Annotated in this window: 50 protein-coding genes; 32 read left to right on the top strand and 18 right to left on the bottom strand. The window is 59.9% G+C overall.

Going from position 1 to position 57,671, the window contains the following annotated elements; all coding sequences use genetic code 11:
- Positions 1–99: 99 nt before the first annotated feature.
- From cysG to PMI35_RS11040, 6 genes are all read right to left on the bottom strand, one after another.
- Positions 100–1,494: a siroheme synthase CysG gene (gene cysG, locus PMI35_RS11015; protein WP_008062041.1), complete on the bottom strand. Its 1,395-nt coding sequence runs from the start codon at positions 1,492–1,494 to the stop codon at positions 100–102.
- Positions 1,495–2,775, bottom strand: a complete 1,281-nt coding sequence (gene serS / locus PMI35_RS11020) for a serine--tRNA ligase (protein WP_008062040.1) — start codon at positions 2,773–2,775, stop codon at positions 1,495–1,497.
- Positions 2,776–2,790: 15 nt separating this feature from the next.
- Positions 2,791–3,165 (bottom strand): fluoride efflux transporter CrcB, encoded by a 375-nt coding sequence (gene crcB, locus PMI35_RS11025; RefSeq protein ID WP_008062037.1) that lies wholly within the window; start codon positions 3,163–3,165, stop codon positions 2,791–2,793.
- Positions 3,165–4,487 (bottom strand): replication-associated recombination protein A, encoded by a 1,323-nt coding sequence (locus PMI35_RS11030; RefSeq protein ID WP_008062035.1) that lies wholly within the window; start codon positions 4,485–4,487, stop codon positions 3,165–3,167. The genes crcB and PMI35_RS11030 overlap by 1 nt, the downstream gene beginning before the upstream one ends.
- 144 nt (positions 4,488–4,631) lie before the next feature.
- Positions 4,632–5,255, bottom strand: a complete 624-nt coding sequence (lolA, locus tag PMI35_RS11035; protein WP_008062032.1) for an outer membrane lipoprotein chaperone LolA — start codon at positions 5,253–5,255, stop codon at positions 4,632–4,634.
- A gap of 68 nt (positions 5,256–5,323) precedes the next feature.
- Positions 5,324–7,765, bottom strand: a complete 2,442-nt coding sequence (locus tag PMI35_RS11040; protein ID WP_008062027.1) for a DNA translocase FtsK — start codon at positions 7,763–7,765, stop codon at positions 5,324–5,326.
- Between the two features lie 272 nt (positions 7,766–8,037).
- Between PMI35_RS11040 and trxB the strand changes: the two genes are divergently transcribed.
- The 4 genes from trxB (at position 8,038) to infA (ending at position 10,835) form a co-directional block, all read left to right on the top strand.
- Positions 8,038–8,997 (top strand): thioredoxin-disulfide reductase, encoded by a 960-nt coding sequence (trxB, locus tag PMI35_RS11045; RefSeq protein ID WP_008062025.1) that lies wholly within the window; start codon positions 8,038–8,040, stop codon positions 8,995–8,997.
- 63 nt (positions 8,998–9,060) lie between these two features.
- A complete protein-coding gene (gene aat / locus PMI35_RS11050; protein ID WP_008062023.1) occupies positions 9,061–9,741 on the top strand; it encodes a leucyl/phenylalanyl-tRNA--protein transferase in 681 nt (226 codons plus the stop codon).
- 56 nt (positions 9,742–9,797) lie between these two features.
- Positions 9,798–10,505, top strand: a complete 708-nt coding sequence (locus tag PMI35_RS11055) for an arginyltransferase (protein WP_008062021.1) — start codon at positions 9,798–9,800, stop codon at positions 10,503–10,505.
- 111 nt (positions 10,506–10,616) lie between these two features.
- On the top strand, positions 10,617–10,835 hold the full coding sequence (gene infA / locus PMI35_RS11060) for a translation initiation factor IF-1 (RefSeq protein WP_002553999.1): 219 nt from the start codon (positions 10,617–10,619) through the stop codon (positions 10,833–10,835).
- 227 nt (positions 10,836–11,062) lie between these two features.
- Here the strand turns inward: infA and clpA are convergent, their stop codons facing one another.
- Complete coding sequence (gene clpA / locus PMI35_RS11065; RefSeq protein ID WP_008062019.1) at positions 11,063–13,333, bottom strand: ATP-dependent Clp protease ATP-binding subunit ClpA; 2,271 nt, start codon at positions 13,331–13,333, stop codon at positions 11,063–11,065.
- A gap of 30 nt (positions 13,334–13,363) precedes the next feature.
- Positions 13,364–13,747 (bottom strand): ATP-dependent Clp protease adapter ClpS, encoded by a 384-nt coding sequence (gene clpS / locus PMI35_RS11070; protein ID WP_008062017.1) that lies wholly within the window; start codon positions 13,745–13,747, stop codon positions 13,364–13,366.
- Positions 13,748–13,972: 225 nt separating this feature from the next.
- Here clpS and cspD point away from each other — a divergent pair, with 225 nt between their 5' ends.
- On the top strand, positions 13,973–14,239 hold the full coding sequence (gene cspD / locus PMI35_RS11075; RefSeq protein WP_008062016.1) for a cold shock domain-containing protein CspD: 267 nt from the start codon (positions 13,973–13,975) through the stop codon (positions 14,237–14,239).
- 81 nt (positions 14,240–14,320) lie between these two features.
- On the opposite strand, the gene icd is transcribed toward cspD, so the two are convergent.
- Positions 14,321–15,577 (bottom strand): NADP-dependent isocitrate dehydrogenase, encoded by a 1,257-nt coding sequence (gene icd, locus PMI35_RS11080; protein ID WP_007951441.1) that lies wholly within the window; start codon positions 15,575–15,577, stop codon positions 14,321–14,323.
- A gap of 494 nt (positions 15,578–16,071) precedes the next feature.
- Here icd and PMI35_RS11085 point away from each other — a divergent pair, with 494 nt between their 5' ends.
- The 24 genes from PMI35_RS11085 (at position 16,072) to PMI35_RS11195 (ending at position 43,304) form a co-directional block, all read left to right on the top strand.
- Positions 16,072–18,297 carry an NADP-dependent isocitrate dehydrogenase gene (locus PMI35_RS11085; protein WP_008062015.1) on the top strand — a complete coding sequence of 742 codons (2,226 nt, stop codon included), beginning with the start codon at positions 16,072–16,074 and terminating at the stop codon, positions 18,295–18,297.
- A 205-nt stretch (positions 18,298–18,502) separates the two neighbouring features.
- The gene (locus PMI35_RS11090; RefSeq protein WP_008062014.1) at positions 18,503–18,949 is read left to right on the top strand and encodes an NUDIX hydrolase; all 447 of its coding nucleotides are present in this window, start codon (positions 18,503–18,505) and stop codon (positions 18,947–18,949) included.
- Between the two features lie 59 nt (positions 18,950–19,008).
- Positions 19,009–20,142 (top strand): tRNA 2-thiouridine(34) synthase MnmA, encoded by a 1,134-nt coding sequence (mnmA, locus tag PMI35_RS11095; protein ID WP_008062013.1) that lies wholly within the window; start codon positions 19,009–19,011, stop codon positions 20,140–20,142.
- Positions 20,139–20,762, top strand: a complete 624-nt coding sequence (gene hflD, locus PMI35_RS11100) for a high frequency lysogenization protein HflD (RefSeq protein ID WP_008062011.1) — start codon at positions 20,139–20,141, stop codon at positions 20,760–20,762. Before mnmA ends, hflD begins: the two co-directional genes overlap by 4 nt.
- 124 nt (positions 20,763–20,886) lie before the next feature.
- Positions 20,887–22,257: an adenylosuccinate lyase gene (gene purB / locus PMI35_RS11105; RefSeq protein ID WP_008062009.1), complete on the top strand. Its 1,371-nt coding sequence runs from the start codon at positions 20,887–20,889 to the stop codon at positions 22,255–22,257.
- Positions 22,258–22,343: 86 nt separating this feature from the next.
- Positions 22,344–23,513 carry a ribosomal protein uL16 3-hydroxylase gene (locus tag PMI35_RS11110; protein ID WP_008062001.1) on the top strand — a complete coding sequence of 390 codons (1,170 nt, stop codon included), beginning with the start codon at positions 22,344–22,346 and terminating at the stop codon, positions 23,511–23,513.
- Positions 23,506–23,931 carry a GNAT family N-acetyltransferase gene (locus tag PMI35_RS11115; protein ID WP_032831798.1) on the top strand — a complete coding sequence of 142 codons (426 nt, stop codon included), beginning with the start codon at positions 23,506–23,508 and terminating at the stop codon, positions 23,929–23,931. Before PMI35_RS11110 ends, PMI35_RS11115 begins: the two co-directional genes overlap by 8 nt.
- A gap of 216 nt (positions 23,932–24,147) precedes the next feature.
- Positions 24,148–24,909 (top strand): secretin N-terminal domain-containing protein, encoded by a 762-nt coding sequence (locus PMI35_RS11120; RefSeq protein WP_008061993.1) that lies wholly within the window; start codon positions 24,148–24,150, stop codon positions 24,907–24,909.
- A 473-nt stretch (positions 24,910–25,382) separates the two neighbouring features.
- Positions 25,383–26,708 (top strand): isocitrate lyase, encoded by a 1,326-nt coding sequence (gene aceA / locus PMI35_RS11125; RefSeq protein WP_007970439.1) that lies wholly within the window; start codon positions 25,383–25,385, stop codon positions 26,706–26,708.
- Between the two features lie 643 nt (positions 26,709–27,351).
- Positions 27,352–27,765, top strand: a complete 414-nt coding sequence (locus PMI35_RS11130; RefSeq protein WP_003223812.1) for an NADH-quinone oxidoreductase subunit A — start codon at positions 27,352–27,354, stop codon at positions 27,763–27,765.
- A gap of 10 nt (positions 27,766–27,775) precedes the next feature.
- Positions 27,776–28,450 carry a NuoB/complex I 20 kDa subunit family protein gene (locus PMI35_RS11135; RefSeq protein WP_008061991.1) on the top strand — a complete coding sequence of 225 codons (675 nt, stop codon included), beginning with the start codon at positions 27,776–27,778 and terminating at the stop codon, positions 28,448–28,450.
- Positions 28,451–28,523: 73 nt separating this feature from the next.
- Positions 28,524–30,308 (top strand): NADH-quinone oxidoreductase subunit C/D, encoded by a 1,785-nt coding sequence (gene nuoC / locus PMI35_RS11140; RefSeq protein WP_008061990.1) that lies wholly within the window; start codon positions 28,524–28,526, stop codon positions 30,306–30,308.
- A gap of 2 nt (positions 30,309–30,310) precedes the next feature.
- Positions 30,311–30,808 (top strand): NADH-quinone oxidoreductase subunit NuoE, encoded by a 498-nt coding sequence (gene nuoE, locus PMI35_RS11145; protein ID WP_008053447.1) that lies wholly within the window; start codon positions 30,311–30,313, stop codon positions 30,806–30,808.
- Positions 30,805–32,160 (top strand): NADH-quinone oxidoreductase subunit NuoF, encoded by a 1,356-nt coding sequence (nuoF, locus tag PMI35_RS11150; protein ID WP_008061988.1) that lies wholly within the window; start codon positions 30,805–30,807, stop codon positions 32,158–32,160. Before nuoE ends, nuoF begins: the two co-directional genes overlap by 4 nt.
- Before the next feature lie 137 nt (positions 32,161–32,297).
- Entirely contained in the window at positions 32,298–35,012 is a 2,715-nt protein-coding gene (nuoG, locus tag PMI35_RS11155) for an NADH-quinone oxidoreductase subunit NuoG (protein ID WP_008061986.1), read from the top strand.
- Entirely contained in the window at positions 35,009–36,016 is a 1,008-nt protein-coding gene (gene nuoH, locus PMI35_RS11160; protein WP_008061983.1) for an NADH-quinone oxidoreductase subunit NuoH, read from the top strand. The genes nuoG and nuoH overlap by 4 nt, the downstream gene beginning before the upstream one ends.
- Positions 36,017–36,028: 12 nt before the next feature.
- Positions 36,029–36,574 carry an NADH-quinone oxidoreductase subunit NuoI gene (nuoI, locus tag PMI35_RS11165; RefSeq protein ID WP_007970449.1) on the top strand — a complete coding sequence of 182 codons (546 nt, stop codon included), beginning with the start codon at positions 36,029–36,031 and terminating at the stop codon, positions 36,572–36,574.
- 9 nt (positions 36,575–36,583) lie between these two features.
- Positions 36,584–37,087: an NADH-quinone oxidoreductase subunit J gene (gene nuoJ / locus PMI35_RS11170; RefSeq protein WP_008061982.1), complete on the top strand. Its 504-nt coding sequence runs from the start codon at positions 36,584–36,586 to the stop codon at positions 37,085–37,087.
- Between the two features lie 2 nt (positions 37,088–37,089).
- Positions 37,090–37,398, top strand: a complete 309-nt coding sequence (nuoK, locus tag PMI35_RS11175) for an NADH-quinone oxidoreductase subunit NuoK (protein ID WP_007946416.1) — start codon at positions 37,090–37,092, stop codon at positions 37,396–37,398.
- Positions 37,395–39,248: an NADH-quinone oxidoreductase subunit L gene (gene nuoL / locus PMI35_RS11180; protein ID WP_008061981.1), complete on the top strand. Its 1,854-nt coding sequence runs from the start codon at positions 37,395–37,397 to the stop codon at positions 39,246–39,248. Before nuoK ends, nuoL begins: the two co-directional genes overlap by 4 nt.
- 39 nt (positions 39,249–39,287) lie before the next feature.
- Positions 39,288–40,820: an NADH-quinone oxidoreductase subunit M gene (gene nuoM / locus PMI35_RS11185; protein ID WP_008061980.1), complete on the top strand. Its 1,533-nt coding sequence runs from the start codon at positions 39,288–39,290 to the stop codon at positions 40,818–40,820.
- Positions 40,821–40,827: 7 nt separating this feature from the next.
- The gene (gene nuoN / locus PMI35_RS11190; RefSeq protein ID WP_008061979.1) at positions 40,828–42,291 is read left to right on the top strand and encodes an NADH-quinone oxidoreductase subunit NuoN; all 1,464 of its coding nucleotides are present in this window, start codon (positions 40,828–40,830) and stop codon (positions 42,289–42,291) included.
- A gap of 207 nt (positions 42,292–42,498) precedes the next feature.
- Entirely contained in the window at positions 42,499–42,930 is a 432-nt protein-coding gene (locus PMI35_RS35420; RefSeq protein WP_008061977.1) for a type II toxin-antitoxin system Phd/YefM family antitoxin, read from the top strand.
- Positions 42,927–43,304: a type II toxin-antitoxin system VapC family toxin gene (locus tag PMI35_RS11195; RefSeq protein WP_008061975.1), complete on the top strand. Its 378-nt coding sequence runs from the start codon at positions 42,927–42,929 to the stop codon at positions 43,302–43,304. Before PMI35_RS35420 ends, PMI35_RS11195 begins: the two co-directional genes overlap by 4 nt.
- 662 nt (positions 43,305–43,966) lie before the next feature.
- Here the strand turns inward: PMI35_RS11195 and PMI35_RS11200 are convergent.
- From PMI35_RS11200 to PMI35_RS11230, 7 genes are all read right to left on the bottom strand, one after another.
- Complete coding sequence (locus tag PMI35_RS11200) at positions 43,967–44,353, bottom strand: hypothetical protein (protein WP_008061972.1); 387 nt, start codon at positions 44,351–44,353, stop codon at positions 43,967–43,969.
- Between the two features lie 378 nt (positions 44,354–44,731).
- On the bottom strand, positions 44,732–46,474 hold the full coding sequence (locus PMI35_RS11205; RefSeq protein ID WP_008061970.1) for an ABC transporter substrate-binding protein: 1,743 nt from the start codon (positions 46,472–46,474) through the stop codon (positions 44,732–44,734).
- Between the two features lie 47 nt (positions 46,475–46,521).
- On the bottom strand, positions 46,522–46,794 hold the full coding sequence (locus PMI35_RS11210) for a DUF2160 domain-containing protein (protein WP_008061969.1): 273 nt from the start codon (positions 46,792–46,794) through the stop codon (positions 46,522–46,524).
- Positions 46,795–46,804: 10 nt separating this feature from the next.
- Complete coding sequence (locus tag PMI35_RS11215) at positions 46,805–47,605, bottom strand: carbohydrate ABC transporter permease (RefSeq protein ID WP_008061967.1); 801 nt, start codon at positions 47,603–47,605, stop codon at positions 46,805–46,807.
- A gap of 7 nt (positions 47,606–47,612) precedes the next feature.
- On the bottom strand, positions 47,613–48,479 hold the full coding sequence (locus PMI35_RS11220) for a carbohydrate ABC transporter permease (RefSeq protein WP_008061965.1): 867 nt from the start codon (positions 48,477–48,479) through the stop codon (positions 47,613–47,615).
- Positions 48,476–49,591 carry an ABC transporter ATP-binding protein gene (locus PMI35_RS11225; protein WP_008061963.1) on the bottom strand — a complete coding sequence of 372 codons (1,116 nt, stop codon included), beginning with the start codon at positions 49,589–49,591 and terminating at the stop codon, positions 48,476–48,478. The genes PMI35_RS11220 and PMI35_RS11225 overlap by 4 nt, the downstream gene beginning before the upstream one ends.
- Complete coding sequence (locus tag PMI35_RS11230) at positions 49,591–50,685, bottom strand: ABC transporter ATP-binding protein (protein ID WP_008061961.1); 1,095 nt, start codon at positions 50,683–50,685, stop codon at positions 49,591–49,593. The genes PMI35_RS11225 and PMI35_RS11230 overlap by 1 nt, the downstream gene beginning before the upstream one ends.
- Before the next feature lie 366 nt (positions 50,686–51,051).
- On the opposite strand from PMI35_RS11230, the gene PMI35_RS11235 reads away from it, so the two are divergent.
- Entirely contained in the window at positions 51,052–52,887 is a 1,836-nt protein-coding gene (locus tag PMI35_RS11235) for a sigma-54-dependent Fis family transcriptional regulator (RefSeq protein WP_008061959.1), read from the top strand.
- Between the two features lie 190 nt (positions 52,888–53,077).
- Here the strand turns inward: PMI35_RS11235 and cysS are convergent, their stop codons facing one another.
- Together cysS and PMI35_RS11245 are read right to left on the bottom strand one after the other, a co-directional pair.
- On the bottom strand, positions 53,078–54,460 hold the full coding sequence (cysS, locus tag PMI35_RS11240) for a cysteine--tRNA ligase (RefSeq protein ID WP_008061957.1): 1,383 nt from the start codon (positions 54,458–54,460) through the stop codon (positions 53,078–53,080).
- 14 nt (positions 54,461–54,474) lie between these two features.
- Positions 54,475–56,172, bottom strand: coding sequence for a glutamine--tRNA ligase/YqeY domain fusion protein (locus PMI35_RS11245; RefSeq protein ID WP_008061956.1), 1,698 nt, complete (start codon positions 56,170–56,172; stop codon positions 54,475–54,477).
- A gap of 251 nt (positions 56,173–56,423) precedes the next feature.
- Between PMI35_RS11245 and PMI35_RS11250 the strand changes: the two genes are divergently transcribed.
- Together PMI35_RS11250 and lpxH are read left to right on the top strand one after the other, a co-directional pair.
- Positions 56,424–56,927 (top strand): peptidylprolyl isomerase, encoded by a 504-nt coding sequence (locus PMI35_RS11250; RefSeq protein ID WP_008001184.1) that lies wholly within the window; start codon positions 56,424–56,426, stop codon positions 56,925–56,927.
- Entirely contained in the window at positions 56,924–57,652 is a 729-nt protein-coding gene (gene lpxH, locus PMI35_RS11255; RefSeq protein WP_008061953.1) for a UDP-2,3-diacylglucosamine diphosphatase, read from the top strand. The genes PMI35_RS11250 and lpxH overlap by 4 nt, the downstream gene beginning before the upstream one ends.
- The last annotated feature ends 19 nt before the right edge of the window (positions 57,653–57,671 follow it).

The raw sequence follows: 57,671 nt of genomic DNA, 5'->3' as shown, positions 1-57,671 counted from the left end.
CAAGCCAGCTCCCACAGGGATTTGTGTGATGCCAGAGATTGCAGCTTCACCAAAGAACCTGTGGGAGCTGGCTTGCCAGCGATGGGGCCAATGCGGTGTTCAGACTTGTGATTGAGCCCCTTCAAACCACGCCAGTTTCTCGCGCAGTTGCACCACTTCCCCAACGATCACCAACGTCGGCGCATGCACTTCATGCTCCGCCACCAGCCGTGGCAGGTCCGCCAACGTGCCGGTAAACACCCGCTGATTGACCGTGGTGCCCTGCTGGATCAACGCCGCCGGGGTATCCGCGCCGCGACCATGCTTGATCAACTGTTCGCAGATGCTCGGCAAGCCCACCAGCCCCATGTAGAACACCAGAGTCTGCGCCGGCGCGACCAGATCGGCCCACGGCAGATCGGTGGAACCGTCCTTCAGGTGGCCGGTAATGAACCGCACCGACTGTGCGTAATCACGGTGAGTCAGCGGAATTCCGGCATAGGCCGCACAACCGCTGGCAGCCGTGATGCCCGGTACGACCTGGAACGGGATGCCATGGGCCGCCAGTTCTTCGATCTCTTCACCGCCACGGCCGAAGATGAACGGATCGCCGCCCTTCAACCGCACCACACGCTTGCCTTGCTTCGCCAGATCGACCAATTGTTGGTTGATCTGGTCCTGCGGCACGGCGTGATCGGCGCGGCGCTTGCCGACGTAGACACGCTCGGCATCGCGCCGGCACAACTCGAGAATCGCCGGTGCGACCAAGCGGTCGTACAGCACCACGTCGGCTTGCTGCATCAGGCGCAGGGCACGGAAGGTCAGCAGGTCCGGATCACCGGGACCGGCACCCACCAGATACACCTCACCGGTGGCCACCGGCGCTTCTCCAGCGATTTTCGCCTGCAGCAAACGCTCGGCTTCGCCGCCCTGCCCGGCCAGTTGCCGGTCGGCAATCGGGCCCTGGAACACGTCTTCCCAGAACGCGCGACGTTGCTGCACGTCCGGGAACAGCTTTTTCACCTGGTGACGGAAACCCGCCGCCAGGTCAGCCAGCTGACCGTAGGTCGAAGGAATCCAGGTTTCGATCTTGGCGCGGATCAAACGCGCCAGCACCGGCGCATCGCCACCGCTGGACACGGCAATGATCAGCGGCGAACGGTCGACGATGGCCGGGAAGATCACGCTGCACAAGGCCGGCGCGTCCACCACATTGACCGGCACGCAACGCCGATGGGCATCGGCGGACACTTGAGCATTGAGCGCTTCGTCGTCGGTGGCGGCAATGATCAGCGCGCAACCGTCCAGATCCGTCTCGAGGTAACCGCGCGTCAGGCACTCGCCAGCGCTGGCGCTGACCAGTTCGCGCAGCTGCGTTTCGATTTCAGGTGCGACCACCCGCAGCAGCGCACCGGCATCGGCCAGCAGGCGGGATTTGCGCAAGGCAATTTCCCCCCCACCGACGACCAACACACGACTGCCGCGAAGGTTATGGAACAGCGGCAGATAGTTCATTTAGCCGATGACCTCAAGGCCACCCATGTACGGCTTGAGCACCTCAGGTATACGGATCGAACCGTCGGCCTGCTGGTAGTTCTCCAGCACCGCCACCAGGGTACGACCGACTGCCAGGCCGGAACCGTTCAGGGTGTGCACCAGTTCCGGTTTGCCGGTTTCCGGATTGCGGAAACGCGCCTGCATACGACGGGCCTGGAAATCGCCGCAGTTGGAGCACGAGGAGATTTCGCGGTATTTGTCCTGGCTTGGAATCCACACTTCCAGGTCATAGGTCTTGACCGCGCTGAAGCCCATGTCGCCGGTGCACAGCGCGATGGTGCGGTAAGGCAGTTCCAGCAGTTGCAGGACTTTCTCGGCGTTAGCGGTCAGGCCTTCCAGCGCTTCCATCGAAGTCGACGGCTCGACGATCTGCACCATCTCGACCTTGTCGAACTGGTGCTGGCGGATCATGCCGCGGGTGTCGCGACCCGATGCACCGGCTTCACTGCGGAAGCACGGCGTGTGGGCAACGAACTTGATCGGCAGCAGTTTCGAATCGACGATTTCGCCGGCGACGATGTTGGTCAGCGACACTTCGGCGGTCGGGATCAGGTACAGGTCGGCTTCGCCTTCGCGCGCGATCTTGAACAGGTCTTCTTCGAACTTCGGCAGTTGACCGGTGCCTTGCAGCGCCGGGGCCTGGACCAGATAAGGTGTGTAGGCCTCTTCGTAGCCGTGCTCGGTGACGTGCAGGTTGATCATGAACTGCGCCAGGGCGCGGTGCAGGCGGGCGATCGGGCCACGCAGCAACGCAAAGCGCGCGCCGGACAGCTTGGCGGCGGTCTCGAAGTCCAGCCAGCCAAATTTTTCACCCAGGGCAACGTGGTCCTGCACCGGGAAATCGAATGCGGTCGGCGTGCCCCAGCGGCGCACTTCGACGTTGCCGTCTTCGTCGTCGCCGATCGGCACCGATTCGTGCGGCAGGTTGGGAATACCCAGCACGATCGAGTCCAGCTCGGTCTGGATCGCGTCCAGTTCGGTTTTACCGGCACCCAACTCGCCCGCCATGCGCTCGACGTCGGCCATCAACGGCGCGATGTCTTCGCCGCGCTGCTTGGCCTGACCGATGGATTTGGAGCGCGCGTTACGTTCAGCCTGCAGGGCTTCGGTGCGGGTCTGGACGGTCTTGCGCTGTTCTTCCAGCGCTTCGATGCGCGCGACATCCAGGGTAAAACCACGGGATGCCAGGCGGTCGGCTACGTCCTGAAGGTTGCTACGTAACAGTTTGGAATCGAGCATGTCGGTCTCTCGTTATCAAAGTTTGGTCAAGGACAGGCCAGCCCAGGTGGCGAGCAGCCCGCCGAATACGCTGATGGCAGCATAGCCCAGGGCCAGCGGCACCTGCCCGCTTTCCAGCAGGCGCACCGTATCCAGTGAAAAGGATGAAAAAGTCGTCAGCCCTCCGAGGAAGCCGACGATCAACCCGGCGCGCACCTCGATCGGCACCTCCGGGCGTAGCAAAAACAGACCGTATAAAACGCCGATCAGCAAACAGCCGACGATATTAACGGCCAGCGTCGCGGTATAGAAGTGCCGCGGCCAATTAGCGTTGATCCAGTTACCCGTGGCAAAGCGTAGCAAGGTGCCGGCCACACCGCCGGCGGAAACCGCAAGGATCAGGGGAAGCACTATTTTCTCCGCTGCCGGGGGCTCAAACGGTCAAGTTTCGCCAGGTGATTGAGCTTTTCGCCAATCTTCAGCTCCAGGCCACGGGGCACCGGCTGATAGAACGGGATAGGGTCGAGTTCTTCCGGAAAGTAGTCTTCCCCGGCGGCGTAGGCATCGGGCTCGTCGTGGGCATAACGGTATTCGTCGCCGTAGCCGAGCTGTTTCATCAGCTTGGTCGGCGCATTGCGCAGGTGCAGCGGCACTTCCAGCGAACCGTGTTCGGCGGCGGCACGCAGTGCGGTCTTGAAGCCCATGTACACCGCGTTGCTTTTCGGCGCGCAAGCCAGATAGGTGATGGCCTGCGCCACCGCCAGCTCGCCTTCGGGGCTGCCGAGGCGCTCCTGCACTTCCCACGCCGCCAGGCACAGGCTCAGCGCACGCGGGTCGGCATTGCCGATGTCTTCGCTGGCCATGCGCACCACGCGTCGGGCCAGGTACAGCGGATCGCAACCGCCATCGATCATGCGCGCGAACCAGTACAACGCACCGTCGGGGTTGGAGCCACGCACGGATTTGTGCAGCGCGGAGATCTGGTCGTAGAACGCTTCGCCACCCTTGTCGAAACGCCGACGGGTATCACCGAGCAGGCTTTGCAGCAGCTCGGTGCCGATCTCGCTGTTGTCTTCAGCCAGGTCCGAGGCGTTTTCCAGTAGGTTGAGCAAGCGCCGGCCATCGCCATCGGCGGCCGACAAGAGCATCTGGAAGCCTTCGTCGCTGAGGGTCAGGTTGCGCTTGCCCAGGCCGCGCTCTTCGGTCAGCGCGCGATGCACCAGTTTGCGCAACGCGGTTTCGTCGAGGCTTTTGAGCACATAGACCCGCGCGCGGGACAGCAAGGCGTTGTTGAGTTCGAACGAGGGGTTTTCCGTGGTCGCGCCGATGAAAATCAGCGTGCCGTCTTCGACATACGGCAGGAACGCATCCTGCTGGGACTTGTTGAAGCGGTGCACTTCGTCGACGAACAGAATCGTTCGCCGGCCGTACTGGGCGGCCTGCTGCTTGGCGATTTCCACCGCCTGACGGATTTCCTTCACCCCGGCGAGCACCGCCGACACCGTTTCGAAATGCGCCTCCGAGACTTCCGCGAGCAGCCGCGCCAGGGTGGTCTTGCCCACCCCGGGCGGCCCCCAGAAAATCATCGAATGCAGGGCACCCTGCTCCAGCGCTTCGCGCAAGGGCTTGCCGCGAGCGAGCACGTGTTCCTGACCGACATACTCGTCCAGGTTGGTCGCGCGTAAGCGGGCGGCCAGGGGCTGGGCGATCGGGGCACTGCGAAACAGGTCCATCACAACTTATGAAACCTCACTGGGTCCTGATGCCTATCAGATCCCTGTGGGAGCGGGCTTGCCCGCGATAGCGTCGGCACATCCAGCATCAATGTGCCTGACAAACCGCCATCGCGGGCAAGCCCGCTCCCACAGGTTCGGTGATTACTCCTGGATCACGTCCGCACCCTTGGGAATGTCGAACTTGAACTTGGAGGCCGGGATCGGCTCGTTGGCCTTCACCCCGGTGAACAGGATATTGGTGCGCTGGCCGACACTGTCGATCAGCTGCATGTCATTGACCAGGCCATTGCGGAACGACAGGCGCAGGCTGTCGAACAGGGTGTCCTTGGTTTTCGGCTTCAAGGTGAAGTCGATCACGCCGCCGGCTTCCTTGGCGCTGATGTCGAAGCTCTGGCTGATCTTCGAAACGTCACCGGACAGCAGCAGTGCTGGCGTCTGGGTCAGGCGCTGATCGAGGTTCTTGATGGTGGCCTGCTCCAGGTCCGGGTCCCACAGGGTGACCTTTTTACCGTCGGAGACCATGGTCTGCTCGGCTGGCGCATTGGTGTGCCAATAGAACAGGCCCGGGCGCTGCAGCGACATCTCACCGGCGGTTTCCTGCAGCTGGGTACCGGTGCCGTCCAGGGTCAGCTGGGAGAAACGCGCGGTCAGGGTCTGGGATTTTTCCAGCAATTGGGTCAGGCGTGCCACGTCCTTGTCATCGGCGTGGGCCGAGAGCGTGCTCAAAGCCAGTACCGGCAGCAACAGCATGCGGATCAGACGCATGGGAGTCCTCATAACATTCGTGGGAGTGCGGGCAGCGCCTCGAGGCGCCGCCCCTTTTCAGTATCGGGTCAGTCGCGTACCGGGCCGGGGGCCAGGACTTCACGCGAACCGTTGGTGTTCATGGACGTCACAACCCCGGCCATTTCCATGGCTTCGATCATGCGTGCGGCGCGGTTGTAGCCGATCTTCAGCTTGCGCTGAACCGCTGAGATGGACGCGCGACGGCTTTCCAGGACGAACTGTACTGCTTCGTCATACAGCGCGTCGGCCTCGGGATCATCGCCATCGCCGCCACCGCTGCTGCCTTCAAAGCCGCTGCCGGCCTCTTCGACACCGTTGAGGATGTCGTCGTTGTACTCCGGCGCACCGCGCAGTTTCCAGGCCTCGACCACGCGGTGAACCTCGTCGTCGGACACGAACGCGCCGTGAACCCGGATCGGCAGGCTGGTGCCCGGCGGCATGTACAACATGTCACCGTGACCCAGCAGTTGCTCGGCGCCGCCCTGGTCGATAATGGTCCGCGAGTCGATCTTGCTCGACACCTGGAACGCCATACGGGTCGGGATGTTCGCCTTGATCAGGCCGGTGATCACGTCCACCGACGGACGCTGGGTCGCGAGGATCAGGTGGATGCCCGCCGCCCGCGCCTTCTGGGCGATACGGGCGATCAGTTCTTCAACCTTCTTGCCGACGATCATCATCATGTCGGCGAATTCGTCGACAACCACCACGATGGTCGGCAGCTTCTGCAGCAATGGCGCTTCGTCATGGATGCTTTCGCGCTTGTACAGCGGGTCGCTCAACGGCTCGCCGGCGTCCTGGGCTTCCTTGACCTTGGCGTTGAAGCCGGACAGGTTACGCACACCCATCTTCGCCATCAGCTTGTAACGCCGCTCCATCTCGGCGACGCTCCAGCGCAAGGCGTTGGCGGCGTCCTTCATGTCGGTGACCACCGGGCACAGCAGGTGCGGAATGCCTTCGTAGATCGACAGTTCGAGCATTTTCGGGTCGATCATGATCAGCTTGGCGTCATCCGGGCCGGACTTGAACAGGATCGACAGGATCATCGCGTTCACACCCACCGACTTACCGGAACCGGTGGTACCGGCTACCAGCAGGTGCGGCATCTTCGCCAGGTCAGTGATCACCGGCTTGCCGCCGATGTCATGGCCCAGGGCCAGGGTGACCGGGGACTTGAAGTTGTCGTACTCGGGGGTCGACAGCACTTCTGAAAAGCGCACGATCTGCCGGTCTTCGTTGGGAATCTCGATACCGACCGTGGTCTTGCCCGGAATCACTTCCACCACCCGCACGCTGGTCACGGCCAGGGAACGCGCCAGGTCTTTCGCCAGGTTGGAGATACGGCTGACCTTGACCCCGGCCGCCGGCTGGATCTCGTAACGGGTAATCACCGGCCCCGGGTGAATCGAATCCACGGTGACTTCGACGCCGAATTCCTTGAGCTTGATTTCCAGCAGGTGGCCGACGGCCGCCAGGGATTCGGGCGAGTAATTGAGTTGTTTCTTTTCCGCCGGGTCGAGAATCGAGATCGGCGGCAAAGTGCCTTCCACGGCGCTGTCGACGAACAACGGCGCCTGTTTTTCTTTTTCCACGCGCTTGCTCGGCGCTGGCGGCTTGGGTGGCGCCGGGGCGATCACCGGCGGCACCTGCTTCTCGCGCTCGGACATGTGCTTGCTCAGGGCTTGCTCGCGTTCGATCAGGCGCTCCTTGACCTTGGCCTGTTCACGCTTGTCGGTGACGGACGGCGCGACCACATCGTGCACGCGCTCATCGACTTCACGCAGCTGCGCCACCAGTTGCTTGCGCTCGTTACGGGCCGCCCACCAGCGATTGGCGGCGCCCTGGAACAATTCGAACAGGTCGAGGGTGATCTTGCCGGTGACGTCCATCACCTTGAACCATGACAGGTCGGTGAACACCGTGAGACCGAACAGGAACAGGGCGATGAACAGCAGCGTGCTGCCCTGGATGTTCAGCGCGTTCTTCGCCAGGTCGCCAAGGCTCTCGCCCAGCGCCCCGCCTGCGCCGGCCGGCAGACCGGTCGCGGCATGGAAATGGATGTGCGCCAGCGCGGCACCGGACAGCACCAGGAACACCAGGCCGATCAAGCGCCAGGAGAACAGCCAGCCGCTCCACTCCCACGGCTCGTGGCGCTGGCGGAAGATCTGATAGGCCTTGATCGCCAGCAACAGCGGGAAGATGTAGGCAAAGTAACCAAGCACCATGAACAGGATATCGGCGCTGTAGGAGCCCGCCGGGCCGCCGAAGTTCTGTACGTCGTCGATCTTGCTGTTATGGCTCCAGCCCGGATCGTCCTTGCCATAGGTCAGCAAGGCCATCATCAGGAACAGGCACAGCGCACCGATGGCGATCAATGCACCTTCCTTGAGGCGGTAGTGCAAGTGCTGGCGCCAGAGTGGAACAACTGTCTTGGGTGCTGCGGTGGATTTCTTCAAAACCTGTTTTTCCTGCGCCAATGGCGCGTCCATCTGTTGAATGACTATAAAACTGCCCAATCCAGGCAGGTAAAAAAGTTAACAGGCGTAACCGGGACTACTTTTAACACTGCGCATCGGTATTCATAAATACGAGACACGATGCCGATTTTGTTACAAACACTGTTACAGCCAGGCATTGTACGGGTTTGTACGTGCGATGCCATGCTGGCAACTCTTGGGTGTAGCATAGTCAACAGCACATTACGTGCGACTCAATTTGAGCACGCATTCTCTTTTGTGACAAAGGCTTATGAGGTGTTTTTATGAGTGTAGCGAAGCATTCCCGCCTGATCATCCTCGGTTCCGGCCCCGCGGGTTACAGCGCAGCCGTGTATGCCGCTCGCGCCAACCTCAAGCCCGTTGTCATTACCGGCATACAGGCAGGTGGCCAGCTCACCACCACCGTGGAAGTCGATAACTGGCCAGGCGATGTCGAAGGCCTGACCGGCCCGGTCCTGATGGAGCGCATGCAAAAACACGCCGAGCGCTTTGCCACCGAGATTGTTTACGACCATATCCATACCGCCAAGTTGCAACAGCGCCCCTTCGAACTCATCGGTGACAGCGGCACTTACACTTGCGACGCACTGATTATCGCCACTGGCGCTTCGGCACAGTACCTGGGCCTACCCTCGGAAGAGACCTTTGCCGGCAAAGGGGTTTCAGCCTGCGCGACCTGCGACGGCTTCTTCTACCGCAACCAGGTGGTCGCGGTGGTGGGCGGTGGCAATACCGCCGTTGAAGAGGCGCTGTATCTGTCGAACATTGCCAGCGAAGTCCATCTGATCCACCGTCGCGACAAGTTGCGTTCGGAAAAGATTCTTCAGGACAAACTCTTTGAAAAAGCCGCCAAGGGCAATATTCGCCTGCACTGGAACCAGAATCTGGACGAGGTGCTGGGCGACGCCAGCGGCGTGACCGGCGCGCGCCTGCGCGACAGTCATACCGGCGCAATCAGCGAACTGCCGCTGACCGGCGTGTTCATCGCCATCGGCCACAAGCCCAATACCGACCTGTTCGCCGGTCAACTGGAGATGCTTGACGGCTATCTGCTGGTAAACGGTGGCAGCGAAGGCAATGCGACGGCCACCGCCATAGAAGGCGTATTTGCCGCAGGTGACGTCGCCGATCACGTCTATCGCCAAGCGGTCACCTCCGCCGGCGCCGGCTGCATGGCCGCCCTGGACGCGGAAAAATACCTCGACGACATTCCCGCTGTTTGACGGCACACTTCACGGCGGGCCCGACGCCCGCCATCGCCCTCCCCTTCTGTAAGCCCTGACGCCATGCTGACCTGGTTACAACGCAACACCCTGACGTTCCCGGCCCTGGAAAAGGCCATGCGCGATCCCAATGGATTGCTGGCGGCCGGTGGAGACCTGTCCGCCGACCGACTGATCCAGGCCTACCGCCACGGCTGTTTCCCCTGGTTTTCCGAGGGCCAGCCGATTCTCTGGTGGTCGCCGGACCCTCGCACCGTGTTGTTTCCCGATGAACTGCACGTATCCCGCAGCCTGAACAAACTGCTGCGCCAACAACGCTACCAGGTGACCTTCGACCAGGATTTTGCCGCGGTCATCCGCGCCTGCGCCGCTCCCCGGGAATACGCGGACGGTACCTGGATCACCGAAGCCATGCAGGACGCCTACATCGAACTGCACAAACGCGGCCATGCGCATTCGGTGGAGGTCTGGGACCAGGATGAACTGGTGGGCGGGCTGTATGGCCTGGCGATGGGCCAGCTGTTTTTCGGCGAATCCATGTTCAGCCTGGCTGACAATGCCTCGAAATTTGGCTTTGCCACACTGGTGCGACATCTGAAAGACTCGGGTTTCGTGCTCATCGATTGCCAGATGCCCACCGACCATTTGCACAGCCTGGGTGCGCGAGCGATTCCGCGCCGGGTATTTGCCGATTACCTGGCACGGCATCTGGACCAGCCCAATCGCGCAACCTGGGTTTGCTGAGCGACTTTTGCCCGTGTGGCTTACACTTATTCAAAAGCTTATCCCGAGGGTTGATCATGACCGAGTTGGCGCGCTTGAAGTTTTATGCCACTCAACCCCACTCCTGCAGCTATCTGCCCGAGGAGCAGGCCACAACCCTGTTTCTCGACCCTAGCCAGCCCATGGATGTGCATGTGTACGCAGATCTGTCTGAAATGGGTTTTCGGCGCAGCGGCGACCACCTGTACCGTCCGCATTGCCAGAATTGCAATGCGTGCGTACCGGCGCGCATTCCTGTAGGGCAATTCACCCCCAATCGTCAGCAGAAACGCATTTTCAAACGCAACGCCGACTTGCAGGTGCGCCCCGCCAAGCCAGGTTTCAGCGAAGAGTATTTCGATCTTTACCAGCGCTACATCGAAGAACGCCATGCCGATGGCGACATGTACCCGCCCAGCCGCGATCAGTTTTCCACCTTCCTGGTCCGCGACCTGCCTTTTTCACGGTTCTACGAATTTCGCCTCGAGGGTCGACTACTGGCCATTGCCGTCACCGATCTTCTGCCGAACGGTCTGTCAGCGGTCTACACCTTCTACGAGCCCGCCGAAGAGCGCCGCAGCCTGGGGCGCTACGCCATCCTCTGGCAAATCGCCGAAGCCCGGCGCCTGGGACTGGACGCGGTTTACCTGGGCTACTGGATCAAGAACTGCAAAAAAATGAGCTACAAGACCCAGTATCGCCCCATCGAACTGCTGATAAACCAGCGCTGGGTCGTCCTGAACTAGAGCAAGCCCTAAACCCCTTGGCTTAAACACCACTTTTCGGGCACAATGCACGCCGCTTTTGCCTGGCGCAGTTGCACCGGGCCATTCATTGGACACCGAGGGCTTTACTGCATGTCGAAAGAAGACAGCTTCGAAATGGAAGGCACTGTCGTCGACACCCTGCCCAACACCATGTTTCGTGTGGAGTTGGAAAATGGGCACGTCGTAACCGCGCATATTTCCGGCAAGATGCGCAAGAACTACATTCGTATTCTTACCGGTGACAAAGTGCGCGTCGAGCTGACGCCCTATGACTTGAGCAAAGGGCGCATCACTTACCGCGCTCGCTAATCAAGTCAATACAAGACGCCCGGCTTATGCCGGGCGTTTTTGTTTGCCTAGGATTTCATTGCCCCCCTGTAGGAGTGAGCCTGCTCGCGATAGCGTCATTTCAGCCAACATTGACGTCACTGACATACCGCCATCGCGAGCAGGCTCACTCCTACAGGGGATCGCGGTGATTTGACAGGCAACAAAAAGGCGCCAATCGGCGCCTTTTTGTTTTGCTGCGTTTAACGTCAGGCCATTTCAGCCGTGGTCTCGAACTCGAAGGTCAGCTCGCCGTCCTTCAGATCGATATGAACCACGCCACCATGGTCGGCCAGTTCGCCAAACAGGATCTCTTCCGCCAGCGGACGCTTGATCTTGTCCTGGATCAAACGCGCCATTGGGCGAGCGCCCATAGCCGTGTCGTAGCCAGTTGCCGCCAGCCAGCCTCGTGCAGCGTCGGTCACTTCCAGCTGCACGCGCTTGTCTTCCAGCTGCGCCTGAAGTTCGGTAAGGAACTTGTCCACCACGCTCTTGATGACCTCATGACTGAGGCGACCAAACTGGATGATGGTGTCCAGACGGTTGCGGAACTCTGGGGTGAAGCTCTTCTTGATCACTTCCATCGCATCGGACGAGTGGTCCTGATGGGTGAAACCGATCGAAGCGCGGGCTGCGGTTTCGGCACCGGCGTTGGTCGTCATGATGACGATCACGTTACGGAAGTCGGCCTTGCGCCCGTTGTTATCGGTCAGCGTCCCGTGGTCCATGACCTGCAGCAGCAGGTTGAAGACTTCCGGATGCGCCTTCTCGATTTCATCGAGCAACAGCACGCAGTGTGGCTGCTTGGTGATGGCTTCGGTCAGCAGACCGCCCTGGTCGAACCCGACATAGCCTGGAGGCGCACCGATCAGACGCGATACGGTGTGGCGCTCCATGTACTCGGACATGTCGAAGCGAATCAATTCGACACCCAGCGCCTTGGCCAACTGACGCGCCGCTTCGGTTTTACCGACACCGGTAGGACCTGCGAACAGGAACGAACCCACTGGCTTGTCAGGCGACTTGAGGCCGGCACGGGACAGCTTGATCGCGGTCGCCAGCGAATCGATCGCCGCATCCTGACCAAACACCGTCAGCTTCAGGTCACGCTCAAGGTTACGCAGCAGCTCTTTGTCGGAACTGGTGACGTGTTTTGGCGGAATCCGTGCGATTTTCGCGACGATATCCTCGACTTGAGGCACTTCGATGCGTTTCACCCGCTTTTCCACGGGCTGCAGGCGCTGGAAGGCACCCGCTTCGTCGATGACGTCGATGGCTTTGTCCGGCATGTGCCGGTCATTGATGTAGCGCGAAGCCAGCTCGGCAGCGGCGCGCAGGGCCTCATCACTGTATTCGATATTGTGATGGGTCTCGAAACGCCCTTTCAGGCCGCGCAGGATACCGATGGTGTCTTCCACCGAAGGCTCCGACACATCAACCTTCTGGAAGCGCCGGGCCAGGGCTCGGTCCTTCTCGAAGATCCCGCGGAATTCCTGGAAGGTGGTCGAACCGATGCAGCGGATATCACCGGACGACAGCAGCGGCTTGAGCAGGTTCGAAGCATCCATGACGCCACCGGACGCGGCACCCGCACCGATGATGGTGTGGATTTCGTCGATGAACAGGATCGCCTGCGGACGTTTTTTCAGCTCATTGAGCAACGCCTTGAAGCGCTTCTCGAAATCGCCGCGGTATTTGGTCCCGGCCAGCAAGGCACCCAGGTCAAGGGAGTAAACCACGCTGTTGGCCAGCAGGTCCGGCACCTGGTTGTCGACAATGCGCTTGGCCAGGCCTTCGGCAATCGCGGTTTTACCCACGCCTGCCTCGCCCACCAGCAACGGATTGTTCTTGCGACGACGCGCCAGGATCTGGGCGACGCGCTCGACTTCCAGCTCACGGCCTACCAATGGGTCGATTCGACCCTGGCGCGCGAGTTCATTTAGGTTGCTGGCATAAGCATCCAGTGGATTGCCTGAAGATGAAGACTCACCGCCCTCGTCGTCCTGCATATCTTGCTCACCCTCAGAGTGATCGCCGTGCCCTGGCACCTTGGAAATGCCGTGGGCGATGTAGTTGACGACATCGATACGGGCAACGCTCTGCTGTTTCAGCAGGAACACTGCCTGACTCTCTTGCTCACTGAAGATCGCGACCAGCACGTTGGCGCCAGTCACTTCGCGTTTGCCCGAGCTCTGTACGTGAAACACAGCACGTTGCAGTACACGCTGGAAGCCCAGGGTTGGCTGGGTTTCGCGATCCTCGTCATGCACGGGGATCAATGGCGTGGTGGAGTCGATGAACTCCTGCAGGTCATGCTTGAGTTTGTCGAGGTTTGCGCCGCACGCACGCAAAACGGTGGCGGCAGCCTCATTGTCCAATAGGGCCAGCAGAAGATGTTCGACGGTCATGAATTCATGACGCTTCGAACGAGCCTCCTTGAAGGCAAGATTGAGGGTGACTTCGAGCTCGCGGTTTAACATAGCTTCACCTCATACCCAAGTGGTCGGCGATTAACCGTCCTTCTCGATTTCACAGAGTAGCGGATGCTGGCTTTCCCTGGCGTACTGGTTGACCTGCATGGCCTTTGTCTCGGCGATGTCGCGGGTAAACACTCCACATACTGCCCGTCCTTCTGTATGGACGGCCAGCATGACCTTGGTCGCCAGCTCGCGATTCAGGTTAAAAAACACCTCGAGCACTTCGACGACGAAATCCATCGGTGTGTAGTCATCATTGAACAAAACCACCTTGTACATCGGCGGTGCCTGTAAAGCAGGCTTGGCCTCCTGAACAGCAATGCCTGCGGAATCGTCGTCGTGTTCCTCCGGGCGGTCTTTCTGGAGAAACGGGCGATCCTGATTGAATGTTAGTCGAATCTGGCTGATTGCATGCATGGAAAGAAAGGTTCGTCAGTTGTGCAAATACAGTGGTGGGGGCGGTCTTGGGCGATTTCAACTCCGACTGCCTGGTCACCTTGACTATCGGCAAAACGGTGTTACAACCAATAGAGCCCACAGTGGGTAAAAAAGGTCCGCGGAGTCAACTTTTTTTCCTAAGAAGTGACTGCGGATGTACTGGATGATACTCCAGTGATGGAGTCTGTTGCAGAGGGAGTTGGTATGTCAGGTGTCAAGGTGAGCGGCAAGGTGAAATGGTTCAACAACGCCAAGGGTTACGGTTTCATCAACGAGGACGGCAAAACGGAAGACCTGTTTGCTCACTACTCGGCCATTCAAATGGAAGGTTATAAAACCCTGAAAGCCGGCCAGGCTGTCGTATTCGAAATCATCCAGGGACCCAAAGGGCTGCATGCCGTGAATATCGGCAACCCTGTAGATGCTTCGATAGCTACAACACCTGCCACGCAACAGACAGTTACGGTTTAACGAAAAACCGTCATCCAGTCATAAAAAAACCGCCCGACTCATTCATCTGAATCGGGCGGTTTTTGTACGCCTGTCGTTTGCTTACATGTGTTTGATCAGTGCTTCACCGAACCCGGACGACGAAACCAGCGTGGCGCCTTCCATCAGGCGCTCGAAGTCATAGGTCACGGTCTTGGCCTTGATCGCGCCATTGGTGCCCTTGATGATCAGGTCCGCCGCCTCGGTCCAGCCCAGGTGACGCAGCATCATTTCCGCCGAAAGAATCACCGAACCCGGGTTGACCTGGTCCTTGCCGGCATACTTCGGCGCAGTACCGTGGGTAGCCTCGAACATGGCCACGGTGTCGGACAGGTTGGCACCTGGCGCGATACCGATGCCGCCCACTTCCGCCGCCAGGGCGTCGGAGAGGTAGTCACCGTTGAGGTTCAGCGTGGCGATCACATCGTATTCGGCCGGACGCAGCAGGATCTGCTGGAGCATAGCGTCGGCGATGGCGTCCTTGACCACGACTTCGCGGCCGGTTTTCGGATTCTTGAATTTCATCCACGGGCCGCCGTCGAGCAACTCGGCGCCGAATTCTTCTTTCGCCACCTCATAGCCCCAGTCCTTGAAGGCGCCTTCGGTGAATTTCATGATGTTGCCCTTGTGCACGATGGTCAGCGACTTGCGATCGTTATCCACCACATATTGCAGGGCCTTGCGCACCAGACGCTTGGTGCCTTCTTTCGAAACCGGCTTGATGCCGATGCCGCAGTCCTGGTCGAAACGGATCTTGGTGACGCCCATTTCTTCTTTCAGGAACTTGATGACTTTGGTGGCTTCCGGCGAGCCGGCCTTCCACTCGATACCGGCATAGATGTCTTCGGAGTTCTCGCGGAAGATCACCATGTCCACGTCGCCGGGCTTTTTCACCGGGCTTGGCACACCTTCGAACCACACCACCGGCCGCAGGCACACATACAGGTCCAGTTGCTGGCGCAGGGCAACGTTGAGCGAGCGGATACCGCCACCGACCGGCGTGGTCAGCGGGCCCTTGATGGAGACTACGTAATCTTTAACGGCATCCAGGGTTTCCTGGGGCAGCCAGGTGTCCTGGTCGTATACCTGGGTGGCTTTCTCGCCGGCATAGACCTCCATCCAGGAAATCTTGCGCTTGCCCCCATAGGCCTTTTCCACGGCAGCATCGACAACCTTGATCATGACGGGGCTGACGTCGACGCCAATGCCGTCGCCTTCAATGAACGGGATGATCGGATTATCAGGAACATTGAGAGAATGGTCTGCATTGACGGTGATTTTGTCGCCGACGGCTGGAACCTGAATCTTCTTGTAACCCATGCTGAACTCCATTGATTGGATTGAACATCTGGCTTGGTTCGAGCGTAACCCAGTTAAATCGGCGCGCAAACCCTATGTTCTATTCATATGCCGCAAAGCCATACAACCCGCGAGCTACAAGCCTGAAAGCAAAGGGAAAAACGCCAAACTCAAGCACGATGAATGACATTACGCGCTGCTCGTCCCTGCGACCTTTAGACCAATGGACGACAATCGATGTGTATGAAGCATCGGCAGATTGCCAGCTACCTATGTATAATGCTGCCGCTGACTAAAGGGTCACGTCAGGCTGAACAGCTCTACGACGAGTGTTTCCGCCCGATGAGAGGGTCTGCTACCGCAGCCCTTCTGCTTGACGCCCTACTGATGCACCCAACATCACAGCAACGAAATCTCGATATTCGGCTCATGGATGACTTTGAACGAACGCGCTTACCCGGCGCCCCTCGAGTTTCTGCGCACGCTTTAGCAAAGAAGAGAGAGTTAATCCGAATATGCCCACCCGCTCGAAGATCATCTATACCTTCACCGACGAAGCTCCCGCCCTCGCCACCTATTCACTGTTGCCTATCGTAGAGGCGTTCACCGCCTCGGCTGATATCGCCGTTGAAACCCGCGATATCTCTCTTGCAGGGCGCATCCTGGCCAGCTTCCCCGAGCAATTGGGCGACAAAGCCGTAGCCGACCACCTCGCCGAACTGGGCGCCCTGGCCGTTACGCCTGAAGCCAACATCATCAAGCTGCCGAACATCAGCGCCTCGGTTCCGCAACTGCAAGCCGCGATCAAGGAACTGCAAGCCCAGGGCTACGCTCTGCCGGACTACCCGGAAACCGTGACCTGCGACGCCGACAAAGAAGCCAAGGCGCGCTACGACAAGGTCAAGGGCAGCGCCGTGAACCCGGTACTGCGCGAAGGCAACTCCGACCGTCGCGCCCCACTGTCGGTCAAGAACTATGCGCGCAAGCACCCGCACAAAATGGGCGCCTGGGCTGCAGACTCCAAGTCCCACGTCGCTCACATGAGCAGCGGTGACTTCTACGGCAGCGAAAAAGCCGCCCTGATCGACGCCCCAGGCGCGGTCAAGATCGAACTGATCGCTCAAGACGGCACCACCACCGTCCTGAAAGAAAAAACCAGCGTTCAGGCTGGCGAGATCCTCGACTGCGCCGTGATGAGCAAAAACGCCCTGCGCGCTTTCATCGCCGCTGAAATCGAAAGCGCCAAGGCACAAGGCGTGCTGCTGTCGGTTCACCTGAAGGCCACCATGATGAAGGTCTCCGACCCGATCATGTTCGGCCAGATCGTTGCCGAGTTCTACAAAGACGCCCTGGCCAAGCACGCTGACGTGCTGGCGCAGATCGGCTTCAACCTGAACAACGGCATCGGCGACCTGTACTCGCGCATCAAGGCATTGCCTGCCGAGCAGCAAGCCGCCATCGAAGCGGACATCCAGGCGGTTTACGCCGTCCGTCCGTCGCTGGCCATGGTCAACTCCGACAAAGGCATCACCAACCTGCACGTGCCGAGCGACGTCATCGTCGACGCCTCGATGCCGGCAATGATCCGTGACTCCGGCAAGATGTGGGGCACCGATGGCCAGCTGCACGACACCAAGGCCGTGATCCCGGATCGCTGCTACGCCACCATCTACCAGGCAGTGATTGAAGACTGCAAGGCCAATGGCGCGTTCGATCCAACCACCATGGGCAGCGTGCCGAACGTTGGCCTGATGGCGAAAAAAGCCGAAGAGTACGGCTCCCACGACAAGACTTTCCAGATCAAGACCAACGGTGTTGTCCGCGTGACCGACACCAACGGCACCCTGCTGTTGGAACAGTCGGTTGAAGCCGGCGACATCTTCCGCATGTGCCAGACCAAAGACGCGCCGATCCAGGACTGGGTCAAGCTGGCCGTCAACCGTGCTCGCGCAAGCAGCACGCCGGCGATCTTCTGGCTGGACCCGATGCGCGCCCACGATGGCGTTGTGATCGAGAAAGTCCAGGCTTACCTGAAGGATCACGACACTGCCGGCCTGGACATCCAGATCATGGCACCTGTCGACGCGATGAAGTTCACCCTGCGCCGCACTCGCGAAGGCAAAGACACCATCTCGGTAACCGGCAACGTATTGCGCGACTACCTGACTGACCTGTTCCCGATCATGGAACTGGGCACCAGCGCCAAGATGCTGTCGATCGTTCCGCTGATGAATGGCGGCGGTCTGTTCGAAACCGGCGCTGGCGGTTCGGCTCCGAAGCACGTGCAACAACTGCTGGAAGAAAACTTCCTGCGCTGGGATTCCCTGGGCGAGTTCCTGGCCCTGGCCGCTTCCCTTGAGCATTTGGGTGTGAACTACAACAACCCGAAAGCCCTGGTGCTGTCGAAAACCCTGGACCAGGCCACCGGCCAGTTCCTGGACAACAACAAGTCGCCATCGCGCAAAGTCGGCAACATCGACAACCGCGGCAGCCACTTCTACCTGGCGCTGTACTGGGCTCAAGCCCTGGCCGCCCAGACTGAAGACACTGCACTGCAAGCGCAGTTCGCGACCCTGGCCAAGACCCTGACCGAGAACGAAGCAACCATCGTTGCCGAGCTCAACGCCGTTCAAGGCAAGCCAGTGGACATCGGCGGTTACTACCACGCCAATGCCGAGCTGATCAGCAAGGCCATGCGCCCTAGCGCAACTTTCAACGCGGCGGTAGCTGCGCTGGTTTAAGGTTGTAAGGGAACATCACAAACCCCGGCCCAGTGCCGGGGTTTGTGTTTCTGACATTTATGGATCGACACAAAACCCTGTGGGAGCTGGCTTGCCAGCGATGGCGGCTTATCATTCAACATTGATATCGACTGACCCACCGCTATCGCTGGCAAGCCAGCTCCCACAGGGACCGGGTTTCAATATTCAACACTGAGGACAACTTATGGACTGGAAACCCCACATCACCGTTGCCACCATCGTCGAAGACAACGGCCGCTTCCTGATGGTCGAGGAACTCAAGCACGGACGCGTGGTGCTCAACCAGCCCGCCGGCCACTTGGACCCCAACGAAACCCTGACCGAGGCCGCGGTGCGCGAAACCCTCGAGGAAACCGGCTGGGACGTCGAAGCCACCGGCGTACTGGGCATTTATCTCTATACCGCCCCGAGCAACGGCGTAACCTATCAACGGGTCTGCTTCATCGCCAAACCGCTGAAACATCACCCCGAGTATCAACTGGACGACGGCATCGTCGGCGCCAAGTGGTTGACCCGCGAGGAATTAATCGAGCAGCGCGACAACTGGCGCAGCGAACTGATCATCCGTTGCATTGACGACTATCTCGACGGAAAACACTTCGGCCTCGAATTGATCCGCCCTTCTCTTTAGCCTTGCAGGCCCGAGCCTGTTAGAATCGCGTCCTTTTTCAAGACACTCATTGAATCCCTATGCGTGATCCAGCCCCTTCTGACACACAAAAGAAGCGCGTCATTGTCGGCATGTCCGGCGGCGTGGACTCTTCCGTTTCCGCCCTCCTGCTGATCGAGCAGGGCTATGAGGTGGAAGGCCTGTTCATGAAGAACTGGGAAGAAGACGACGGAACCGAATACTGCACCGCCATGGACGACCTGGCGGACGCCCAGGCCGTGTGCGACAAGATTGGCATCAAGCTGCACACCGCCAACTTCGCCGCCGAGTATTGGGACAACGTGTTCGAGCACTTCCTGGCCGAATACAAGGCCGGGCGCACGCCGAACCCGGACATCCTGTGCAACCGCGAGATCAAGTTCAAGGCGTTCCTAGACTACGCCATGATGCTCGGCGCCGACCTGATCGCCACCGGCCACTACGTGCGCCGCCGTGACATCGACGGCCGTACCGAACTGCTCAAGGGCCTGGACCCGAACAAGGACCAGAGCTACTTCCTGCACGCCGTTGGCGGCGAACAGATCGCCAAGACGCTGTTCCCGGTCGGCGAACTGGAAAAACCCCAGGTTCGCGCAATCGCCGAGAAATACGAGCTGGCGACTGCGAAAAAGAAGGATTCCACCGGCATCTGCTTTATCGGCGAACGCCGCTTCAGCGACTTCCTCAAGCAATACCTGCCGGCGCAACCGGGCGAGATCAAGACCACCGAAGGTGAAATCATCGGCCGCCATCATGGCCTGATGTACCACACCATCGGCCAACGCCAGGGCCTGGGCATCGGCGGCCTGAAAGACGCCAGCGACGAACCGTGGTACGTGCTGATCAAGGACCTGGAACACAACGAGCTGATCGTTGGCCAGGGTAACGATCACCCGTGGCTGTTCTCCCGCGCCCTGCTCGCTTCGGATATCTATTGGGTCAACCCGATCGACCTGAGCCAGCCGCGCAGGCTGACCGCCAAGGTTCGTTATCGCCAGGGCGACCAGCCCTGCACCCTGGAGAAAACCGCTACCGGTTATCGTGCGACCTTCGATGACCCGCAACGCGCGGTCACTCCCGGTCAATCCGTGGTGTTCTACGACGGCGAGATTTGCCTCGGCGGCGGCGTGATCGAAGTGGCGGAACCCTGGACCAGCAAAGGCCAGGCCCAATGAGCCCGACCCAGGAGCAACTGACGGCGCTGGGTGGCGTATTTCTCGCCGCCGTACTGGTCGACAAGATCGCCAAGACCGGCCAGACCAACGAGGCCGGCCTGACCTGCATGCTCGGTAGCCTGCTGATTCGCGACCCCAAGGACACCCTGGAAGTCTATGGCGGCGACGATATCAACCTGCGCGAAGGCTATCGCGCCTTGATCGGCGCCCTGGAACGCGACCCGAGCGCCCTGCAGCGCGAACCGCTGCGCTACGCCCTGGCCATGCTGGGCCTGGAGCGTCAGCTGGCCAAGCGCGAGGACATGCTGGAGGTCATCGGCAAGCGCCTGCCGCAGATCCAGTCCCAGGTCGAGCACTTCGGCCCGGCCCACGAAAACGTGATCGCCGCGTGTGGCGCGCTGTACCAGGACACCCTGAGCACCCTGCGCCAACGCATCCAGGTGCACGGCGACATGCGCAACCTGCAGCAACCGAGCAACGCCTCGAAAATTCGTGCCCTGCTGCTGGCCGGCATTCGTTCGGCACGCCTGTGGCGGCAATTGGGCGGTCATCGCTGGCAGCTGGTGATCAGCCGCCGCAAATTGCTCAAAGAGCTTTACCCATTGATGCGTAACGAATAACCCGCATCGACAGCACAGAACTTAGCAATACGCGTAATACGCCGGTCAGTTGGCGACGGACCGGCGGATTTTTTCATGTATGATACGCGCCCCATTTCGTTGCCCGACTGTCCGAGAACACCCCATGCAGCTCTCTTCGCTCACTGCGGTTTCCCCTGTTGACGGCCGCTACGCCGGCAAAACCCAGGCCCTGCGCCCAATTTTCAGCGAGTACGGCCTGATCCGTGCCCGCGTCCTGGTTGAAGTGCGCTGGCTCCAGCGCCTGGCCGCTCACCCTGCCATCAGCGAAGTGCCGGCGTTCTCCGCCGAAGCCAACGCGGTGTTGAACACCCTGGCGGAAAACTTCTCCCTGGAGCACGCCGAGCGTGTCAAAGAGATCGAGCGCACCACCAACCACGACGTAAAAGCCATCGAATACCTGCTCAAGGAGCAGGCGGCCAAGCTGCCGGAACTGGCCAAGGTCAGCGAATTCATCCACTTCGCCTGCACCAGCGAGGACATCAACAACCTGTCCCACGCCCTGATGCTGCGCGAAGGCCGTGATGACGTGATGCTGCCGCTGATGCGCCAAACCGCCAACGCCATCCGCGAACTGGCCATCCGTTTCGCTGACGTGCCGATGCTGTCGCGCACCCACGGTCAACCGGCTTCGCCGACCACCCTGGGCAAGGAACTGGCGAACGTGGTTTACCGCCTGGAGCGCCAGATCGCCCAGGTCGCTGCCGTTCCACTGCTGGGCAAGATCAACGGCGCTGTCGGCAACTACAACGCTCACCTGTCGGCCTACCCTGAGATCGACTGGGAAGCCAATGCCCGCGCCTTCATCGAAGACGAGCTGGGCCTGGGCTTCAACCCGTACACCACGCAGATCGAACCGCACGACTACATCGCCGAGCTGTTCGACGCGATCGCGCGCTTCAACACCATCCTGATCGACTTCGACCGTGATATCTGGGGCTACATCTCCCTGGGTTATTTCAAACAGCGCACCATCGCTGGCGAAATCGGTTCGTCGACCATGCCGCACAAGGTCAACCCGATCGACTTCGAAAACTCCGAAGGCAACCTGGGTATCGCCAACGCACTGTTCCAGCACCTGGCGAGCAAGCTGCCGATCTCCCGCTGGCAGCGCGACCTGACCGACTCCACCGTACTGCGCAACCTCGGTGTCGGCTTCGCCCACAGCGTGATCGCGTACGAAGCCAGCCTCAAGGGCATCAGCAAGCTGGAGCTCAACGAGCAGAAGATTGCCGCTGACCTGGACGCCTGCTGGGAAGTGTTGGCCGAGCCAATCCAGACCGTCATGCGTCGCTACAACATCGAAAACCCGTACGAAAAGCTGAAAGAATTGACCCGCGGCAAGGGCATCAGCCCTGAAGCGCTGCAAACTTTCATCGACGGCCTGGACATGCCAGCCACCGCCAAGGCCGAGCTGAAACTGCTCACCCCGGCGAACTACATCGGCAACGCTGTAGCGCAAGCCAAACGCATCTGATCGACCGCTAGACCCTTTTAAGACGCCCGGCCGCGCCGGGCGTTTTTATTCCCGTATGAAAAGTGCTTTTTTTCAATAGGTTACACATGAATCCTGACATTCCTCTTCAACTTCTGGGCGGCATCACGGCACGCGAGTTCCTGCGCGACTACTGGCAGAAAAAACCGCTGTTGATCCGTCAGGCGATTCCCGATTTCGAAAGCCCGATCGATGCCGACGAACTGGCCGGCCTGGCGCTGGAAGAAGAAGTCGAATCGCGCCTGATCATCGAGAACGGCGAGCGCCCATGGGAATTGCGTCGCGGCCCGTTCGCCGAAGACGAGTTCAGCAAATTGCCGGAGCGCGAGTGGACCCTGCTGGTGCAAGCGGTCGATCAGTTCGTGCCGGAAGTCAGCGAGCTGCTGGAGCACTTCCGCTTCCTGCCGAGCTGGCGCATCGACGACGTGATGATCAGCTTCGCCGCCCCCGGTGGCAGCGTCGGTCCGCACTTCGACAACTACGACGTATTCCTGTTGCAAGGCCACGGCAAGCGCAACTGGAAAATCGGCCAGATGTGCGACTCCGAAAGCCCGCTGCTGCAACACGCGGACCTGCGCATCCTCGCCGACTTCGAAGCCACCGATGAATGGGTGCTTGAACCGGGCGACATGCTCTACCTGCCACCGCGCCTGGCCCACTGCGGCGTGGCCGTCGACGACTGCCTGACCTACTCCGTCGGTTTCCGCGCACCGAGCGCCGCTGAAGTGCTGACCCACTTCACCGACTTCCTCAGCCAGTTCCTGCCGGACGAAGAGCGCTACACCGACGCCGACGCCCTGCCTGCGGCCGATCCGCACCAGATCCAGCACGACGCCCTCGATCGCCTGAAAAGCCTGCTGGCCGAGCACATGAGCGACGAGCGCCTGCTGCTGACCTGGTTCGGCCAGTTCATGACCGAGCCGCGCTATCCGGAACTGGTGGTCGGCCCTGAAGACCTCGAGGAAGACGACGTTCTGGGCGCACTGGAGCAAGGCGCGGTGCTGATCCGCAACCCGAGCGCACGCCTGGCCTGGTCGGAAGTCGATGACGACCTGCTACTGTTCGCCAGCGGCCAGAGCCGTTACCTGCCGGGCAAACTGCGCGAACTGCTGAAGATGATCTGCGCCGCCGACGCGCTGCACGTCGACAACCTGGGCGACTGGTTGACCGACGAAGACGGCCGCGGCCTGCTGTGCGAACTGGTCAAGCAAGGAAGCCTGGGGTTTGCCGATGAATAAGATTCACGTACGTGTCGCAGACTGGCAGAAAGACAACGCCGAGATCCGGCGCATTCGTGAAGCAGTGTTCGTCGCCGAGCAATCCGTGCCACCTGAACTGGAATGGGATGCCGACGATGTGACGGCCGTGCACTTCCTGGCCCTCGAAGGCGACTTTCCGGTGGGCACCGCCCGCCTGTTGCCTGACGGCCACGTTGGCCGGGTGTCGGTACTCAAGGACTGGCGCGGCCTGAAAGTTGGCGATGCCCTGATGCACGCGGTGATCGGTGAAGCCGAAGAGCGCGGGCTGAAGCAGCAGATGCTCAGCGCTCAGGTGCAAGCCACGGCGTTCTATGAGCGTCTGGGCTTTCACATGGTCAGTGAGGAATTCCTGGAAGCAGGGATTCCGCATGTGGACATGGTGCGTCACTCGGCTTGATACCGAGTAGACCCCATCGCGGGCAAGCCCGCTCCCACAGGTTCAGTGTGATCCCTGTGGGAGCGGGCTTGCCCGCGAAGAGGCCCGAAAGAACACCACAAAACGCCCCGCCATTTTCGGATGCCGGGGCGTTTTGCTGTCTAGGATTCAACTTGCCCCCTCCCGGGCCGACAAACTGGCACTATCAACAATTTGAAGCTGGCGGAGATAACGGATATGTCCCTACGCACCCTGCTCACCACACTGCTGGTTAGCTGCAGTTTTTCGCTCATGGCAGCCACCGAAATCGTGCCGCTGAACTACCACAGCAGCGCCGACATGTTGCCGGTGGCGCAGGATTTCATCGGCAAGGAGGGCCAGGTCAGCGCCTATGGCAATCAACTCATAGTCAACGCCGATCAGCGCAAGATCGACGAACTTAAAGCCTTGTTGAGCCAACTCGATACCGCGCCCAAACGCCTGCTGATCACCGTCGACACCAACGAAAACAACGTCCAGGGCGATCAGGGTTACTCGGTGAACGGCGCCAGGCCGAGCCAGACCCGCATCATCAGCCACAGCACCGTCAGCCGCGAAGGTGGCATCCAGCAAATCCAGGCCACTGACGGCATGCCGGCGCTGATCCAGGTCGGCCAGAGCGTTCCGCTGACCAGCACCCAGAGCGACAGCTACGGCGATCTGCGCAGCCAGACCGAATATCGCAATGTGACCCAGGGCTTCTACGTCACCGCCAACGTCACCGGCGAGATCGTTCACCTGTCGATCAGTACCAACCGTGACCGCATGAGCCAGGAACGTCCCGATGTAGTGAACGTACAAAGCACCGACACAACCGTCACCGGCCGCTTGGGCGAATGGATCCTCCTGGCCGGGGTGAATCGCCAGACCCAGGCCGACAAACAGGGCGTGACCCGTAGCTACGGGACCCAGGGGCGCGATGACATGACCTTGCGGGTGAAAGTCGATACTTTGGACTGAGACATCAAAAACTGACTGACAAGTCGTATTAGACCAAAGATGTAGTGCTTGAAAAAAAGCACTACAAAACGTTTGACGAGCCAAAAAAGCAAAGGCATGATGGCCTCGCTCCCGCTAACCAGGGGCCCTGGCAAGGGCCTTCGAGGCGATGTTCGCACCTACCCCGCGAACCGCTTCGTGTCTGTACCGCCCACAAGGTGTGTTTGACGAGGTTGCCGACTGGAACGAAGTTGTCCCGAGGGACGGAAGCGTAATTAGGTAACCCGGCACCACACTGATGTTCGTACCAAGGCCCACGACGCCTGAATGCGCCCGCAGTTCGCCTTTACCTGCTCACTTCCCCTCGAGCCCATCGCTCATCCCGTCGCCATCCCCGCCGAATCCGACTTGACCGCCTAAGCTTCTGGTCAGCGAGCGCAGGAATTTTCCACCGCAGAACAACTTTTCATAAGACGCGACGAGGTTTATCTCCCATGGCACTGACACGCGAACAGCAAATTGCAGCCCTCGAAAAAGACTGGGCTGAAAACCCGCGCTGGAAAGGCGTGACACGCACTTACTCCGCTGCTGACGTCGTCCGCCTGCGTGGCTCGGTTCAACCTGAGCACACTTTTGCAAAAATGGGCGCCGAGAAGCTGTGGAACCTGGTTACCCAGGGTGCCAAGCCAGCCTTCCGTCCTGAGAAAGATTTCGTCAACTGCATGGGCGCCCTGACCGGCGGCCAGGCTGTACAACAAGTCAAAGCCGGCATCCAGGCGATCTACCTGTCGGGCTGGCAAGTGGCTGCGGACAACAACTCCGCCGAATCGATGTACCCGGACCAGTCGCTGTACCCGGTGGACTCGGTTCCAACCGTGGTCAAGCGCATCAACAACTCGTTCCGTCGTGCCGACCAGATCCAGTGGAAAGCCGGCAAGAACCCGGGCGACGCGGGCTACATCGACTACTTCGCGCCAATCGTGGCTGACGCCGAAGCCGGTTTCGGCGGCGTACTGAACGCCTACGAGCTGATGAAGAGCATGATCGAAGCAGGCGCCGCCGGCGTTCACTTCGAAGACCAACTGGCTTCCGTGAAAAAATGCGGCCACATGGGCGGCAAGGTACTGGTTCCTACCCAGGAAGCCGTACAGAAGCTGACCGCTGCCCGCCTGGCGGCTGACGTTGCCGGTACCCCGACCATCATCCTGGCCCGTACCGACGCCAACGCCGCTGACCTGCTGACTTCGGACTGCGACCCGTACGACCAGCCATTCGTGACTGGCGAACGTACCCAGGAAGGTTTCTACAAAGTGCGCGCCGGCCTGGACCAGGCCATCGCTCGCGGCCTGGCCTACGCGCCATACGCCGACCTGATCTGGTGCGAAACCGCCAAGCCAGACCTGGACGAGGCTCGTCGCTTCGCTGAAGCGATCAAGAAGGAATACCCGGACCAACTGCTGTCGTACAACTGCTCGCCTTCCTTCAACTGGAAGAAAAACCTGGACGACGCGACCATCGCCAAGTTCCAGCGCGAATTGTCCGCCATGGGCTACAAGCACCAGTTCATCACCCTGGCCGGCATTCACAACATGTGGCACAGCATGTTCAACCTGGCGCACGACTACGCCCGCAACGACATGACTGCCTACGTGAAGCTGCAGGAGCAGGAATTCGCTGACGCTGCCAAAGGCTACACCTTCGTGGCTCACCAGCAGGAAGTGGGCACCGGCTACTTCGACGACATGACCACCGTGATCCAGGGCGGCTCGTCGTCGGTAACCGCACTGACCGGTTCGACCGAAGAAGAACAGTTCCACTGATCCGCTTCGCTTGAGACATCAGCCGCTGCGGGCCCTATAGAAAGCTAACCGCAGCGCTGCACACCTGACGCCCCGACTGGTTCGGGGCGTTTTTTTTGCCTGCGATAGCGAGACCAATACAAAACCCTGTGGGAGCGAGCCTGCTCGCGAAGGCGGCGGATCAACCAGTGGAGATGTCGACTGGCCTGACGCTATCGCGAGCAGGCTCGCTCCCACAGTGGACCGTGGTGAGGCAGACAAAAAACATTGATCCAGAGCGCCGCCGCTGTCAGAAAGATCCGCCAAAACGGGCGCCACCAAAACTTGCAATAACTGCCATATAAGACAACTTCCCAACGCCCTGACAGATAAACAGTTTAAAAACCCACCCAAACAATATTGATTATCATTTAGCCAAAACTATGTTCGTTACATTCCCAACAAAACATATTTCCCGAAAAGCCGGCTAATGCCCGCAACGCAAGGGCTACGGCGCTTTTACCGCTCGCTATGTCCTTATTCCTATAAATAATTTCGCTATAGGAATTTTACTTGCTGGGTGTTTAGCCATAAAATCAGCGGGATTGATTGCTGCGACATATCGTCACTGCGTTGTTACCTTTTCAAGCTCAGAGACCTTTGCTCTCTGTTAAGGATTTCCAGCATGCCCGAAGCGACAGGACTCATGGCCCACAACTGGGGCTTTGCCATTTTCCTTCTAGGCGTCGTCGGCCTCTGTGCCTTCATGCTGGGCGTCTCCAGCCTCCTTGGGTCAAAAGCCTGGGGCCGCAGCAAAAACGAACCGTTCGAGTCCGGCATGCTACCTACAGGTGGCGCCCGCTTGCGGCTCTCAGCCAAATTCTATCTGGTCGCGATGCTCTTCGTGATCTTCGATATCGAAGCCCTCTTTCTCTTTGCATGGTCTGTGTCCGTCCGCGAAAGCGGCTGGACCGGATTCGTCGAAGCTCTCGTTTTCATAGCAATTCTGTTGGCAGGCCTTGTCTACCTATTCCGAGTGGGCGCCCTTGACTGGGCTCCGGAAGCTCGGCGCAAGCGGCAAGCGAAGCTGAAACAATGAGGCTTTGGCAATGCAATACAATCTCACCAGGATCGACCCCGATGCTCCTAACGAGCAGTATCCGATTGGCCAGCGGGAAACCGTTTCCGATCCGTTAGAAGATCAAGTCCACAAAAACATTTTCATGGGCAAGCTCGAAGACGTGCTTAACGGCACGATCAACTGGGGGCGCAAGAACTCCCTGTGGCCGTATAACTTCGGTCTTTCGTGCTGCTACGTGGAAATGACCACCGCCTTCACGGCGCCCCACGACATCGCGCGCTTTGGCGCCGAGGTTATCCGGGCATCGCCGCGCCAGGCGGATTTCATGGTTATCGCCGGTACCTGCTTCATCAAGATGGCGCCGATCATCCAGCGTCTCTATGAGCAAATGCTCGAGCCTAAATGGGTCATCTCCATGGGTTCGTGCGCCAACTCCGGTGGCATGTACGACATCTACTCCGTCGTTCAAGGGGTGGACAAGTTCCTGCCCGTGGACGTCTACGTGCCTGGCTGCCCGCCCCGCCCTGAAGCTTTCCTGCAAGGCTTGATGCTGTTGCAGGAGTCGATTGGACAGGAGCGTCGTCCGCTTTCCTGGGTCGTTGGCGATCAAGGCGTTTATCGCGCCGAGATGCCTTCCGAAAAGGACAAGCGCCGCGAACAGCGAATCGCAGTCACCAACCTGCGCAGCCCCGACGAAGTCTGATCCAGATCTGCTTCTTTAATAGAACGAGACACTGGCTTCATTCTTTACGTTGACCGAAAGCGATTAAATAACCATGACTACAGGCAGTGCTCTGTACATCCCGCCTTACAAGGCAGACGACCAGGATGTGGTCGTCGAACTGAACAACCGTTTTGGCCCGGAGGCGTTCACCGCCCAGCCTACCCGCACCGGCATGCCGGTGCTTTGGGTTGCCCGCGCCAAACTCGTCGAAGTCCTGACCTTCCTGCGCAACCTGCCCAAGCCGTACGTCATGCTCTATGACCTGCATGGCGTGGACGAGCGTCTGCGCACCAAGCGTCAAGGGCTGCCGAACGGCGTCGACTTCTCCGTGTTCTATCACCTGATGTCGATCGAACGTAATAGTGACGTAATGATCAAGGTCGCCTTGTCCGAGAGCGACCTCAGCCTGCCGACCGTCACCAGCATCTGGCCGAACGCCAACTGGTACGAGCGTGAAGTCTGGGACATGTACGGCATCGACTTCAAAGGCCACCCGCACCTGTCGCGCATCATGATGCCGCCGACCTGGGAAGGTCACCCGCTGCGCAAGGACTTCCCTGCCCGCGCCACCGAGTTCGATCCGTACAGCCTGACCCTGGCCAAGCAACAGCTCGAGGAAGAAGCCGCGCGCTTCAAGCCTGAAGACTGGGGCATGAAGCGTTCCGGCCCGAACGAGGACTACATGTTCCTCAACCTCGGCCCCAACCACCCTTCGGCGCACGGTGCGTTCCGCATCATCCTGCAGCTGGACGGTGAAGAGATCGTCGATTGCGTTCCGGACATCGGCTACCACCACCGTGGCGCCGAGAAGATGGCCGAGCGTCAGTCCTGGCACAGCTTCATCCCGTACACCGACCGTATCGACTACCTCGGCGGCGTGATGAACAACCTGCCGTACGTGCTCTCGGTCGAGAAGCTGGCCGGCATCAAGGTACCGGAGAAGGTCGACGTCATCCGCATCATGATGGCCGAGTTCTTCCGGATCACCAGCCACCTGCTGTTCCTGGGTACCTACATCCAGGACGTCGGCGCCATGACCCCGGTGTTCTTCACCTTTACCGACCGCCAGCGTGCCTACACGGTGATCGAAGCCATTACCGGCTTCCGCCTGCACCCAGCCTGGTACCGCATCGGTGGCGTCGCCCACGACCTGCCGCGCGGCTGGGAAAAACTGGTCAAGGACTTCGTCGAGTGGATGCCCAAGCGCCTGGACGAATACCAGAAAGCCGCCCTGGACAACAGCATCCTGCGTGGCCGGACCATCGGCGTCGCCGACTACAACACCAAGCAAGCCCTGGAATGGGGTGTCACCGGTGCCGGCCTGCGTTCCACCGGTTGCGACTTCGACCTGCGTAAAGCGCGCCCGTACTCCGGCTACGAGAACTTCGAGTTCGAAGTACCGCTGGCGGCCAATGGCGATGCCTACGATCGTTGCATCGTGCGCGTGGAAGAAATGCGCCAGAGCATCAAGATCATCGACCAGTGCCTGCGCAACATGCCGGAAGGCCCGTACAAGGCGGACCACCCGCTGACCACGCCGCCACCGAAAGAGCGCACGCTGCAGCACATCGAAACCTTGATCACGCACTTCCTGCAAGTTTCGTGGGGCCCGGTCATGCCGGCCAACGAATCCTTCCAGATGATCGAAGCGACCAAGGGCATCAACAGTTATTACCTGACGAGCGATGGCGGCACCATGAGCTACCGCACCCGGATTCGTACCCCAAGCTTCCCGCACCTGCAGCAGATCCCTTCGGTGATCAAAGGCAGCATGGTCGCGGACTTGATCGCGTACCTGGGTAGTATCGATTTCGTTATGGCCGACGTGGACCGCTAAGCATGAACAGCACGCTTATCCAGACAGACCGTTTCACCTTGAGTGAAACCGAGCGCTCGGCCATCGAGCACGAGCTGCATCACTACGAAGACCCGCGCGCGGCGTCGATCGAAGCCCTGAAGATCGTCCAGAAGGAACGTGGCTGGGTGCCGGATGGCGCCCTGTACGCCATCGGCGAGATCCTCGGCATCCCGGCCAGCGACGTTGAAGGCGTGGCGACGTTCTACAGCCAGATCTTCCGTCAGCCAGTGGGCCGTCACATCATTCGCGTCTGCGACAGCATGGTCTGCTACATCGGCGGCCACGAGTCAGTGGTCAGCGAAATCCAGAGCAAACTCGGCATCGGCCTGGGTCAGACCACCACCGACGGTCGTTTCACCCTGCTGCCGGTCTGCTGCCTCGGCAACTGCGACAAGGCGCCGGCGTTGATGATCGACGACGACACTTTCGGTGATGTGCAGCCAGCAGGCGTTGCCAAATTGCTCGAGGGCTACGTATGACCCTGACTTCCTTCGGCCCGGCCAACCGCATCAAGCGTTCGGCCGAGACTCACCCGCTCACCTGGCGCCTGCGTGACGACGGCGAAGCCGTATGGCTCGACGAGTACCAGGCCAAGAACGGTTACGCGGCTGCGCGCAAGGCCTTCGCCGACATGGCCCAGGACGATATCGTCCAGACCGTGAAAGACTCCGGCCTCAAGGGTCGCGGCGGTGCAGGCTTCCCCACTGGCGTGAAGTGGGGCCTGATGCCAAAAGACGAATCCATCAACATCCGCTACCTGCTGTGCAACGCGGATGAAATGGAGCCCAACACCTGGAAAGACCGCATGCTGATGGAGCAACTGCCCCATCTGCTGATCGAAGGTATGCTGATCAGTGCCCGCGCACTGAAAACCTACCGTGGCTACATCTTCCTGCGTGGCGAGTACACCACCGCCGCCAAGCACCTCAACCGTGCCGTGGAAGAAGCCAAGGCAGCGGGCCTGCTGGGTAAAAACATCCTGGGCAGCGGCTTCGATTTCGAGCTGTTCGTCCACACCGGCGCCGGGCGTTACATCTGCGGTGAAGAAACCGCACTGATCAACTCCCTCGAAGGCCGCCGCGCCAACCCGCGCTCCAAGCCGCCCTTCCCGGCCGCCGTTGGCGTGTGGGGCAAGCCGACCTGCGTGAACAACGTTGAAACCCTGTGCAACGTGCCGGCGATCATCGCCGACGGCGTGGACTGGTACAAATCGTTGGCCCGCGAAGGCAGCGAAGACATGGGCACCAAGCTCATGGGCTTCTCCGGCAAGGTCAAGAACCCTGGCCTGTGGGAACTGCCATTCGGCGTCACCGCTCGCGAGCTGTTCGAAGACTACGCCGGCGGCATGCGCGACGGCTACAAACTCAAGGCCTGGCAGCCTGGCGGCGCCGGTACCGGCTTCCTGTTGCCGGAACACCTGGACGCACAAATGTACGCCGGCGGCATCGCCAAGGTGGGCACCCGTATGGGTACTGGCCTGGCCATGGCGGTGGACGACAGCGTCAACATGGTGTCCCTGCTGCGCAACATGGAGCAGTTCTTCGCCCGCGAATCCTGCGGCTTCTGCACCCCGTGCCGCGATGGCCTGCCATGGAGCGTCAAGCTGCTGATGGCCATCGAGAACGGTGAAGGGCAAGCCGGCGACATCGAGACCCTGCTGGGTCTGGTCGGCTTCCTCGGCCCTGGCAAGACCTTCTGTGCTCACGCACCGGGTGCCGTGGAGCCGTTGGGCAGCGCCATCAAATACTTCCGCCACGAGTTCGAAGCCGGCATCGCGCCTACCCGCGCCGTCGTCCCGCCTCTGGCCAGGCCGATCGTAGTCGGCGCGTAAACGCTTAAAAAAGGCGAAGGGTCCGTGCCCTTCGCTTTTCGTGCGATGACGCCTTTACCGGCTGTGTTGATTCGCGCGGATAACAAGATTCCATTAGCCACGCCCGCTGACACCGGGCCAACGAAGAACTTTGAACCATGGCCACTATCCACGTAGACGGCAAAGCGCTCGAAGTCGATGGGGCAGACAACCTGTTACAGGCATGTCTGTCTCTGGGCCTCGATATTCCGTATTTCTGCTGGCACCCTGCCTTGGGCAGCGTTGGCGCTTGCCGCCAGTGCGCGGTCAAGCAGTACACCGACGAGAACGACACCCGTGGTCGTATCGTCATGTCCTGCATGACCCCTGCCACCGATGGCACCTGGATCTCCATCGACGATGAAGAGTCCAAGGCGTTTCGCGCCAGCGTTGTTGAATGGCTGATGACCAACCACCCTCACGACTGCCCGGTCTGTGAGGAAGGCGGTCACTGCCACCTGCAAGACATGACGGTAATGACCGGCCACAACGAGCGCCGTTACCGTTTCACCAAGCGTACCCACCAGAACCAGCAACTGGGCCCGTTCATTTCCCACGAAATGAACCGCTGCATCGCCTGCTACCGCTGTGTGCGCTTCTATAAAGACTACGCTGGCGGCACCGACCTCGGTGTATTCGGCGCCCACGACAACGTGTACTTCGGTCGCGTTGAAGACGGCGTGCTGGAAAGCGAGTTCTCCGGCAACCTCACCGAGGTCTGCCCGACCGGTGTGTTCACCGACAAGACTCACTCCGAGCGCTACAACCGTAAATGGGACATGCAGTTCTCGCCGAGCATCTGCCATGGCTGCTCCAGCGGTTGCAACATCTCCCCGGGCGAGCGCTACGGTGAACTGCGTCGTATCGAAAACCGCTACAACGGTTCGGTCAACCAGTACTTCCTGTGCGACCGTGGCCGTTTCGGCTATGGCTACGTCAACCGCACCGACCGTCCACGTCAGCCGCTGCTGGCCAACGGCGCCAAGCTGAGCCTCGACGAAGCCCTGGATAAAGCCGCCGACCTGCTGCGCGGTCGCAACATCGTCGGCATCGGTTCGCCACGCGCCAGCCTCGAAAGCAACTACGCGTTGCGCGAACTGGTCGGTGCCGAGCACTTTTACTCCGGTATCGAAGCCGCCGAGCTGGAACGCATCCGTCTAGTCCTGCAGGTGCTCAAAGACAGCCCGCTGCCTGTTCCAAACATGCGCGACATCGAAGACCACGACGCCATCTTCGTCCTCGGAGAAGACCTGACCCAGACCGCCGCCCGTGTGGCGCTGTCCCTGCGTCAATCGGTCAAGGGCAAGGCCGAAGACATGGCCGACGCCATGCGCGTCCAGCCTTGGCTCGACGCCGCGGTGAAGAACATCGGCCAGCACGCGCTGAACCCGCTGTTCATCGCAAGCATCGCTGAAACCAAGCTCGACGATATCGCTGAAGAGTGCGTGCACGCAGCGCCTGACGACCTGGCCCGCATCGGTTTCGCCGTGGCTCACGCCCTCGACGCCAGCGCGCCTGCCGTTGAAGGCCTGGACGCCGAAGCCCTCGAGCTGGCCAAGCGCATCGCCGACGCCCTGCTCGCGGCCAAGCGCCCGCTGATCATCGCCGGTACCTCCCTGGGTTCCAAAGCGCTGATCGAGGCTGCCGCCAACATCGCCAAAGCCCTGAAGCTGCGCGAGAAGAACGGTTCCATCAGCCTGATCGTGCCAGAGGCCAACAGCCTCGGCCTGGCCATGCTCGGTGGCGAATCGGTCGACGCCGCGCTGCAAGCCGTGATCGACGGTAAAGCCGACGCCATCGTCGTGCTGGAAAACGACCTGTACACCCGTACCGACAAAGCGAAGGTCGATGCTGCCCTGACCGCCGCCAAAGTGTTGATCGTGGCTGATCACCAGAAGACTGCCACCAGCGATCGCGCGCACCTGGTCCTGCCAGCCGCCAGCTTCGCTGAAGGCGACGGTACCCTGGTCAGCCAGGAAGGTCGCGCCCAGCGCTTCTTCCAGGTGTTCGATCCGAAGTACATGGATGCCAGCATCCTGGTTCACGAAGGCTGGCGCTGGCTGCATGCCCTGCGCGCGACCCTGCTGAACCAGCCGATCGACTGGACCCAACTGGACCACGTCACCGCTGCCGTGGCTGCAAGCACGCCGCAACTGAACCGCATCGTCGATGCCGCACCGTCCGCCGCGTTCCGCATCAAGGGCATGAAGCTGGCCCGTGAACCGCTGCGCTACTCCGGTCGTACCGCCATGCGCGCCGACATCAGCGTGCACGAACCGCGTACCCCGCAGGACAAGGACACCGCGTTCGCCTTCTCCATGGAAGGTTACTCGGGTTCGGCCGAACCGCGTCAGCAAGTGCCATTCGCCTGGTCTCCGGGCTGGAACTCGCCGCAAGCCTGGAACAAGTTCCAGGACGAAGTCGGTGGTCACATCCGCGCTGGCGACCCGGGCACCCGCCTGATCGAAAGCACCGGTGATTCGCTGAACTGGTTCGCCGCTGTCCCGCGTGCGTTCAACCCGGCCCCGGGCACCTGGCAGGTCGTGCCGTTCTTCCACCTGTTCGGCAGCGAAGAGAACTCTTCGAAAGCCGCACCGGTCCAGGAACGCATCCCGGCCGCCTACGTCGCCCTGGCCAAGTCCGAAGCCGACCGCCTGGGTGTCAACGACGGTGCCATGCTGAGCTTGAACGTGGCTGGCCAGACCCTGCGTCTGCCGCTGCGCATCAACGAAGAACTGGGCGCTGGCCTGGTGGCCTTGCCTGCGGGCATCGCCGGCATTCCGCCAGCGATCTTTGGCAAATCCGTTGACGGTCTGCAGGAGGCAGCGCAATGACCTTGTTCACTCCTGAAGTGATCGACATCATCATCGCGGTCCTCAAGGCCGTGGTGATCCTGCTCGCCGTGGTGGTCTGCGGCGCCCTGCTCAGCTGGGTCGAGCGTCGTCTGCTCGCCCTCTGGCAGGACCGTTACGGTCCGAACCGCGTGGGTCCGTTCGGCGCGTTCCAGATCGCTGCCGACATGATCAAGATGTTCTTCAAGGAAGACTGGACGCCTCCATTCGCCGACAAGATGATCTTCACCCTGGCACCGGTAGTCGCCATGAGCGCCCTGCTGATTGCCTTCGCGATCATCCCGATCACCCCGACCTGGGGCGTGGCGGACATCAACATCGGCATCCTGTTCTTCTTCGCCATGGCCGGCCTGTCGGTCTACGCGGTGCTGTTCGCCGGCTGGTCGAGCAACAACAAGTTCGCCCTGCTGGGCAGCTTGCGGGCTTCGGCACAGACCGTGTCGTACGAAGTGTTCATGGGCCTGTCGCTGATGGGCATCGTGATCCAGGTGGGCTCGTTCAACATGCGCGACATCGTTGAATACCAGGCGCAGAACATGTGGTTCATCATTCCGCAGATCTTCGGTTTCCTGACCTTCTTCATCGCTGGCGTGGCCGTGACTCACCGTCACCCGTTCGACCAGCCGGAAGCGGAACAGGAACTGGCCGACGGTTACCACATTGAATACGCCGGCATGAAATGGGGCATGTTCTTCGTCGGCGAGTACATCGGCATCGTGTTGATTTCGGCACTGCTGGTGACCTTGTTCTTCGGTGGCTGGCACGGTCCGTTCAACATCCTGCCGCAGATCCCGTTCATCTGGTTCGCACTGAAAACCGGTTTCTTCATCATGATGTTCATCCTGTTGCGCGCCTCGATTCCGCGCCCACGGTATGACCAGGTGATGGATTTCAGCTGGAAGTTCTGCCTGCCGCTGACCCTCGTCAACATGCTGGTGACCGCTGCGATCGTGTTGCTCAACACGCCCGCCGTCGCGGCTCAGTGAGGATAGAGAATCATGAAGTACATATTTGACATCGTGCATGGCTTCTACACCCAGCTTCGCAGCCTGGTGATGATTTTCGGCCACGCCTTCCGCAAGCGCGACACGCTGCAGTACCCGGAAGAACCGGTCTACCTGCCGCCGCGCTACCGTGGCCGTATCGTCCTGACCCGCGACCCCGACGGCGAAGAGCGCTGCGTAGCCTGCAACCTGTGCGCCGTGGCGTGCCCGGTCGGTTGCATCTCGCTGCAGAAAGCTGAAACCGAAGACGGTCGCTGGTACCCGGACTTCTTCCGCATCAACTTCTCGCGCTGCATCTTCTGCGGCCTCTGCGAGGAAGCCTGCCCGACCACCGCGATCCAGCTCACGCCGGATTTCGAAATGGCCGAGTTCAAACGTCAGGACCTGGTTTACGAGAAAGAAGATCTGCTGATCTCCGGCCCCGGCAAAAACCCTGATTACAACTTCTATCGTGTTGCAGGTATGGCGATTGCCGGTAAGCCAAAAGGCTCCGCGCAGAATGAAGCCGAACCGATCAACGTGAAGAGCTTGCTGCCTTAAGGAAGAAAGATGGAATTCGCTTTCTATTTCGCATCGGGTATCGCTGTGGTGTCCACGCTTCGCGTGATCACCAACACCAACCCTGTGCACGCCCTGCTCTACCTGATCATTTCGCTGATCGCCGTGGCGATGACGTTTTTCGCCCTTGGCGCGCCGTTCGCCGGTGTTCTGGAAGTGATCGCCTACGCTGGCGCCATCATGGTGCTGTTCGTGTTCGTGGTGATGATGCTGAACCTGGGGCCTGCCTCGGTTCAGCAGGAGCGCGTCTGGCTCAAGCCCGGTATCTGGGGCGGCCCGGTCGCCCTGGCGGCACTGCTGCTGGTGGAACTGCTTTATGTGCTGTTCTCCCACCAGACCGGTGAAGCCGTCGGCCACACCACCGTAGACGCCAAGGCCGTGGGCATCAGCCTGTTCGGCCCGTACCTGCTGGTGGTCGAACTCGCCTCGATGCTGCTGCTCGCCGCAGCCGTCACGGCGTTCCACTTGGGCCGCAACGAAGCCAAGGAGCAATGACGATGCCTGCTATCCCCATGGAGCATGGTCTGGCGGTCGCCGGCATCCTGTTCTGCCTCGGTCTGGTCGGCCTGATGGTCCGCCGCAACATTCTTTTCGTGCTGATGAGCCTGGAGGTCATGATGAATGCCTCCGCGTTGGCGTTCATCGTTGCCGGTAGCCGCTGGGCGCAGCCGGATGGACAGATCATGTTCATCCTGGTGATCAGCCTGGCAGCTGCCGAGGCCAGTATTGGCCTGGCGATCCTGCTGCAACTGTATCGCCGCTTCCACACGCTCGATATCGACGCTGCCAGTGAGATGCGCGGATGAATTTTCTCTATCTGACTTTCGTATTCCCTCTCATTGGTTTCCTGCTGCTGTCGTTCTCCCGTGGACGCCTCTCGGAAAACCTCTCGGCGCTGATCGGCGTCGGTTCCGTCGGCTTGTCTGCCATCGTCACGGCTTACGTGATCTGGCAATTCAACGTCGCGCCACCTGAAGGCGGCCACTACACCCAGGTGCTGTGGCAGTGGATGGCGGTGGAAGGCTTCACGCCGAACTTCGCCCTGTACCTGGATGGTCTGTCCCTGACCATGCTCGGTGTGGTGGTCGGCGTGGGTTTCCTGATCCACCTGTTCGCGTCCTGGTACATGCGCGGTGAAGCCGGTTACTCGCGCTTCTTCGCCTACACAAACCTGTTCATCGCCAGCATGCTGTTCCTGGTGCTGGGCGATAACCTGTTGTTCCTGTACTTCGGTTGGGAAGGCGTGGGCCTGTGCTCGTACCTGTTGATCGGTTTCTACTACACCAACCGCAACAACGGTAACGCCGCGCTCAAGGCCTTCATCGTGACCCGTATCGGCGACGTGTTCATGGCCATCGGCCTGTTCATCCTGTTCGCCCAACTGGGTACGCTGAACGTCCAGGAACTGCTGGTGCTGGCACCGCAGAAATTCCAGGCCGGCGACTTCTGGATGGTCATGGCCACCCTGATGCTGCTGGGCGGCGCTGTCGGTAAATCCGCGCAACTGCCACTGCAAACCTGGCTGGCGGATGCGATGGCCGGTCCTACCCCGGTTTCGGCACTGATCCACGCCGCAACCATGGTGACCGCGGGTGTCTACCTGATCGCCCGTACCCACGGCCTGTTCACCCTGGCGCCGGAAATCCTGCACCTTGTAGGCATCGTTGGTGGCGTGACCCTGGTCCTGGCAGGTTTTGCCGCCCTGGTTCAGACCGACATCAAGCGTATCCTCGCCTACTCGACCATGAGCCAGATCGGCTACATGTTCCTGGCCCTGGGCGTTGGCGCCTGGGACGGCGCGATCTTCCACCTGATGACCCACGCCTTCTTCAAGGCCCTGTTGTTCCTTGCTTCCGGTGCGGTGATCGTTGCCTGCCACCACGAGCAGGACATCTTCAAGATGGGCGGCCTGTGGAAGAAACTGCCTCTGGCCTACGCCAGTTTCATCGTCGGCGGCGCGGCCCTGGCGGCCCTGCCACTGGTGACCGCAGGCTTCTACTCCAAGGACGAAATCCTCTGGGAAGCGTTTGCCAGCGGCCATGAAGGTCTGCTGTATGCAGGTCTGGTCGGTGCGTTCATGACGTCGCTGTACACCTTCCGCCTGATCTTCATCGCGTTCCACGGTGAAGCGAAGACCGAAGCCCACGCCGGTCACGGCATCGCCCACTGGCTGCCACTGTCGGTGCTGATCGTGCTGTCGACCTTCGTCGGCGCAATGATCGTTCCACCGCTGCACGGCGTGCTGCCACAAAGCGTCGGCCACGCCGGCGGCGAAGCCAAGCACAGTCTGGAAATCGCTTCGGGCGCCATCGCCCTGGCCGGTATCCTGCTGTCCGCGCTACTGTTCCTCGGCAAGCGTCGCTTCGTCACCGCCATCGCCAACAGCGGCATCGGCCGCTTCCTGTCGGCCTGGTGGTTCGCTGCCTGGGGCTTCGACTGGATCTACGACAAACTGTTCGTCAAGCCTTACCTGGCGATCAGCCACATCCTGCGCAAAGACCCGCTCGACCAGACCATCGGTCTGATCCCGCGCATGGCCAAAGGCGGTCACACCGCCCTGAGCCGTACCGAGACCGGTCAACTGCGTTGGTATGCCGCCTCGATGGCTGCTGGTGCCGTGCTGGTAATCGGCGCCGTCGTGCTGGTAGCGGTCTGATATGAACCTTGCGAACTTGCGAAAGGAATTGAGCCCGTCATGATTCTGCCTTGGCTAATCCTGATCCCCTTCATCGGCGGCCTGCTGTGCTGGCTGGGTGAGCGCTTCGGCGCCACCCTCCCCCGCTGGATTGCGCTGATCACCATGTCCCTGTTGCTCGCCCTCGGCCTCTGGCTGTGGGCCCACGGCGACTATTCGTTTGCCCCGGCGCCTGGCGCCGACCCGGCCTGGGTGCTTGAGTTCAAGCACATCTGGATCCAGCGTTTCGGCATCAGCGTGCACCTGGCCCTCGACGGCCTGTCGCTGTTGATGATCATGCTGACCGGCCTGCTGGGTGTGCTCTCGGTCCTCTGCTCGTGGAAAGAGATCCAGCGTCACGTTGGCTTCTTCCACCTGAACCTGATGTGGATCCTGGGCGGTGTCGTCGGCGTGTTCCTGGCCCTCGACCTGTTCATGTTCTTCTTCTTCTGGGAAATGATGCTGGTGCCGATGTACTTCCTCATCGCGCTCTGGGGTCACAGTTCTTCGGACGGCAAGAAAACCCGGATCTACGCGGCGACCAAGTTCTTCATCTTCACTCAGGCTTCCGGCCTGATCATGCTGGTGGCGATCCTGGGCCTGGTACTGGTCAACTTCAACGACACCGGCGTGATTACCTTCAACTACGCCGACCTGTTGAAGACCAAGATGTCGACGACCACCGAGTACATCCTGATGCTCGGCTTCTTCATCGCCTTCGCGGTGAAGCTGCCCGTGGTACCGTTCCACTCCTGGTTGCCTGACGCTCACGCCCAGGCACCGACCGCAGGTTCCGTGGACCTGGCCGGTATCTTGCTCAAAACTGCTGCGTACGGCCTGCTGCGTTTCGCCCTGCCGCTGTTCCCGAATGCCTCGGCCGAGTTCGCGCCGTTCGCCATGACCCTGGGTCTGATCGGGATCTTCTACGGTGCGTTCCTGGCGTTCGCGCAAACCGACATCAAGCGTCTGATCGCCTTCTCGTCCGTTTCCCACATGGGCTTCGTCCTCATCGGCATCTACTCCGGCAGCCAACTGGCGCTGCAGGGCGCAGTGATGCAGATGCTGGCGCACGGTCTGTCGGCCGCGGCACTCTTTATCCTGAGTGGCCAGCTGTACGAACGTACCCACACCCGCGACATGCGTGAAATGGGTGGCCTGTGGTCGAAGATCGCCTACCTGCCGGCCCTCAGCCTGTTCTTCGCAGCCGCATCCCTGGGCCTGCCGGGTACCGGTAACTTCGTCGGTGAGTTCCTGATCCTGATCGGCACCTTCCCGATCGCTCCATGGGTCACCATCATCGCCACGTCCGGCCTGGTGTTCGGTTCGGTCTACTCGCTGATCATGATCCACCGTGCGTACTTCGGCCCGGCCAAGTCGGACGCGGTCCTGCATGGCATGGACGGTCGCGAAATGATCATGGTGGTCGGCCTGGCAGCGCTGCTGATCTACATCGGCGTCTACCCGCAACCGTTCCTCGATACCTCTGCCGCTACGATGCATGGCGTGCAGCAATGGCTCGGCACCGCCTTCACTCAACTCGCTTCGGCCCGGTAAGAGCGCTATGGAATTTACACTTCAACACTTTATTGCGCTGGGGCCGCTGTTGATCACCAGTGCCACGATCATCGTGGTAATGCTGGCGATCGCCTGGCGGCGTAACCACTCCCAGACCTTCCTGCTGTCGGTGGCGGGTCTGAACCTGGCGTTGCTGTCGATCCTGCCGGCCCTGAAAGTCGCGCCACTGGCGGTGACTCCACTGCTGCAGATCGACACCTTCGCCTGCCTGTACATGGCGCTGATCCTGGTCGCCACCCTGGCCTGTGTGACCCTCGCCCACGCCTACCTCGGCGATGGCGGTTCGGGTTACCCGGGCAACCGCGAAGAACTGTACCTGCTGATCCTGATGGCCGCCGCCGGCGGCCTGGTACTGGTCAGCGCGCAGCACCTGGCCGGCTTGTTCATCGGCCTGGAGCTGCTCTCGGTACCGGTCTACGGCCTGGTGGCCTATGCCTTCTTCAACAAGCGTTCGCTGGAAGCCGGCATCAAGTACATGGTGCTGTCGGCGGCAGGTTCCGCGTTCCTGTTGTTCGGCATGGCGCTGCTGTATGCCGACTCCGGCTCCCTGAGCTTCGTCGGCATCGGCCAGGCCCTGGCGGCCACCGGCCTGCCAAGCTCCCTGGCGCAACTGGGCCTGGGCATGATGTTGATCGGCCTGGCGTTCAAGCTGTCGCTGGTACCCTTCCACCTCTGGACCCCGGACGTCTACGAAGGTGCTCCGGCACCGGTGGCAGCGTTCCTGGCGACCGCTTCCAAAGTCGCCGTGTTCGCGGTGATGGTGCGTCTGTTCCAGATCTCGCCAGCGGCGAGCAGCGGCGTGCTGAGCGACGTGCTGACCATCATCGCCATCGCGTCGATCCTGTTCGGTAACCTGCTGGCGCTGACCCAGAGCAACCTCAAGCGTCTGCTGGGTTACTCGTCCATCGCCCACTTCGGCTACCTGCTGATCGCCCTGGTGGCAAGCAAGGGCCTGGCCGTGGAAGCCATCGGCGTGTACCTGGTCACCTACGTGATCACCAGCCTCGGCGCCTTCGGCGTGATCACCCTGATGTCCTCGCCGTACAACGGCCGTGACGCCGATGCCCTGTACGAATACCGCGGCCTGTTCTGGCGCCGTCCGTACCTGACTGCCGTACTGACCGTGATGATGCTGTCCCTGGCCGGTATCCCGCTGACCGCGGGCTTCATCGGCAAGTTCTACATCATCGCCACCGGTGTACAGTCGCAACAATGGTGGCTGGTCGGCTCCCTGGTACTGGGCAGCGCCATCGGCGTGTTCTACTACCTGCGCGTCATGGTCACCCTGTACCTGATCGAACCAAACCTGCGTCGCCACGATGCCCAGCTGCATTGGGAACAACGCGCAGGCGGCGTGATGCTGCTGGCCATCGCAGTACTGGCGTTCTTCCTCGGCCTGTATCCACAGCCGCTGTTGAACCTGGTACAGCAATCGGGTCTGGCGGGTTGATCGCTTAAGCGTTACTCCGTAGTAAACAGAAACGGCACCTTCGGGTGCCGTTTTTGCGTTTGTGGGATTTGTTACCGGCGCGCACTCCTCCTCCAGTAATCCCAGAAAGCTCACGCGGTAATAGTCGCCTCGTCCTACATCCAGAACTGAACATTTGGCCCTATCTTGAAGAGCTTCCAGATCGAGAAACCAATGCGAGAACCGACAATGAAACGTGACGTCTTTTCCGAACTGATAGAAGGCTTGGATTCCCTGGCTGCCGAGCGCCAAGGTCATGTCACGCTGCTAAGCCATAGAGTGAAGCGTTCCAAATATTCCCCGGCTATCACCAAGAGACCCAGCTTCTTTGCCGTGCGCGAAAATTCTGGCTATATTTGTCCAGAATATGGGAGAGAAATGATGATCGTCGTTCCGTTGGCCGAAGCCAAAAACAATCTGTCCAAACTCGTCGATGATGCAGCAGCCGGACAGATCATCACGATTGCCAAACATGGTCGAGCCCTTGCGCGCCTGGTTCCGATTGGAAAACCCAGCGGACAGCGAATCGGAACAATGAAAGGCAAACTGGTGCTACCGGAAGACTTTGACGCGCCCCTGCCAGACGACATGCTCGATGTATTTGAAGGCACTGGCGAATGAGGCTTCTGCTCGACACGCACATTTTGCTCTGGACACTCAGTGATGATCCGAGACTCTCGGGCAAAGCCAGAAAGCTCATTGAGAACGCTGCCGACATTTATGTCAGCGCAGCGTCATTCTGGGAGATGGCGATCAAAGTCGGACTGGGTAAGCTGAATGTCGATCTGGAAGAAATCCGGCAGTACTGCCTCGAAAGCGGGTTCATCGAATTGCCGGTCACTTCCGAGCATGCCATTGCCGTGAAAGACCTCGAGCACCACCATCGCGACCCGTTCGACCGCCTCATTGTTGCAACCGCCATGACTGAACCCATGAAGCTTCTCACCGCCGACCCGTTGGTTGCCAAGTACACCGATTTAGCTGTTTTAGTCTGATCCGAACCATTCACAGCAGGCGATGTTCGTTCGGCCAAATAAAAATGGGAGTATGGGATGGCCTTTCCGCGAGCAGGCTCGCTCCCAATGTATCACCTGTAAACATACAATTTGTGAACGCCTGCGATTAATTGGGGAGTGGCCCTGCTCCGGGCGGCAATACGACGAAGGCGGTGGCCCAAGCACAATCTTAATGGGGCGCCGCGGCCTTGATAGACCGCTCCCGCCCCCCCTGCCCACCAACCGACATGCGGGTCCGCACCGGGCGGTACGAGATATTACGGTTATGAGAGTCACACCACTCCCCAGTCTGTCGAACCACGATACATCCAACATTCGATTCCGCTCAAGTCGGTTGTTACGCCACAAGCTATACGAGTTGGCCGCCACTTTCCGGGCAACTTTTTATACAACGCATCATCAAAGCCATCACCCACTACCCTGCTCTGCGACTGCGAACATACACATTCGCATCGTCGATATAGCACACGAAGCAATGACCTCGATGTTAAAGCCCCCGTTCAACTCTGTCCCGTAGTACATTGGAGAATAGGGACAAATACCTTGTGCAACCGTACACCAAGCGGGGATATCATCCAAGCCAACGACAAATTTCCGTCAATTAATAATCGAACAGCAGGACAACCACAAAAACTTACTCGTTATCCCCCACGGACTCCCCAATGTGTAAGTTCATAACTACCATCAGAAAGCTTCTTAAACTCGCTATGTGTAAACCTCCACGAAAACCCTCCATCCGCCAACATATAAAGACGATCTCCCGCCGTCATTGTAAAATAAACGTCCGCTTCACTAATATTGAATAACTCCTCTTCAAATACCTGCTCGTCATCATCGTTCACCATCGATTGATATTTATGCTCGATTGTGACGACGACAGAATGATCCGCTAGTTGTCTATAATTTTTTCCGGTCACACGATGGATGTACCCCGGCACATGATAAATATCACCGATTTTAACAGCCTTGGCAAAATAATCAGCGTCCCTAATAACAGGAATTTTTGCAACCTTAGATTCGTTCGACATTCCATCACCTCATTGAAATCCACTTACAAAATCAAAAACCTCACGACAACGGTTAAATTTTAGGTAAGTTAATAAGTTTAACAACTGTCAAATCTGACAGGCCTTAATACCAATTCGGTCTAAACGGACGACCCTTATCGCCTAAGCTGCGCAATTTACTCTAATATAAATCGGAGCGAATACCTGTCAGCCGGAGAATTCAGAATTATCGGGCAACATAGAGCCTCCCCCAATGAATCTCCTTTGAACATACAGTTTGTGAACGCATGCGACTAACTGTGCGAGTCTGTTCCGGGTGGCGATCCGACGAAGATAGCAACACACCCACAAACAAAAACGGCACCTTGCGGTGCCGTTCGCCTTTCACACTCCAACACTTTACTTGCGCGCCGCCTCCCACGATTTCAGCAGTTCGGCATAGCTCACGGTTTCACCCTGCGGCTTCTCGTTCGCCAGTTTCGGTTTCGGTGCGCCCGGCTGATCGAACCAGTATTGAGCATCGCGCTCCGGGTTCATTTTCGGCGCGCAGGTGGCTTGGGCTTTCGAACGCTCCAGACGGGACATGATCGCGTCCTGATCCTTGGCCAGGCCGTCGAGTGCCTGTTGCGGGGTTTTCTCGCCGCTGGCGGCTTCGGCGATGTGGCTCCACCACAGTTGCGCCAGTCGCGGATAGTCCGGCACGTTGGTCCCGGTCGGGGTCCATTGCACGCGGGCCGGGCTGCGGTAGAACTCCACCAGGCCACCGAGTTTCGGTGCCAGGTCGGTCATGGCCTGCGAGTTGATGTCCGATTCGCGGATTGGGGTCAGGCCGACGATGGTTTTCTTCAGCGAGACGGTTTTCGAGGTCACGAACTGCGCATAGAGCCAGGCCGCCAGTTTCTGTTTCTCAGGCGTGGACTTCATGAACGTCCAGGAACCCACGTCCTGATACCCCAGCTTCATGCCCTCTTCCCAGTACGGTCCGCGTGGCGACGGTGCCATGCGCCATTTTGGCGTGCCATCGGCGTTCATCACCGCCAGTCCCGGCTTGGTCATGTCGGCGGTGAAGGCGGTGTACCAAAAGATCTGTTGGGCAATGTTGCCCTGGGACGGCACCGGCCCGGATTCGGAGAAGGTCATGCCCGCCGCTTCCGGTGGTGCGTATTTCTTCATCCAGTCCACGTATTTGGTAGTGGCGAATACCGCCGCCGGGCCGTTGGTGTCGCCGCCACGGGTCACGCTGGAGCCGACCGGGTGGCAGTCCTCGACGCGGATCCCCCACTCGTCTACCGGCAAGCCGTTGGGAATGCCCTTGTCGCCGCCACCGGCCATGGAGAACCAGGCATCGGTAAAGCGCCAGCCCAGGGACGGGTCTTTCTTGCCGTAGTCCATGTGCCCGTAGACACGCTTGCCGTCGATTTCCTTGACGTCTTCGCTGAAGAACTTGGCGATGTCTTCATAGGCCGACCAGTTCACCGGTACACCGAGCTCGTAGCCGTACTTTTCCTTGAACTTGGCCTTGAGGTCGGCACGTTCGAACCAGTCGGCGCGGAACCAGTACAGGTTGGCGAACTGCTGGTCGGGCAACTGATAGATCTTGCCGTCCGGCGCGGTGGTGAAGGAGATGCCGATGAAGTCCTTGATGTCCAGGGTCGGCGAGGTGAAGTTCTTGCCTTCGTTGGCCATCAGATCGGTGATCGACTCGGTCTTGCCGTAACGGAAGTGCGTACCGATCAGGTCCGAGTCGTTGACCCAGCCGTCGTAGATGTTCTTGTCCGACTGCATCTGGGTCTGCAGTTTTTCCACCACGTCGCCTTCCTGCAGCAGGTCGTGGGTCAGCTTGATCCCGGTGATCTCGGTGAAGGCCTTGGCCAGCACCTTGGACTCGTATTCGTGGGTGGCGATGGTTTCCGACACCACCTTAATGCTCATCCCGCGAAACGGCTCCGCCGCCTTGATGAACCACTTCAGCTCTTCGAGTTGCTGATCGGCCGTCAGGGTGGATGGCTTGAATTCACTGCCGATCCATTTCTTCGCGGCGTCTTCATAGGCATCGGCCCAGGCCGAAGCGCTCAAACCGCTGAGTGCCAGCATGGCTGCCAATGAAATGCTATGTCGCAGCTTATTGTTTTTGTCGAACATAGAGACCTCCTTATTGAATTTGGGAGCAAGATTGCCGAGCGATTCGACTAGCCCCAACGCATCACAGCCAACAGCCACACCAGGGACATCGCGAAGGCGACCCAGATGCTCCAGTCGGTCACGCCGATTACCAGCAGATGCAGGTAGGCGCTGCCGAGAAGACCGATGAACAACCGATCGCCACGGGTGGTGGCAATCGGCAAAAAGCCTCGTCGAAGAATGCTCGGCGAGCGCAACTCCCAGGTCGTCATGCCCACCAGGATCAAGGCAATCACACTGAAGAACGCCGCCGTGGGGACTGTCCAACTCATCCATTCCATCATCGACTCCTCATACCCGGCCCAGGGCAAAGCCCTTGGCCACGTGGTTGCGAACAAACCAGATCACCAGCATGCCCGGGAGGATGGTCAACACCCCCGCCGCCGCCAGCACGCCCCAGTCAATACCCGACGCCGAGACCGTGCGGGTCATCACCGCCGCGATGGGCTTGGCGTTCACCGAGGTCAGGGTGCGCGCCAGCAACAGCTCGACCCAGGAAAACATGAAGCAGAAAAACGCCGTGACGCCGATGCCGGAGCCGATCAGCGGGATGAAGATCTTCACGAAGAACTTGGGAAAACTGTAGCCGTCGATGTAGGCGGTTTCGTCGATTTCCTTGGGCACGCCAGACATGAAACCTTCGAGAATCCACACCGCCAGCGGCACGTTGAACAGGCAGTGCGCCAGGGCCACCGCGATGTGGGTGTCGAACAGGCCGATCGACGAATACAGCTGGAAGAACGGCAACAGGAACACCGCCGGCGGCGCCATGCGGTTGGTCAGCAGCCAGAAGAACAGGTGCTTGTCGCCGAGGAAGCGGTAGCGCGAGAACGCATAGGCGGCCGGCAATGCCACGGTCAGCGAGATGATCGTGTTCAGGCTCACGTAGTACGCCGAGTTGATGTACCCGGTGTACCAGCTCGGATCGGTGAAGATCACCTTGTAGTTGGCCAGGGTGAAATCCTGTGGGAAAAGCGTCAGGCCGCCGAGGATTTCGCTGTTGCTCTTGAAGGACATGTTCAGCAGCCAGTAGATCGGCACCAGCAGGAACAGGATGTAGATCAGCAGTGGAACAAGCTTTCTCATGCTCATGATGGCCTCAGCGGTTGGCGTCAGAGTGAGTCATGGCGGTATAGAACAGCCAGGACACCAACAGGATGATCAGGAAGTACACCAGCGAGAACGCGGCGGCCGGCCCCAGGTCGAACTGCCCGATCGCCATCTGCGTCAGGGTCTGGCTGAGGAAGGTCGTGGCATTGCCTGGCCCGCCCCCGGTCAGTACGAACGGCTCGGTGTAGATCATGAAACTGTCCATGAAGCGCAGCATCACGGCGATCAACAGCACACTCTTGAGCTTGGGCAGCTGGATATGCCGGAACACCGCCCACGCCGAGGCACGGTCGATCCGCGCCGCCTGGTAGTACACGTCCGGAATCGCCCGCAACCCCGAGAAACACAACAGCGCCACCAGTGAGGTCCAGTGCCAGACGTCCATCACCAGCACGGTGACCCAGGCGTCCATGGTGTTCGCCGCATAGTTGTAGTTGACGCCCATGGCCTTGAGGCTCGCCCCCAGCAGGCCGATGTCGGCCCGGCCGAAGATCTGCCAGATGGTGCCGACCACGTTCCACGGGATCAGCAATGGAATCGCCAGGATGATCAACACCACCGACGACCAGCGACCCTTGGTCGGCATGGTCAGGGCAATCGCGATGCCCAGGGGGATTTCGATCAGCAGCACGCACGCCGAGTAGATGAACTGGCGCAGCAGCGAATCGTGCAGACGCGGATCGAGCAGCACCTGCTTGTACCAGTCGGCACCGACAAAGTAGCGGCTGGACTGGTCGAAGATGTCCTGCACCGAGTAGTTGACCACGGTCATCATCGGGATCACCGCACTGAACGCCACCAGCAAGAACACCGGCAACACCAGCCACCAGGCCTTGTTGTTCTGCACCTTGTTCATGGCTGCACCTCACCCACCGATTGCGGTTCCAGCAGGAAATCATCGGCATAGACCATCAGCCACTGCGCCGGAAAACTGATATATGCCGTGCCCTCGGGCACCGGCTTGTCTTCGGCCAGGCGCACTTTCAGCGGCACGCCGTCGAGGTTCAGGGTCATGATCTTGTAGGTGCCGAGGTCTTCGACGTGTACGACTTGTGCCCGCAATGCGTCATCAAAGGGTTCATCCCAGACATGGATGAACTCCGGGCGGATGCCGACTTTCAGGGTGTGCCATTCGGATTCGGCGATGCGCTTCTGCATGGCCTCGGACAACGGTAGATGGGTCGACGCGAAACCGACACCCCCCGGTTGCACCCCGACCTCGATCAGGTTCATCCCCGGACTGCCAATGAAATAACCGACAAAGGTGTGGCTCGGCCGCTCGAACAATTCCCGCGGCGTGCCGAACTGCACGATCTGCCCGCCGTACATCACCGCGATCTTGTCGGCGAAGGTCGAGGCCTCCAGTTGATCGTGGGTGACGTAGACCATGGTGATGTTGAACTGCTCGTGGATCTGCTTGAGCTTGCGCCGCAGCTTCCACTTCAGGTGCGGGTCGATCACCGTCAGCGGCTCGTCGAAGAGGATGGCCGAGACGTCATCGCGCACCAGCCCACGGCCCATGGAGACTTTCTGTTTTTCGTCGGCGGTGAGGTTGCTGGCTTTCTTGCTCAGCAGGCTCTGCAGGTCGAGAACCTCGGCAATTTCCCGCACCTTGGTGTGAATTTTCGCCTCGGCCATGCCCTGGTTACGCAACGGAAAGGCCAGGTTGTCGAACACCGTCATGGTGTCGTAGACCACCGGAAACTGGAACACCTGGGCGATGTTGCGTTTTTCCGGAGTCAGGTTGTTGACCGCCTTGCCATCGAACAGCACATGGCCCTGGGACGGGCTGAGCAAGCCGGAAATGATGTTGAGCAAGGTCGACTTGCCGCAACCCGACGGACCGAGCAAAGCGTAGGCGCCGCCCTGCTCCCAGATGTGGTCCATCTGGCGGATCGCGTAGTCCTCGGGTCCGCTCGGGGTGCTGGTATAGCTGTGGGCGAGGTTCTGCAAACGGATTTCGGCCATCAGGCAACCCTCGCGACGCGCCGGCCGGGCGCCTGGACCAGCCGCCCCTGCGCATCGAACACAAACAGTTTATGGGTCGGGATGTAGATGCGGATCGGCGCATCGACGTCGTACTCGTGAACACCGGGCAAGTGCAGCACCAGCAGGAAATGCTCGTTGCGAACGTGCAGGAAGGTTTCCGAGCCGCTGATTTCCGCGACTTCGACGGTCACCGCCAGTTCCAGGTCATCGTCGTTGCTCGGTACCAGCGAGATATGGCTGGGGCGCACACCAAAGCGGAACTCGCCCTCGCCCACCGGGCGCAAGTCGACGTTCAACGGGAAGTGCACGAAGTTGGCGAAGCTGACTTCGTTGCCGGCAATACGACCCGGCATCAGATTGATCGGCGGCTCGGAGAACAACTCCGCCGCCAGTACGGTCTGCGGCTGGTGGTAGACCTCGGCAGACTTGCCGCTCTGGATCACCCGGCCTTCATGAAGAATGGTGGTGGTGCCGCCCAAGGCCAAGGCTTCGTTGGGCTCGGTGGTGGCATAGATGGCGATGGTATGGCGCGCCTTGAACAGCTCGCGCATTTCCTGGCGCAGCTCTTCGCGCAATTTGTAGTCGAGGTTGACCAGCGGCTCATCGAACAGGATCAGTTCGGCATCCTTGACCAGCGCCCGGGCCATGGCAGTGCGCTGTTGCTGGCCACCGGAGAGTTCCAGGGGGAAACGCTTGAGGAACTTCTCGATGCGCAGCATCTTCGCGGTTTCCAGCACCTTGCTCTGGATCAGCTCATTGGACACACCGGCCTGGCGCAACGGCGAGGCGATGTTCTCGAAGACGGTCATGGTCGGATAATTGATGAACTGCTGATACACCATCGACACGTTGCGCAGGCGCACCGGGCGCTGGGTGACATCGACGCCATTCATCAGGATGCGCCCGCTGTCAGGCTTGTCCAGCCCGGCCATCAGGCGCATGAGACTGGTCTTGCCGGACAGCGTGCGCCCGAGCAAGACGTTGAAGGATCCGGGTTCGAAACGCAGGCACGCATCGTCAATCCAGGTCTGGCCCTCGACGGTGCGGCTGACATGCTCCAGGGTTAATGACATGGCTCGGCCTTTTTTATTTTTGGAGACAAGCGACCCGAGCGGTATAGCGACATTTGTGCCAGAAAACGCAAGCCGTTGATTTGGCTTTGAATCCTTGAAAGTGACTAACTGGTCACGTTCATTGCTGAACACAAATGAACAATCGCGGCTGAACAACTGAACACTTCTGCGATTGACAATGAACATTAGTGAACAACACTCTATGGGTTGTTCGCGGTCCTTGTAGGAGCTGCCGAAGGCTGCGATCTTTTGATCTTGCTTCTAAAAATCAAAATCAAAAGATCGCAGCCTTCGGCAGCTCCTACAGGTGTTGTTCTGCGCATTTAAAATAAAAACAATAAAAGCGTTAATCAGAGGCTGACTTGAATGGCCGCACCTGCCCCCGCGTTATCCCACGACGCCATCATCCAGGACTCCTGGAAACGTTGCCGCGCCTTCGGCCTCAATCACCAGAGCACCCCGGCCTTCGATCAGCTACCGGCTGAAGGCATCAAGCAATTGCTGGAGAGCCAGCATTCCCTGGTGCAGACCACCCACCAGGAAGTCCTGCCGTACTACGAAAACATCCTCAGCAACTCCAACTGCCTGATCATGCTCGCCGACAATCAGGGCCAGGTGCTGACGTCCTGGGGCACCCAACGGTTTATCGAACCGGGCCTGACCCGTGGCTTCAGCGCCGGCGCCAGCTGGATGGAGCGCTGCAGCGGGACCAATGCGATCGGTACCGCGCTCGCTTGCGAACAGGCGGTGCACATCGAGCATGATGAACACTTTCTCAAGGCCAACCGCTTCATGACCGGCTCCGCCGCGCCGATTTTCGATGCCGAGCGCAAGGTCATCGCCGTGCTGGATGTGTCCAGCGACAGCTACCTGCCGCCGTCCCATACCCTGGGCATGGTCAAGATGATGAGCCAGACCGTGGAAAACCGGCTGATTCTCAACCTGTTCCACGGCCAGCACTTTCAACTGACGTTCAACACCGGCCTCAACAACCTCGACAGCCAGTGGGCCGGATTGCTGATTTTCGATGAGAGTGGCCAAGTGCTGTCCGCCAATCGTCGCGCCGACAACCTGCTGGGCATGCGCCTGTCGCGGGTCAGTGTCGAGAGCCTGTTCAAGGTTTCCTTGCTGGAGTTGCTGAATCAGCCCGAAGGCCTGCCCTTCTCGCTCCAGACCTGCGGGCGCAATCGATTTCAGTGCCTGCTGAAGCGGCCAAAGATGGCCCCTGTTCAGGCGCGAGTGTTCACTGAGCCCAGCGTCGCGCCACCCGACGTCATCAGCCTCAACACCCTGCATTTTGGCGACAGCCGCGTGGAAAAAGCCGTGCGCCAGGCCGAGCGCCTGTTGGAAAAAGACATTCCGTTGTTGATTCACGGCGAAACCGGGGTCGGCAAGGAGGTGTTCGTCAAAGCCCTGCATCAGGCCAGCTCGCGCAACAAACAGGCGTTCATCGCCGTGAACTGTGCAGCTATTCCCGCCGAACTGGTGGAGTCTGAGCTGTTCGGCTATGAAAAAGGCGCGTTCACCGGTGCCAACCAGAAAGGCAGCATCGGCCTGATCCGCAAGGCCGACAAAGGCACGCTGTTCCTCGATGAAATCGGCGACATGCCGCTGCCGACCCAGGCCCGGTTGCTGCGGGTGTTGCAGGAGCGTTGTGTGCAACCGGTGGGCAGCAGTGAGTTGTTCCCGGTGGACATCCGCATCATTTCCGCGACCAACCGCTCGTTGCGCGAGCAGGTGCAACTGGGGCGTTTTCGGGAAGATTTGTACTACCGCATCGGCGGCCTGACCCTGGAACTGCCGCCGTTAAGGGAACGCAGTGATAAAGAGGCGCTGTTCAAACGCTTGTGGGAACAGCACCGCGAACCGAGTCAGTGGGCCGGGTTGAGCCGCGAAGTCCTGGAATTGTTCAGCCGTCATCCGTGGCCGGGGAATTTAAGGCAGGTCAGCAGCGTGATGCAGGTGGCGCTGGCCATGGCCGAGGAACAACCGGTGCGACCGGAGCATTTGCCGGATGATTTTTTTGTCGATCTGGAGATGGAGCCGGTGGAGACGCCGGAGCCGCTGTCGGTGGATCTGGATGATGCCGAGGATTTGAATCGGCAGTTGCAGGCGGTCGGGGGGAATATTTCGCATCTGGCGCGCAGGCTTGGCGTCAGTCGCAACACCCTCTACAAACGGCTGCGCCAATCAGACAGCTGACTGCTGCGCAGTCAATCGCGGGCAAGCCCGCTCCCACAGGGTTTTGCGCCGTTCACAAAATCGAAATCCACCTCAATCACTGTGGGAGCGGGCTTGCCCGCGATGAGGCCAGCCGGGACACCGCTGCACTTACGCCTTGAAAAACAAAAACCCGCACAAGGCGGGTTTTGTTTTATAGCCGGTGCAGCTGTCAGTCAGCCAAACGCCAGGTCGTCCCACCCTTGCCATCTTCCAGCACCACACCCATGGCGGTGAGCTGGTCGCGGATGCGGTCGGATTCGGCCCAGTCCTTGCCGGCACGGGCTGCCAGGCGCGCAGCAATCAGCGCCTCGACTTCCGCTGCATCCACGCGCCCTTCGGCGCCGGCCTGCAGGAAGTCATCGGCTTCCAGTTGCAACACACCCAGCACGCTGGCCAGTTCTTTCAAACGGGCAGCCAGGCCGGCCGCTGCGTTTAGATCGCTCTCGCGCAGACGGTTGATCTCGCGCACCATTTCGAACAGCACCGCACAGGCTTCCGGCGTGCCGAAGTCGTCGTTCATCACCTGGGTGAAACGCTCGACAAAGGCTTCGCCGCCAGCCGGCGCCAAGTTCGGCAGGCCTTTCAACGCGTGATAGAAACGCTCCAGTGCGCCCTTGGCGTCCTTGAGGTTGTCTTCCGAGTAGTTGATGGCGCTGCGGTAGTGGCTCGACACCAGCAGGTAACGCACGACTTCCGGGTGGTACTTGTCGAGCACGTCGCGAATGGTGAAGAAGTTGTTCAAGGACTTGGACATCTTCTCGCCATTGATGCGGATCATGCCGCAATGCATCCACGCGTTGGCGTAGGTCTTGCCGGTGGCCGCTTCGCTCTGGGCGATTTCGTTTTCGTGGTGCGGGAACTCCAGGTCGCTGCCGCCGCCATGAATGTCGAAGGTCTCGCCCAGGCAGCAGGTGGACATCACCGAGCACTCGATGTGCCAGCCCGGACGCCCGGCGCCCCACGGCGATTCCCAGCTCGGCTCACCCGGCTTGGCGGCTTTCCACAGCACGAAGTCCAGCGGGTCCTGCTTGGACTCGTCGACTTCGATGCGCGCGCCGATGCGCAGGTCTTCGATTTTCTTGCGCGACAGCTTGCCGTAGCCCATGAACTTGCCGACGCGGTAGTACACGTCGCCATTGCCCGGGGCGTAGGCGTAACCCTTGTCGATCAGGGTCTGGATCATCGAGTGCATGCCAGGGATGTGATCCGTGGCACGCGGCTCCATGTCCGGCTTCTTGATGTTCAGGCGCGCTTCATCTTCGTGCATCGCCGCGATCATGCGCTCGGTCAAGGCTTCGAACGACTCGCCGTTCTCATTGGCCCGATTGATGATCTTGTCGTCAATGTCAGTGATATTGCGCACATAAGTCAGGTCGTAGCCGCTAAAACGCAGCCAGCGCGTCACCAGGTCGAAGGCGACCATGCTGCGCCCGTGGCCCAGGTGGCAGTAGTCGTACACGGTCATGCCGCACACGTACATGCGCACCTTGTTGCCATCGAGCGGCTTGAAGACTTCTTTGCTCTTGGTGAGCGTGTTGTAGATCGTAAGCACGTTATTTCCTTGAATCACTGGCCCCAGGAGTCACGCAGGGTCACGGTACGGTTGAACACCGGCTGACCGGGTTTCGAGTCCTTGATATCCGCGACGAAGTAACCTTCGCGCTCGAACTGGAAACGGTCTTCCGGCTGTGCGTTGCCCAGCGAAGGCTCGGCACGACAACCGGTGAGTACCTGCAGCGAGTCAGGGTTGATGTTGTCCAGGAAACTGGCGCTGTCTTCGGCCTTCTCCGGGTTCGGGGAACGGAACAGGCGATCGTACAGGCGCACTTCGCACTCGACGCTGGCAGCGGCCGGCACCCAGTGGATCACTCCCTTGACCTTGCGGCCTTCAGGGTTCTTGCCCAGGGTGTCCGGATCGTACGAGCAGCGCAGTTCGACGATGTTGCCATCGGCGTCCTTGATCGCTTCGTCGGCACGGATCACGTAGCTGCCACGCAGGCGCACTTCGCCGTTCGGCTCCAGGCGCTTGTAGCCTTTTGGCGGCTCTTCCATGAAGTCTTCACGGTCGATGTAGAGCTCACGGGCGAACGGCAGGACGCGCACCCCCATGTCTTCTTTCGGGTGGCACGCCAGTTCGAGGTTTTCGACCTGACCTTCCGGGTAGTTGGTGATCACGACTTTCAGCGGACGCAGCACGCACATGGCACGCGGGGCGCTGTGGTCGAGGTCGTCGCGGATGCTGAATTCGAGCATGCCGAAGTCGACCACGCCGTCGGAACGGTTGGTGCCGATCATTTCGCAGAAGTTGCGGATCGATTTCGGCGTGTAGCCACGGCGGCGGAAGCCCGACAGCGTGGACATGCGCGGATCGTCCCAACCGTTGACGTGCTTTTCATCGACCAGTTGCTTGAGCTTGCGCTTGCTGGTGATGGTGTAGTTCAGGTTCAGGCGGCTGAACTCGTACTGGCGCGGGTTGGCCGGTACTGGCAGGTTCTCCAGGAACCACTCGTACAGCGGACGGTGGCTTTCGAACTCCAGGGTGCAGATCGAGTGGGTGATGCCTTCAATGGCGTCCGACTGACCGTGGGTGAAGTCGTAGTTCGGGTAGATGCACCACTTGTCGCCGGTCTGGTGGTGATGAGCGTGGCGAATGCGATACATGATCGGATCGCGCAGGTTCATGTTCGGCGAAGCCATGTCGATCTTGGCCCGCAGCACGCGTGCGCCGTCCTTGAATTCGCCGGCCTTCATGCGGGCGAACAGGTCCAGGTTCTCTTCGACGCTGCGGTCGCGGAACGGGCTGTTCTTGCCTGGCTCGGTCAGGGTGCCACGGTATTCCTTGGCTTGTTCCGGGGTCAGGTCATCGACATAGGCCTTGCCGGACTTGATCAGTTCGACGGCCCAGTCGTGCAACTGGTCGAAATATTGCGAGGCGTAGCGCACTTCGCCGGACCACTCGAAGCCCAGCCATTTGACGTCGCTTTCGATCGCGTCGATGTACTCCTGGTCTTCCTTGGCCGGGTTGGTGTCGTCGAAACGCAGGTGCGTGACACCGCCGAACTCCTGGGCCAGGCCGAAGTTCACACAGATCGACTTGGCGTGACCGATGTGCAGGTAGCCGTTGGGTTCAGGCGGGAAACGGGTGACGATCTGCGTGTGCTTGCCCGAGTCCAGGTCTGCCTGGATGATCGGCCGCAGGAAGTTGACCGGCACGGCAGGGCCGGTCTTGGCATTCGAGGTAGGGTCGACAGTGGGCTTGCTCATAGGATCCTTGAACGTACAAGTGCGTGGCCGTAACGAAGGCCGGACAAAACAAAGCCGCTATCATAGCCGATGCCGTCAAGTACCTGACAGAGCGCACTCTGTAAACCGTCGCATTTAATAGGCCGTAATTGAAAAAACAGCCTCGAAATTCGTGCCTGTCACGCTAAACTGCGCACCTTGGCCGAGACAGGCTGAACCGGTTGCGGGATGGAATGTCCCAAGACCACGAATTCATAAGGTGAGTAACGATCATGACCCAAGTCAAACTGACTACCAACTTCGGCGACATCGTCCTCGAACTGAACGCCGATAAAGCCCCGATCACCGTGGCCAACTTCGTCGAATACGTTAAAGCCGGTCACTACGAAAACACCGTTTTCCACCGTGTCATCGGTAACTTCATGATCCAGGGCGGCGGTTTCGAGCCAGGCATGAAAGAAAAGAAAGACAAGCGCCCAAGCATCCAGAACGAAGCTGACAACGGTCTTTCCAACGACAAGTACACCGTCGCCATGGCCCGCACCATGGAGCCGCATTCGGCTTCCGCACAGTTCTTCATCAACGTGGCGGACAACAGCTTCCTGAACCACAGCGGCAAGAACGTTCAAGGCTGGGGCTACGCGGTATTCGGTAAAGTGACCGCCGGCACCGACGTTGTCGACAAGATCAAAGGCGTGGCCACCACTTCCAAGGCCGGCCACCAAGACGTACCAGCAGACGACGTGATCATCGAGAAAGCCGAGATCATTGAGTGATACTGCTGATTTCAGACTTGCATCTGGAAGAGGAGCGCCCGGACATTACCCGGGCGTTTCTGGATTTACTCGCCGGGCGCGCCCGTGCGGCGAGTGCACTGTACATCCTGGGCGACTTTTTCGAGGCGTGGATTGGCGACGATGCCATGACGCCGTTCCAGCGCTCCATCTGCCAGGCCCTGCGCGAATTGAGCGACAGCGGCACGGCGATTTTCCTGATGCACGGCAATCGCGACTTCATGCTGGGCAAGGCGTTCTGCAAACAGGCCGGCTGCAGCCTGCTCAAAGACCCGAGTGTCGTGCAGTTCAACGGCGAACCCGTGCTGTTGATGCACGGCGACAGCCTCTGCACCCGCGACGAAAGCTACATGAAGCTGCGTCGCTACCTGCGCAACCCGATCACCCTGTTCATCCTGCGGCATTTGCCGCTGCGTACCCGCCATAAACTGGCACGCAAGCTGCGCAGTGAAAGCCGGGCGCAGACGCGGATGAAGGCCAATGACATTGTCGATGTCACGCCCGAGGAGATTCCGCGGATCATGCAGCAATATGGCGTGAAAACGCTGATCCACGGACATACCCATCGTCCGGCCATTCACAAGTTGCAGATTGGTGACCTGGCGGCCAAGCGCATCGTGCTGGGGGATTGGGATAAACAGGGTTGGGCGTTGCAGGTCGACGACAGCGGGTTTGCCCTGGCGCCGTTTGATTTCGTAACACCGTAAAGATCAAAAGATCGCAGCC

The sequence above is a fragment of the Pseudomonas sp. GM78 genome (genome assembly GCF_000282475.1).
In the GTDB taxonomy this organism is placed as follows: Bacteria; Pseudomonadota; Gammaproteobacteria; order Pseudomonadales; family Pseudomonadaceae; genus Aquipseudomonas.
The sequence above is the reverse complement of the archived record's forward strand: the minus strand, read 5'-3'. Positions and strand labels throughout refer to the sequence as shown.

Coding starts and splice junctions, on each gene's coding strand:
- cysG (WP_008062041.1), bottom strand. CDS start 1,494: ATGAACTATCTGCCGCTGTTCCATAACCTTCGCGGCAGTCGTGTGTTG.
- serS (WP_008062040.1), bottom strand. CDS start 2,775: ATGCTCGATTCCAAACTGTTACGTAGCAACCTTCAGGACGTAGCCGAC.
- PMI35_RS11030 (WP_008062035.1), bottom strand. CDS start 4,487: ATGGACCTGTTTCGCAGTGCCCCGATCGCCCAGCCCCTGGCCGCCCGC.
- lolA (WP_008062032.1), bottom strand. CDS start 5,255: ATGCGTCTGATCCGCATGCTGTTGCTGCCGGTACTGGCTTTGAGCACG.
- PMI35_RS11040 (WP_008062027.1), bottom strand. CDS start 7,765: ATGGACGCGCCATTGGCGCAGGAAAAACAGGTTTTGAAGAAATCCACC.
- trxB (WP_008062025.1), top strand. CDS start 8,038: ATGAGTGTAGCGAAGCATTCCCGCCTGATCATCCTCGGTTCCGGCCCC.
- aat (WP_008062023.1), top strand. CDS start 9,061: ATGCTGACCTGGTTACAACGCAACACCCTGACGTTCCCGGCCCTGGAA.
- PMI35_RS11055 (WP_008062021.1), top strand. CDS start 9,798: ATGACCGAGTTGGCGCGCTTGAAGTTTTATGCCACTCAACCCCACTCC.
- infA (WP_002553999.1), top strand. CDS start 10,617: ATGTCGAAAGAAGACAGCTTCGAAATGGAAGGCACTGTCGTCGACACC.
- clpA (WP_008062019.1), bottom strand. CDS start 13,333: ATGTTAAACCGCGAGCTCGAAGTCACCCTCAATCTTGCCTTCAAGGAG.
- clpS (WP_008062017.1), bottom strand. CDS start 13,747: ATGCATGCAATCAGCCAGATTCGACTAACATTCAATCAGGATCGCCCG.
- cspD (WP_008062016.1), top strand. CDS start 13,973: ATGTCAGGTGTCAAGGTGAGCGGCAAGGTGAAATGGTTCAACAACGCC.
- icd (WP_007951441.1), bottom strand. CDS start 15,577: ATGGGTTACAAGAAGATTCAGGTTCCAGCCGTCGGCGACAAAATCACC.
- PMI35_RS11085 (WP_008062015.1), top strand. CDS start 16,072: ATGCCCACCCGCTCGAAGATCATCTATACCTTCACCGACGAAGCTCCC.
- PMI35_RS11090 (WP_008062014.1), top strand. CDS start 18,503: ATGGACTGGAAACCCCACATCACCGTTGCCACCATCGTCGAAGACAAC.
- mnmA (WP_008062013.1), top strand. CDS start 19,009: ATGCGTGATCCAGCCCCTTCTGACACACAAAAGAAGCGCGTCATTGTC.
- hflD (WP_008062011.1), top strand. CDS start 20,139: ATGAGCCCGACCCAGGAGCAACTGACGGCGCTGGGTGGCGTATTTCTC.
- purB (WP_008062009.1), top strand. CDS start 20,887: ATGCAGCTCTCTTCGCTCACTGCGGTTTCCCCTGTTGACGGCCGCTAC.
- PMI35_RS11110 (WP_008062001.1), top strand. CDS start 22,344: ATGAATCCTGACATTCCTCTTCAACTTCTGGGCGGCATCACGGCACGC.
- PMI35_RS11115 (WP_032831798.1), top strand. CDS start 23,506: ATGAATAAGATTCACGTACGTGTCGCAGACTGGCAGAAAGACAACGCC.
- PMI35_RS11120 (WP_008061993.1), top strand. CDS start 24,148: ATGTCCCTACGCACCCTGCTCACCACACTGCTGGTTAGCTGCAGTTTT.
- aceA (WP_007970439.1), top strand. CDS start 25,383: ATGGCACTGACACGCGAACAGCAAATTGCAGCCCTCGAAAAAGACTGG.
- PMI35_RS11130 (WP_003223812.1), top strand. CDS start 27,352: ATGCCCGAAGCGACAGGACTCATGGCCCACAACTGGGGCTTTGCCATT.
- PMI35_RS11135 (WP_008061991.1), top strand. CDS start 27,776: ATGCAATACAATCTCACCAGGATCGACCCCGATGCTCCTAACGAGCAG.
- nuoC (WP_008061990.1), top strand. CDS start 28,524: ATGACTACAGGCAGTGCTCTGTACATCCCGCCTTACAAGGCAGACGAC.
- nuoE (WP_008053447.1), top strand. CDS start 30,311: ATGAACAGCACGCTTATCCAGACAGACCGTTTCACCTTGAGTGAAACC.
- nuoF (WP_008061988.1), top strand. CDS start 30,805: ATGACCCTGACTTCCTTCGGCCCGGCCAACCGCATCAAGCGTTCGGCC.
- nuoG (WP_008061986.1), top strand. CDS start 32,298: ATGGCCACTATCCACGTAGACGGCAAAGCGCTCGAAGTCGATGGGGCA.
- nuoH (WP_008061983.1), top strand. CDS start 35,009: ATGACCTTGTTCACTCCTGAAGTGATCGACATCATCATCGCGGTCCTC.
- nuoI (WP_007970449.1), top strand. CDS start 36,029: ATGAAGTACATATTTGACATCGTGCATGGCTTCTACACCCAGCTTCGC.
- nuoJ (WP_008061982.1), top strand. CDS start 36,584: ATGGAATTCGCTTTCTATTTCGCATCGGGTATCGCTGTGGTGTCCACG.
- nuoK (WP_007946416.1), top strand. CDS start 37,090: ATGCCTGCTATCCCCATGGAGCATGGTCTGGCGGTCGCCGGCATCCTG.
- nuoL (WP_008061981.1), top strand. CDS start 37,395: ATGAATTTTCTCTATCTGACTTTCGTATTCCCTCTCATTGGTTTCCTG.
- nuoM (WP_008061980.1), top strand. CDS start 39,288: ATGATTCTGCCTTGGCTAATCCTGATCCCCTTCATCGGCGGCCTGCTG.
- nuoN (WP_008061979.1), top strand. CDS start 40,828: ATGGAATTTACACTTCAACACTTTATTGCGCTGGGGCCGCTGTTGATC.
- PMI35_RS35420 (WP_008061977.1), top strand. CDS start 42,499: ATGAAACGTGACGTCTTTTCCGAACTGATAGAAGGCTTGGATTCCCTG.
- PMI35_RS11195 (WP_008061975.1), top strand. CDS start 42,927: ATGAGGCTTCTGCTCGACACGCACATTTTGCTCTGGACACTCAGTGAT.
- PMI35_RS11200 (WP_008061972.1), bottom strand. CDS start 44,353: ATGTCGAACGAATCTAAGGTTGCAAAAATTCCTGTTATTAGGGACGCT.
- PMI35_RS11205 (WP_008061970.1), bottom strand. CDS start 46,474: ATGTTCGACAAAAACAATAAGCTGCGACATAGCATTTCATTGGCAGCC.
- PMI35_RS11210 (WP_008061969.1), bottom strand. CDS start 46,794: ATGGAATGGATGAGTTGGACAGTCCCCACGGCGGCGTTCTTCAGTGTG.
- PMI35_RS11215 (WP_008061967.1), bottom strand. CDS start 47,605: ATGAGCATGAGAAAGCTTGTTCCACTGCTGATCTACATCCTGTTCCTG.
- PMI35_RS11220 (WP_008061965.1), bottom strand. CDS start 48,479: ATGAACAAGGTGCAGAACAACAAGGCCTGGTGGCTGGTGTTGCCGGTG.
- PMI35_RS11225 (WP_008061963.1), bottom strand. CDS start 49,591: ATGGCCGAAATCCGTTTGCAGAACCTCGCCCACAGCTATACCAGCACC.
- PMI35_RS11230 (WP_008061961.1), bottom strand. CDS start 50,685: ATGTCATTAACCCTGGAGCATGTCAGCCGCACCGTCGAGGGCCAGACC.
- PMI35_RS11235 (WP_008061959.1), top strand. CDS start 51,052: ATGGCCGCACCTGCCCCCGCGTTATCCCACGACGCCATCATCCAGGAC.
- PMI35_RS11245 (WP_008061956.1), bottom strand. CDS start 56,172: ATGAGCAAGCCCACTGTCGACCCTACCTCGAATGCCAAGACCGGCCCT.
- PMI35_RS11250 (WP_008001184.1), top strand. CDS start 56,424: ATGACCCAAGTCAAACTGACTACCAACTTCGGCGACATCGTCCTCGAA.